General features: G+C 58.4%; 57 protein-coding genes (2 of these 57 cut by a window edge). 11 read left to right on the forward strand and 46 right to left on the reverse strand.

The window, feature by feature from the left end:
- The 4 genes from aceF to KW849_RS20390 all read left to right on the forward strand — a co-directional run.
- Nucleotides 1–1,863, forward strand: the 3' portion of a protein-coding gene (gene aceF / locus KW849_RS20375) for a dihydrolipoyllysine-residue acetyltransferase (RefSeq protein ID WP_218431026.1). The gene continues 81 nt to the left of window position 1, outside the view; only the last 1,863 of its 1,944 coding nucleotides appear in the window; its start codon lies beyond the left edge, outside the window; it ends in the stop codon at nt 1,861–1,863.
- Between the two features lie 273 nt (nt 1,864–2,136).
- Nucleotides 2,137–3,531 carry an alkaline phosphatase D family protein gene (locus KW849_RS20380; RefSeq protein WP_218431027.1) on the forward strand — a complete coding sequence of 465 codons (1,395 nt, stop codon included), beginning with the start codon at nt 2,137–2,139 and terminating at the stop codon, nt 3,529–3,531.
- Between the two features lie 234 nt (nt 3,532–3,765).
- Complete coding sequence (locus KW849_RS20385; protein ID WP_218431028.1) at nt 3,766–6,459, forward strand: bifunctional diguanylate cyclase/phosphodiesterase; 2,694 nt, start codon at nt 3,766–3,768, stop codon at nt 6,457–6,459.
- A gap of 154 nt (nt 6,460–6,613) precedes the next feature.
- A complete protein-coding gene (locus KW849_RS20390; protein WP_218431029.1) occupies nt 6,614–7,312 on the forward strand; it encodes an OmpW family protein in 699 nt (232 codons plus the stop codon).
- 212 nt (nt 7,313–7,524) lie between these two features.
- Here the strand turns inward: KW849_RS20390 and KW849_RS20395 are convergent, their stop codons facing one another.
- The gene (locus tag KW849_RS20395; RefSeq protein ID WP_218431030.1) at nt 7,525–8,454 is read right to left on the reverse strand and encodes an NAD-dependent epimerase/dehydratase family protein; all 930 of its coding nucleotides are present in this window, start codon (nt 8,452–8,454) and stop codon (nt 7,525–7,527) included.
- Nucleotides 8,447–9,331: a sugar nucleotide-binding protein gene (locus KW849_RS20400; protein WP_218431031.1), complete on the reverse strand. Its 885-nt coding sequence runs from the start codon at nt 9,329–9,331 to the stop codon at nt 8,447–8,449. The genes KW849_RS20395 and KW849_RS20400 overlap by 8 nt, the downstream gene beginning before the upstream one ends.
- Nucleotides 9,332–9,650: 319 nt before the next feature.
- Here KW849_RS20400 and KW849_RS20405 point away from each other — a divergent pair, with 319 nt between their 5' ends.
- The gene (locus tag KW849_RS20405) at nt 9,651–13,976 is read left to right on the forward strand and encodes a DEAD/DEAH box helicase (RefSeq protein WP_218431032.1); all 4,326 of its coding nucleotides are present in this window, start codon (nt 9,651–9,653) and stop codon (nt 13,974–13,976) included.
- 94 nt (nt 13,977–14,070) lie between these two features.
- Here KW849_RS20405 and KW849_RS20410 read toward each other — a convergent pair whose 3' ends face one another.
- Nucleotides 14,071–16,194, reverse strand: coding sequence for a mechanosensitive ion channel family protein (locus tag KW849_RS20410; RefSeq protein WP_218431033.1), 2,124 nt, complete (start codon nt 16,192–16,194; stop codon nt 14,071–14,073).
- A 599-nt stretch (nt 16,195–16,793) separates the two neighbouring features.
- On the opposite strand from KW849_RS20410, the gene KW849_RS20415 reads away from it, so the two are divergent.
- Genes KW849_RS20415 through KW849_RS20425 form a run of 3 tightly spaced genes read left to right on the forward strand, consistent with a single transcriptional unit; the run spans nt 16,794 to nt 19,818 of the window.
- Nucleotides 16,794–17,558 carry an endonuclease/exonuclease/phosphatase family protein gene (locus tag KW849_RS20415; protein WP_256357310.1) on the forward strand — a complete coding sequence of 255 codons (765 nt, stop codon included), beginning with the start codon at nt 16,794–16,796 and terminating at the stop codon, nt 17,556–17,558.
- Nucleotides 17,555–18,829 carry a cardiolipin synthase ClsB gene (gene clsB / locus KW849_RS20420; RefSeq protein WP_218431035.1) on the forward strand — a complete coding sequence of 425 codons (1,275 nt, stop codon included), beginning with the start codon at nt 17,555–17,557 and terminating at the stop codon, nt 18,827–18,829. Before KW849_RS20415 ends, clsB begins: the two co-directional genes overlap by 4 nt.
- A gap of 2 nt (nt 18,830–18,831) precedes the next feature.
- Nucleotides 18,832–19,818 (forward strand): lysylphosphatidylglycerol synthase domain-containing protein, encoded by a 987-nt coding sequence (locus tag KW849_RS20425; protein WP_218431036.1) that lies wholly within the window; start codon nt 18,832–18,834, stop codon nt 19,816–19,818.
- 150 nt (nt 19,819–19,968) lie between these two features.
- Here the strand turns inward: KW849_RS20425 and KW849_RS20430 are convergent, their stop codons facing one another.
- Genes KW849_RS20430 through KW849_RS20445 form a run of 4 tightly spaced genes read right to left on the reverse strand, consistent with a single transcriptional unit; the run spans nt 19,969 to nt 23,118 of the window.
- Nucleotides 19,969–20,727, reverse strand: coding sequence for a S9 family peptidase (locus KW849_RS20430; RefSeq protein ID WP_218431037.1), 759 nt, complete (start codon nt 20,725–20,727; stop codon nt 19,969–19,971).
- Nucleotides 20,717–21,826, reverse strand: a complete 1,110-nt coding sequence (locus KW849_RS20435) for a DUF3182 family protein (RefSeq protein ID WP_218431038.1) — start codon at nt 21,824–21,826, stop codon at nt 20,717–20,719. Before KW849_RS20435 ends, KW849_RS20430 begins: the two co-directional genes overlap by 11 nt.
- Before the next feature lie 51 nt (nt 21,827–21,877).
- On the reverse strand, nt 21,878–22,075 hold the full coding sequence (locus KW849_RS20440; RefSeq protein ID WP_218431039.1) for a hypothetical protein: 198 nt from the start codon (nt 22,073–22,075) through the stop codon (nt 21,878–21,880).
- Nucleotides 22,076–22,125: 50 nt separating this feature from the next.
- Nucleotides 22,126–23,118: a GlxA family transcriptional regulator gene (locus KW849_RS20445; protein WP_218431040.1), complete on the reverse strand. Its 993-nt coding sequence runs from the start codon at nt 23,116–23,118 to the stop codon at nt 22,126–22,128.
- 101 nt (nt 23,119–23,219) lie between these two features.
- Here KW849_RS20445 and KW849_RS20450 point away from each other — a divergent pair, with 101 nt between their 5' ends.
- Both KW849_RS20450 and KW849_RS20455 read left to right on the forward strand, forming a co-directional pair.
- Nucleotides 23,220–23,780 (forward strand): cysteine hydrolase family protein, encoded by a 561-nt coding sequence (locus KW849_RS20450; protein WP_218431041.1) that lies wholly within the window; start codon nt 23,220–23,222, stop codon nt 23,778–23,780.
- A gap of 222 nt (nt 23,781–24,002) precedes the next feature.
- Complete coding sequence (locus KW849_RS20455; RefSeq protein WP_218431042.1) at nt 24,003–24,503, forward strand: YkgB family protein; 501 nt, start codon at nt 24,003–24,005, stop codon at nt 24,501–24,503.
- Nucleotides 24,504–24,533: 30 nt separating this feature from the next.
- Here KW849_RS20455 and KW849_RS20460 read toward each other — a convergent pair whose 3' ends face one another.
- From KW849_RS20460 to KW849_RS20470, 3 genes are all read right to left on the reverse strand, one after another.
- Entirely contained in the window at nt 24,534–25,406 is an 873-nt protein-coding gene (locus KW849_RS20460) for an AraC family transcriptional regulator (RefSeq protein ID WP_218431043.1), read from the reverse strand.
- A gap of 163 nt (nt 25,407–25,569) precedes the next feature.
- The gene (locus KW849_RS20465; RefSeq protein ID WP_007984430.1) at nt 25,570–26,088 is read right to left on the reverse strand and encodes a single-stranded DNA-binding protein; all 519 of its coding nucleotides are present in this window, start codon (nt 26,086–26,088) and stop codon (nt 25,570–25,572) included.
- A 9-nt stretch (nt 26,089–26,097) separates the two neighbouring features.
- Nucleotides 26,098–27,495, reverse strand: a complete 1,398-nt coding sequence (locus KW849_RS20470; protein WP_218431044.1) for an MFS transporter — start codon at nt 27,493–27,495, stop codon at nt 26,098–26,100.
- Nucleotides 27,496–27,686: 191 nt separating this feature from the next.
- Here KW849_RS20470 and uvrA point away from each other — a divergent pair, with 191 nt between their 5' ends.
- A complete protein-coding gene (uvrA, locus tag KW849_RS20475; RefSeq protein WP_218431045.1) occupies nt 27,687–30,521 on the forward strand; it encodes an excinuclease ABC subunit UvrA in 2,835 nt (944 codons plus the stop codon).
- Nucleotides 30,522–30,700: 179 nt separating this feature from the next.
- Here the strand turns inward: uvrA and bfr are convergent, their stop codons facing one another.
- From bfr to rpoB, 36 genes are all read right to left on the reverse strand, one after another.
- Nucleotides 30,701–31,165, reverse strand: a complete 465-nt coding sequence (gene bfr, locus KW849_RS20480; protein WP_218431046.1) for a bacterioferritin — start codon at nt 31,163–31,165, stop codon at nt 30,701–30,703.
- 149 nt (nt 31,166–31,314) lie between these two features.
- Nucleotides 31,315–32,769, reverse strand: a complete 1,455-nt coding sequence (locus KW849_RS20485) for a catalase (protein WP_218431047.1) — start codon at nt 32,767–32,769, stop codon at nt 31,315–31,317.
- A 237-nt stretch (nt 32,770–33,006) separates the two neighbouring features.
- Nucleotides 33,007–33,393 carry a 50S ribosomal protein L17 gene (rplQ, locus tag KW849_RS20490; protein ID WP_007970429.1) on the reverse strand — a complete coding sequence of 129 codons (387 nt, stop codon included), beginning with the start codon at nt 33,391–33,393 and terminating at the stop codon, nt 33,007–33,009.
- Between the two features lie 42 nt (nt 33,394–33,435).
- Nucleotides 33,436–34,437: a DNA-directed RNA polymerase subunit alpha gene (gene rpoA, locus KW849_RS20495; RefSeq protein ID WP_007970428.1), complete on the reverse strand. Its 1,002-nt coding sequence runs from the start codon at nt 34,435–34,437 to the stop codon at nt 33,436–33,438.
- Nucleotides 34,438–34,459: 22 nt separating this feature from the next.
- On the reverse strand, nt 34,460–35,080 hold the full coding sequence (gene rpsD, locus KW849_RS20500) for a 30S ribosomal protein S4 (protein WP_003176404.1): 621 nt from the start codon (nt 35,078–35,080) through the stop codon (nt 34,460–34,462).
- A gap of 18 nt (nt 35,081–35,098) precedes the next feature.
- Nucleotides 35,099–35,488: a 30S ribosomal protein S11 gene (gene rpsK / locus KW849_RS20505; protein ID WP_002555466.1), complete on the reverse strand. Its 390-nt coding sequence runs from the start codon at nt 35,486–35,488 to the stop codon at nt 35,099–35,101.
- Between the two features lie 30 nt (nt 35,489–35,518).
- Nucleotides 35,519–35,875 (reverse strand): 30S ribosomal protein S13, encoded by a 357-nt coding sequence (gene rpsM / locus KW849_RS20510; RefSeq protein WP_009045849.1) that lies wholly within the window; start codon nt 35,873–35,875, stop codon nt 35,519–35,521.
- A gap of 130 nt (nt 35,876–36,005) precedes the next feature.
- Complete coding sequence (gene rpmJ, locus KW849_RS20515; protein WP_002555468.1) at nt 36,006–36,122, reverse strand: 50S ribosomal protein L36; 117 nt, start codon at nt 36,120–36,122, stop codon at nt 36,006–36,008.
- Nucleotides 36,123–36,146: 24 nt separating this feature from the next.
- Nucleotides 36,147–37,475 carry a preprotein translocase subunit SecY gene (gene secY / locus KW849_RS20520; RefSeq protein ID WP_003228718.1) on the reverse strand — a complete coding sequence of 443 codons (1,329 nt, stop codon included), beginning with the start codon at nt 37,473–37,475 and terminating at the stop codon, nt 36,147–36,149.
- Complete coding sequence (rplO, locus tag KW849_RS20525; protein ID WP_003228720.1) at nt 37,476–37,913, reverse strand: 50S ribosomal protein L15; 438 nt, start codon at nt 37,911–37,913, stop codon at nt 37,476–37,478. It lies immediately after the preceding gene.
- A gap of 3 nt (nt 37,914–37,916) precedes the next feature.
- Nucleotides 37,917–38,093 (reverse strand): 50S ribosomal protein L30, encoded by a 177-nt coding sequence (rpmD, locus tag KW849_RS20530; protein WP_003186033.1) that lies wholly within the window; start codon nt 38,091–38,093, stop codon nt 37,917–37,919.
- Between the two features lie 2 nt (nt 38,094–38,095).
- Complete coding sequence (rpsE, locus tag KW849_RS20535; RefSeq protein ID WP_003186035.1) at nt 38,096–38,596, reverse strand: 30S ribosomal protein S5; 501 nt, start codon at nt 38,594–38,596, stop codon at nt 38,096–38,098.
- A gap of 3 nt (nt 38,597–38,599) precedes the next feature.
- The gene (gene rplR, locus KW849_RS20540; protein ID WP_003186037.1) at nt 38,600–38,950 is read right to left on the reverse strand and encodes a 50S ribosomal protein L18; all 351 of its coding nucleotides are present in this window, start codon (nt 38,948–38,950) and stop codon (nt 38,600–38,602) included.
- A gap of 10 nt (nt 38,951–38,960) precedes the next feature.
- A complete protein-coding gene (gene rplF / locus KW849_RS20545) occupies nt 38,961–39,494 on the reverse strand; it encodes a 50S ribosomal protein L6 (RefSeq protein ID WP_003176412.1) in 534 nt (177 codons plus the stop codon).
- A 12-nt stretch (nt 39,495–39,506) separates the two neighbouring features.
- The gene (gene rpsH / locus KW849_RS20550) at nt 39,507–39,899 is read right to left on the reverse strand and encodes a 30S ribosomal protein S8 (RefSeq protein WP_003186040.1); all 393 of its coding nucleotides are present in this window, start codon (nt 39,897–39,899) and stop codon (nt 39,507–39,509) included.
- Between the two features lie 209 nt (nt 39,900–40,108).
- Nucleotides 40,109–40,414 carry a 30S ribosomal protein S14 gene (gene rpsN, locus KW849_RS20555; protein WP_003176414.1) on the reverse strand — a complete coding sequence of 102 codons (306 nt, stop codon included), beginning with the start codon at nt 40,412–40,414 and terminating at the stop codon, nt 40,109–40,111.
- A gap of 13 nt (nt 40,415–40,427) precedes the next feature.
- The gene (gene rplE, locus KW849_RS20560; RefSeq protein ID WP_003210069.1) at nt 40,428–40,967 is read right to left on the reverse strand and encodes a 50S ribosomal protein L5; all 540 of its coding nucleotides are present in this window, start codon (nt 40,965–40,967) and stop codon (nt 40,428–40,430) included.
- A gap of 22 nt (nt 40,968–40,989) precedes the next feature.
- A complete protein-coding gene (gene rplX / locus KW849_RS20565; RefSeq protein ID WP_003176416.1) occupies nt 40,990–41,304 on the reverse strand; it encodes a 50S ribosomal protein L24 in 315 nt (104 codons plus the stop codon).
- Between the two features lie 11 nt (nt 41,305–41,315).
- Nucleotides 41,316–41,684 (reverse strand): 50S ribosomal protein L14, encoded by a 369-nt coding sequence (gene rplN / locus KW849_RS20570; RefSeq protein ID WP_002555479.1) that lies wholly within the window; start codon nt 41,682–41,684, stop codon nt 41,316–41,318.
- A gap of 23 nt (nt 41,685–41,707) precedes the next feature.
- Entirely contained in the window at nt 41,708–41,974 is a 267-nt protein-coding gene (gene rpsQ, locus KW849_RS20575) for a 30S ribosomal protein S17 (RefSeq protein WP_003176419.1), read from the reverse strand.
- 2 nt (nt 41,975–41,976) lie between these two features.
- Nucleotides 41,977–42,168 carry a 50S ribosomal protein L29 gene (gene rpmC, locus KW849_RS20580; RefSeq protein WP_002555481.1) on the reverse strand — a complete coding sequence of 64 codons (192 nt, stop codon included), beginning with the start codon at nt 42,166–42,168 and terminating at the stop codon, nt 41,977–41,979.
- The gene (gene rplP, locus KW849_RS20585) at nt 42,168–42,581 is read right to left on the reverse strand and encodes a 50S ribosomal protein L16 (protein WP_003232424.1); all 414 of its coding nucleotides are present in this window, start codon (nt 42,579–42,581) and stop codon (nt 42,168–42,170) included. The genes rpmC and rplP overlap by 1 nt, the downstream gene beginning before the upstream one ends.
- Nucleotides 42,582–42,593: 12 nt before the next feature.
- Entirely contained in the window at nt 42,594–43,280 is a 687-nt protein-coding gene (rpsC, locus tag KW849_RS20590) for a 30S ribosomal protein S3 (RefSeq protein WP_008065719.1), read from the reverse strand.
- Nucleotides 43,281–43,293: 13 nt separating this feature from the next.
- The gene (rplV, locus tag KW849_RS20595) at nt 43,294–43,626 is read right to left on the reverse strand and encodes a 50S ribosomal protein L22 (RefSeq protein WP_003103908.1); all 333 of its coding nucleotides are present in this window, start codon (nt 43,624–43,626) and stop codon (nt 43,294–43,296) included.
- 11 nt (nt 43,627–43,637) lie between these two features.
- Nucleotides 43,638–43,913, reverse strand: coding sequence for a 30S ribosomal protein S19 (gene rpsS, locus KW849_RS20600; protein WP_002555486.1), 276 nt, complete (start codon nt 43,911–43,913; stop codon nt 43,638–43,640).
- A gap of 16 nt (nt 43,914–43,929) precedes the next feature.
- Nucleotides 43,930–44,754, reverse strand: coding sequence for a 50S ribosomal protein L2 (gene rplB / locus KW849_RS20605; RefSeq protein ID WP_218431048.1), 825 nt, complete (start codon nt 44,752–44,754; stop codon nt 43,930–43,932).
- A 14-nt stretch (nt 44,755–44,768) separates the two neighbouring features.
- Nucleotides 44,769–45,068 carry a 50S ribosomal protein L23 gene (gene rplW, locus KW849_RS20610; protein WP_002555488.1) on the reverse strand — a complete coding sequence of 100 codons (300 nt, stop codon included), beginning with the start codon at nt 45,066–45,068 and terminating at the stop codon, nt 44,769–44,771.
- Nucleotides 45,065–45,667, reverse strand: a complete 603-nt coding sequence (gene rplD, locus KW849_RS20615; RefSeq protein WP_003228735.1) for a 50S ribosomal protein L4 — start codon at nt 45,665–45,667, stop codon at nt 45,065–45,067. Before rplD ends, rplW begins: the two co-directional genes overlap by 4 nt.
- A gap of 12 nt (nt 45,668–45,679) precedes the next feature.
- Nucleotides 45,680–46,315 (reverse strand): 50S ribosomal protein L3, encoded by a 636-nt coding sequence (gene rplC / locus KW849_RS20620; protein ID WP_003186059.1) that lies wholly within the window; start codon nt 46,313–46,315, stop codon nt 45,680–45,682.
- Between the two features lie 80 nt (nt 46,316–46,395).
- Nucleotides 46,396–46,707: a 30S ribosomal protein S10 gene (gene rpsJ, locus KW849_RS20625; RefSeq protein ID WP_003186070.1), complete on the reverse strand. Its 312-nt coding sequence runs from the start codon at nt 46,705–46,707 to the stop codon at nt 46,396–46,398.
- A gap of 157 nt (nt 46,708–46,864) precedes the next feature.
- Entirely contained in the window at nt 46,865–48,058 is a 1,194-nt protein-coding gene (tuf, locus tag KW849_RS20630; protein WP_008053875.1) for an elongation factor Tu, read from the reverse strand.
- Between the two features lie 30 nt (nt 48,059–48,088).
- A complete protein-coding gene (gene fusA, locus KW849_RS20635) occupies nt 48,089–50,194 on the reverse strand; it encodes an elongation factor G (protein ID WP_007994652.1) in 2,106 nt (701 codons plus the stop codon).
- A 30-nt stretch (nt 50,195–50,224) separates the two neighbouring features.
- Nucleotides 50,225–50,698: a 30S ribosomal protein S7 gene (gene rpsG / locus KW849_RS20640; protein ID WP_007994653.1), complete on the reverse strand. Its 474-nt coding sequence runs from the start codon at nt 50,696–50,698 to the stop codon at nt 50,225–50,227.
- 108 nt (nt 50,699–50,806) lie between these two features.
- Nucleotides 50,807–51,178, reverse strand: coding sequence for a 30S ribosomal protein S12 (gene rpsL, locus KW849_RS20645; protein ID WP_003186084.1), 372 nt, complete (start codon nt 51,176–51,178; stop codon nt 50,807–50,809).
- Between the two features lie 216 nt (nt 51,179–51,394).
- Nucleotides 51,395–55,594: a DNA-directed RNA polymerase subunit beta' gene (gene rpoC, locus KW849_RS20650; protein ID WP_108218342.1), complete on the reverse strand. Its 4,200-nt coding sequence runs from the start codon at nt 55,592–55,594 to the stop codon at nt 51,395–51,397.
- A gap of 64 nt (nt 55,595–55,658) precedes the next feature.
- Nucleotides 55,659–57,671 carry the final stretch of a DNA-directed RNA polymerase subunit beta gene (gene rpoB / locus KW849_RS20655; protein WP_108218341.1) on the reverse strand. It continues 2,061 nt past the right edge of the window, so 2,013 of the gene's 4,074 nt are visible here — the last part of the coding sequence; its start codon lies off the right edge, out of view; it ends in the stop codon at nt 55,659–55,661.

A 57,671-nucleotide genomic window follows, 5' to 3' on the forward strand; every position in this document is an offset into this window, starting at 1 on the left:
ATCGAAGCCGACCAGAGCATCCTGACGCTGGAATCGGACAAGGCGAGCATGGAAGTGCCCGCGCCGAAGGCCGGTATCATCAAGAGCCTGAAAGTGAAGCTGGGCGATCGCCTGAAAGAAGGCGACGAACTGCTGGAGCTGGAAGTCGAAGGTGCCGCTGCTGCGACCCCTGCGGCTGCGCCGGCGGCCAAGGCTGAAGCCAAACCGGCTGCTGCACCTGCCGCCGCCCCTGCTCCTGCTGCGCCGGCTGCTGCCAGCGTTCAGCAAGTGCACGTGCCGGACATCGGTTCGTCGGGCAAGGCCCAGATCATCGAGATCCAGGTCAAGGTCGGCGACACCGTCGCGGCTGATCAATCGCTGATCACCCTGGAATCCGACAAGGCGAGCATGGAAATCCCGTCGCCTGCCGCTGGCGTGGTCAAGGCCATCAGCGTCAAGCTCAACGACGAAGTCGGCACCGGCGACCTGATCCTGGATCTGGAAGTGGCGGGTGCTGCGGCACCAGCTGCTGCTCCGGCCCAGGCTGCCGCTCCAACTGCTGCCGCTGCGCCTGCTCCTGCAGCAGCTCCGGCTGCTCCAGTGGCCGACAGCGTTCAGGACATCCACGTTCCGGACATCGGTTCGGCGGGCAAGGCCAAGATCATCGAAGTCCTGGTCAAGGCCGGCGACACCGTTGCCGCCGACCAGTCGCTGATCACTCTGGAATCCGACAAGGCGAGCATGGAAATCCCGTCGCCAGCCGCTGGCGTGGTGGAAAGCGTTTCCATCAAGCTCGATGACGAAGTCGGTACTGGCGACCTGATCCTGAAACTGAAAGTCAAAGGCGCCGCTGCGGCCGCTGCTCCGGCACCTGCCGCTGCTGCTCCGAGCGCACCTGCTCCATCTGCTCCTGCCGCCGCTGCACCTGCTGCTGCGCCGGCCGCTGCTCCAGCCAAGCCTGGTGCAAAAGTTCACGCCGGCCCTGCCGTGCGTCAACTGGCCCGCGAATTCGGCGTCGAACTGAACGCCGTTGGCGCCAGCGGTCCGCACGGTCGCATCCTGAAAGAAGACGTGCAGGTTTACGTCAAGGCCATGATGCAGAAGGCCAAGGAAGCACCAGCCGCTGCTGCTGGCGCAACCGGTGGCGCGGGCATCCCGCCGATTCCGGTCGTGGACTTCAGCCGCTTCGGTGAAATCGAAGAAGTGCCGATGACCCGCCTGATGCAGGTCGGCGCCGCCAACCTGCACCGCAGCTGGCTGAACGTGCCGCACGTGACACAATTCGACTCGGCGGATATCACCGAACTCGAAGCGTTCCGTGTTGCCCAGAAAGCCGTTGCAGAGAAGGCTGGCGTCAAGCTGACCATCCTGCCGTTGCTGCTCAAGACCTGTGCGCACCTGCTCAAGGAGCTGCCGGACTTCAACAGCTCGCTGGCGCCAAGCGGCAAGGCGATCATCCGCAAGAAATACGTGAACATCGGCTTCGCCGTCGATACCCCGGATGGCCTGCTGGTACCGGTCATCAAGAACGTCGACCAGAAGAGCCTGCTGCAACTGGCGGCCGAAGCGGCTTCCCTGGCTGAAAAAGCCCGGACCAAGAAGCTTTCGTCGGACGAGATGCAAGGCGCCTGCTTCACCATTTCCAGCCTCGGCCACATTGGCGGCACCGGCTTCACGCCGATCGTCAACGCGCCGGAAGTGGCGATCCTCGGTGTTTCCAAGGCAACCATCCAGCCAGTCTGGGACGGCAAAGCCTTCCAGCCGAAACTGATGCTGCCACTGTCGTTGTCCTACGATCACCGCGTGATCAACGGCGCCGCTGCTGCACGCTTCACCAAGCGTCTGAGCGACCTGCTGGGCGACATCCGCACCATGCTCCTGTAACACCGACCGGCCCTCCTTCACCGGAGGGTCGATCGCGTTCCACGTTTCCGAGCGCCACGCTCGTACCTCAACCCCGCCAATTTGGCGGGGCTTTTTTTGCCTGAATTTCTTGCTTAAAACGTCTTCCTACATTTGTGGCTGATATCGCCCACAACTCGAGTCCATTTCTGCCAGATATTTTTTCGGGCCAAATAACTAGCCTTGACTGAAAGACTACTTATTACATCCGAAAAACCATCTAACCAATTCGTAAGCAGCCGAATGGACTCAAACATGCTTAAACCAACTGTCGGCCCGATTATTGGCCACACCACAACTAATCACGCCCGTATTTTTTTGCGCGGAGAACACAATAAAAACACCTTGGCATTTGCTGGCATTCGTTATAGACGACTAGGCGAAAATCACTGGTCAAAAGGCAACTTTGCAAAACTCGAACCCGAACACGACATGTGCGAAGTCTTTGCACTGAACAACCTGTCCGCCGACTCCGACTATGAGTACCAGGCCGGATGGTTCAGCCCGATGAACCCGGCGCACACCGTCGACACGGTGAAGGAACTGCCGCGGCAATGGCCACGAGAGGTTTATCACTTGCGTACCCGTTCCAGCCAGGCCGGCCTGCCAAGGGCGTACATTGTCGGCTCCTGCCGATACCTGCGCATGACCGCCGGCATTGCATGGGCCCCTCAATTGGGCGACAGAATCTTCGCTTCAATTTCACGCCTGGTGGAGCACGCCAATCCTCCCGTCAGTGCGCTGGTGATGACAGGGGACCAAATCTATGTCGATGATTTGAACATCGTTGCTCCCGATCGGGAACTCAAGGAAATCCTGCAAAAATATCGCGTGGCATTTTCGCAGGTTAATATCGCCAGATTAATGTCCAACCTGCCAACTTACATGATACTTGACGACCATGAAATAGAGGACAACTGGCCCGCCAACGAGAGCAAGTCCGATGACTACTTATATGCAAACGCAATCAGGGCCTATGAGTTGTATCAGGCCAGCCATAGTCCAGCTCACGCACTCACCAATGATGGACTTATAAATAAACGACTGGACAAATACTGGTATCAATTTACTGAAGGTGATATCGAATGGTTTGTTACCGACAGTCGAACCCGACGTAATCTGTCGGCCACTGACCGACGCATTCTCGACGCAGACCAGGAGCAGGCCTTATGCGACTGGCTGATCCACACCCCGGCGCGGGTCAAATTCGTGGTCACCAGCGTCATGTTCTACCCTGACCAAAAACGCTCGGATGATGACGCCTGGCAAGCCTTCCCGGAACAACGGCTACGGTTGCTGGAGACCATTCGCACACACCGCATCAAGAACGTCGTGTTCATTTCCGGTGATGTTCACGGCTCGCTGACCAGTCGGCTGAGCCACAGCAAGGACCCGGAATTCGAAGTCCACACCGTCGTCTCGTCACCACTGTGCAACAGCAAAATGCTGCCCTATGCCACGGCCGCCACGTTCACCCTTGATCAACCCCTGGTCTGCACCGCCGCTGGCGACTATCGACATGAACTGACCAGCAGCGTGATCAGCCAGGATAACTTTTCACACATGGTCGTCGAGGCTCGGCAGCTTCAGGTGAATTTCCACGACCGGGAGGGCAAGCTTTTGCAGTCCATTGGCATCCCGATTCGCTGACGCGGAAACAGATCGCAGCCATTGGCAACACGTGCAAAACTGCGACTTTTCGGCGCACAGCATTACTTTTTGCCACCGACTGAAGAAATCCCGTCGCCTGCCGACATATTCTTATAGCACTTGGCCTTCATCTCTCTTGTCAGTCGGTGTCGCAATGATGCAACCTTGCCGCAGGCAACAGTAAAGAGGGCGAGAGCCCAGCGCGTTCAGCATATTCGAAGCGAGTTTCCCTCCATGAAAAGCCAACCCGATGCCGCCAGCCGTATGGTGGCCGAGGTAGTGACGCAGTTGCCTGTGCCTTCGCGGCTCGGCATGCTGCGTTTCGAACGGCTTAATGAACCCAGCTGGGCGCTGCTGTTTCTCGATCCCAATTGCGAACGCCAGTTCGGTCTGCCAGCCGTCGAGTTGTGTGCGCTGGTGGGCTCGCCCTACGCCAGCCTGATGGAACCGCAAGCGCGCTATCAACTGCACGACTCGGTCCAGCAGCAGCTGACTGAAAGCCCGCATTACCTGATCCGCTACACCCTGCACACCGCCTCGGGCTCCCTGAATCTGCTGGAACTGGGCGAAGCCTACAAACAACACAATCGTCACCTGTTGCGCGGTTACCTGTTGGTCATTGACGGCCTGTTCGAGGACGATCCACTGCAACCGGCCCTGGATCTGGAAACCCAGAACTCGCGCCTGCAAATCGCCCTGGAACTCAATCAACGTGCCCAGCAGGAGCAACTGCTGCATCTGGACCGGGCGCGCGCCCAGCAGGACCTGATCCTGCTGCTCACCCGTCAACGCTACAGCAGCAACAATTCCTTGCAGGAAGCCGCCGAGCTGATCACCCGCAGCGCCTGCGATATTTACCAAATCGACTGCGCCAGCCTGTGGCACCTCGAAGGCTCGAGGCTGGTGCCGATCTCGGCCTATCACCGCACGAATCAGGAATACCTGCTGCCGCAGCCGATCGACATCAGCGTTTTCCCCGATTACCTCGACGCCTTGCACACCGGCCGCGCCATCGACGCCCATAACGCCATGCGCGACCCGCGCACCCGGGAGATGGCCGAAAGCCTGCGCCCGCGCGACGTCAACGCAATGCTCGACGCCAGCATCCGCGTCGATGGCCAGGTGGTCGGCGTTTTGTGCCTGGAGCAGACCGGCGCGACTCGCGCCTGGCAGTCGGATGAAATCGCCTTCGCCGGAGAACTGGCGGACCAGTTTGCCCAGGTCATCAGCAACCACAACCGGCGAACCGCCACCAGCGCCCTGCACCTGTTCCAGCGTGCGGTCGAACAAAGTGCCAACGCCTTTCTGCTGGTCAACTGCGACGGCGTGGTGGAATACGTCAACCCGAGCTTCACCGCGATCACCCAATATTCCACCGAAGAAGTGCACGGTCAGCGCCTGTCGGAACTACCAGCCCTGGAGAACCTCAGCGAACTGCTGTTCGACGCGCCTTCGGCGCTGGCCAAGAGCAACAGTTGGCAGGGCGAATTCAAGAGCCGCCGGAAAAACCTCGAACCCTATTGGGGCCAGTTGTCGATCTCCAAGGTATACGGCGACAACCGCGAGCTGACCCACTACATCGGCATCTACGAAGACATCACCCAGAACAAGCTCGCTCAGCAACGTATCGAGCGCCTGGCCTACACCGACAACCTGACCAATCTCGGCAACCGCCCGGCCTTCATTCGTAACCTCGATGAACGCTTCGCCCGGGACAGCGATGCGCCAATCAGCCTGTTGCTGGTGGACATCGATAACTTCAAACGGATCAATGACAGCCTTGGCCACCAGACTGGCGACAAGCTGCTGATCAGCCTCGCCCGGCGCCTGCGCAACAGCCTGGTTCCGAGCGGCAGCCTGGCGCGATTCGCCAGTAACGAATTCGCCGTATTGCTGGACAACAGCGACCTCACGGTAGGCCAGCAAGTGGCCAACCAGTTGCTGGCGACCCTCGACAAACCGATGTTCGTCGACAACCAGTTGATCAGCGTCACCGGCTCCGTGGGTCTGGCCTGCGCGCCGCTGCACGGGCGCGACCCGCAAACCCTGATGCGCAATGCCGGGTTGGCGCTGCACAAGGCCAAGGCCAACGGCAAACACCAGGTGCAAGTGTTCACCGAAGCGCTGAACGCCGAAGCCAGCTACAAGCTGTTCGTCGAGAACAACCTGCGCCGCGCCCTGACCCAGAACGAGCTCGACGTGTTCTATCAGCCCAAGCTGTGCCTGCGCAGCGGTCGCCTGCTGGGCATGGAAGCACTGCTGCGCTGGGACCATCCGGAAAAGGGCATGATCCGTCCGGATCAGTTCATCAGCGTCGCCGAAGAAACCGGGCTGATCATTCCGATCGGCAAATGGATCGCCCGCCAGGCCTGCCGCATGAGCAAAGCGCTGACCGCCGCCGGCCTGGGCAACCTGCAAGTGGCGATCAACCTGTCGCCCAAGCAGTTTTCCGATCCGGACCTGGTGGCCTCCATTGCCAACATCCTCAAGGAAGAAGCCCTTCCCGCTCATTTACTGGAGCTGGAGCTGACCGAAGGCCTGCTGCTGGAAGCCACCGAAGACACCCACTTGCAACTCGACCAACTCAAGCGCCTGGGCCTGACCCTGGCCATGGACGACTTCGGCACCGGTTACTCGTCGCTCAGCTACTTGAAAAAATTCCCCATCGACATCATCAAGATCGACCGAAGCTTCATCCACGAAATCCCGGACAACCAGGACGACATGGAAATCACCTCCGCGGTGATCGCCATGGCGCACAACCTGAAACTCAAGGTCGTGGCTGAAGGCATCGAAACCGCCGAGCAGTTGTCGTTCCTGCGCCGTCACCGCTGCGACGTCGGCCAGGGCTACCTGTTCGATCGTCCGATCCCGGGCACTGAGCTGATCGAAAAGCTCAAGCGCTACCCGCGTGGCCCAATCGCCTGACAGACACAGAACCTGCGAGCCTGCTCGCGAAGGGGCCATCGAAATCGCTACAAAATCCATTCCTTAGCACTTTCCTTGAGTTGCATCAAAAGACCGATTCGTTAGGCACCTTACCATTGGACATCGAACATTTTTAACGTCCTCTGGAGCCCCCATGAACAAGTCCATGCTCAGCGCTTCGCTGGTTGCCCTCGCGCTCGCAGCCCCGCTCGCCCACGCCTTCGAGGCCGGCGATATTCTCATTCGCGCGGGTGCAATCACCGTCAACCCCGAGGCTGACAGCTCCAGCGTCAAGGTTGATCAAGGCCCGCTCGCAGGTGCCGACCTGGGTGGCAAGGCGACCATGAGCAGCGACACGCAACTGGGCTTGAACTTCGCCTACATGCTCACCAACCACCTGGGTATCGAGCTGCTGGCGGCCACTCCGTTCGAGCATGACGTGAAACTCAAGGGCACGGCTCTGAGCGCGGCCAACGGTAAGCTCGGCACGCTGAAGCACCTGCCGCCGACCTTGAGCCTGGTGTACTACCCGCTGGATCCGAAGTCAGCCTTCCAGCCGTACGTCGGCGGCGGCATCAACTACACCTATATCTACGACGAACACGTTGGCAGCCAAGCGCAGTCCGCCGGTTTCAGCAACTTCAAGGCGGAAAACTCCTGGGGCCTGGCGTGGCAGGTCGGTGCTGACTACATGCTGACCGACAACATCATGATCAACGCCCAGGTGCGCTACATCGACATCGATACCCGCGCCACTGTCGAGAACAACTCGATTGCCCCAGGTACCCGGGCACGTGTGGACGTCGATGTAGACCCGTTCATCTACATGGTGGGTCTGGGTTACAAGTTCTAAGCGACATCGCTGACAGAATGTTCACGTGGTGGTGAACCTGGCTTTTGTGGTGAGCAGATTCAAAATCTGACGGCGGCTGTTACGCAGTCGAACGGGAGGGTGCGGATTTCCGACAAACTCCCTCGCTACAGGAATTGCACAGACTTTTAATGCAAATTCCGGCCACAAAAAAGGCGCCCTTCATGGGCGCCTTTTTTGTGGCCGCAAGAACCTCAGCGCCCCAGCAACCGCGCCAACCCCACACGCATCGGTGTCTGCTCTGTGGTACTGAAGCGTTCCAACAGGCGCCGGTTGTTCGCCCGGGAGTGACGAATGTCACCGGAGCGCGCCGGGCCGTAGCTCACCGGTGGCAACTTGCCGACCACGGCTTCGAGCGCTTCGAGCATTTGCTTGAGGGTTGTCGCCTGGTTCCAGCCAACGTTGACCGCTCCGACCTCGACCCGAGGCTTCTCGATGGCCTGCACCAGCAGGTCGACCAGATCTTCGACGTAGACAAAATCCCGGGTCTGCTCACCATCGCCGAACACGGTGATCGGCAAGCCCTTCAGTGCGCGCTCGCTGAATATGCTGATCACCCCGGAGTACGGCGAGGATGGATCCTGGCGCGGGCCGAAGATGTTGAAGAAGCGGAAAATCACCGGTTCCAGCCCATGCTGGCGGCGGTAGAAGTCTAAGTAATGCTCGCTGGCCAGCTTGTCCACCGCGTAAGGCGTCAGGGGCGCCTTGGGCGTGTCTTCGTCGATCGACTCACCTTCGCCATTATTGCCATACACCGCCGCACTGGAGGCAAACAGCACGCGTTTGACCCCGGCCTGACGCATGGCTTCGCAGACGTTCAGCGTGCCGATGAAGTTGCTCTGGTGCGTGCGCACCGGATCGTCCACCGAGGCCTGCACCGAAGCCACGGCGGCCAGGTGCGCCACGGCGCTGCATCGGGCCATCGCCTGGGCAACCAGAGCCGCATCGGCCACGTCGCCGACGATCAGTTCGACCCTGGGATTGTCCAGCGGCAGATTGCTGCGCTTGCCGGTGGACAGGTCATCGAGAATCCGCACCGCATGGCCCTTGGCAAGCAGGGCGTCAGTCAGGTGCGAACCAATGAAACCGGCACCGCCGGTGATCAAAACGGGACCGTCAACCATGGCGATAGAACCTGTCCAGTAGACCGGGAAGCGCCGCACGCCAGGCGCGCGGTTTGATCCCGAAGGTGTGCAGAATTTTTTTGCAGGCCAATACCGCGTGCTGCGGTTCTTCGGCAGCATCCGGACGCGCGGCGTGAGCCTGGGCGGTCGGGGATTCGATGGCCAGCGGATGCAGGCTGCGGGCTTCGGTCAGAATCGCCTGCCCCAGCGCCAGCGGAGTGGTCGCCTCATGCCCGGCGTAGTGGTAGGTGCCCCACAGCGGCGCGGCACAGTCGAGTTGCTTGAGCACTGAAATGATCACGCGGGCGGCATCGTCGACCGGCGTCGGATTGCCGCGCCGGTCGTCGGCCATCAGCAATTCTTCAGGTTGTTCGGCACGGGCGAGGAAGCGGCCAAGGGTGCCATCCGGACTGTCGTCCAGCAGCCAGCCGAAACGCAACAGCACGTGTTGCGGGCAGGTGGCGCGAACGCTTTGTTCGATTCGCCACAACGCCTGACCGCGCAGGCCCAATGGCACCGGTTCGTCTTTTTCGCTGTAGGCCGTGGCACGGGAGCCGTCGAACACTCGATAGCTGGAAGGTTGCAGCAGGACGATATTGTGGTGCTGGCACAGTTCCGCCAGACGCTCGATCGCACGCTCCTGGCTGGCCAGGCGCTGTTCGCTCACCGCCTCTGCCTGAAACCAGTCGAAGTAGTAGGCAAGGTTGATCAATGCATCGGGACGGGTGTCGTCGAGCAGTTGTGTCAGGCTCGCGGCATCCCAGCCGTCTTTGGGCGGGCGGGGTGCGAGGAAACCGATGTCTTCCTCCGCACCGAGGCGAATCAGCGCCTGCCCAAGGGCATTTCCGCCGCCCAGTAACATAAGGCGCATTCGCATAGAGTCAGCAGGCCCAGTCTAATTGAAACAATGGCGTTATCGACACCGCGCCCAGGCGATGTCGTTGGTAATTGCCGGAATCGTTGCATTTTGCGGGTTTAGTGCGCAACCGTCATCCGTAAAGTGTAGATGCCTGAGTTTTGTAGTGCTGCCACTGGCCTCATCGTCGGATCGCCGCCCGGAGCAAGCTCGCTCCTACAGTGGTCGGCGTACACAAACCCATTGTAGGAGCGAGCTTGCCCGCGAAGAGGCCCTGAAGGCCACCAGAGATCCCGAGCGGTACTTGCATCTTGCGCCCCCCACCCGCATAACTTGCTGCATGAACCTGCCCATCCCCGCAGACAGTGCCCTGAGCGGCTTTCACCCTGCCGTCAGTGCCTGGTTCAGCCACACGTTCCCGGCGGTCACCGCCGCCCAGGCCCGGGCGTGGCCGTTGATCCGCCAGCGCCGTTCGACCCTGGTCGCCGCGCCCACCGGCTCCGGCAAAACCCTCACCGCCTTTCTCGCCGTCATCGACGACCTGGTGCACCGCGGTCTGGAAAGCCCCGAAGGCTTGCCCGACGCCACCCTGGTGGTCTACGTCTCGCCGCTCAAGGCGCTGTCCAACGACATCCAGATCAACCTGCAAAACCCGCTGGACGGCATTACCGAGCAATTGCGCGTGATGGGCCTGCCCGAACTGCAGATCACCACGGCCGTGCGCACTGGCGATACACCGCAAAAAGACCGATCGGCAATGCGCAAGACGGCGCCACACATACTGGTGACCACGCCGGAATCCCTGTACGTGCTGCTCGGTTCCGACTCGGGCCGGCAGATGCTCGGCACCGCACAAACTGTAATCGTCGACGAAATCCACGCCATGGCCGCCAGCAAACGCGGCAGTCACCTGGCCCTGAGCCTCGAACGCCTGCAAGCACTCTGCCCTGAGCCGTTGCTGCGCATCGGTCTGTCGGCCACGCAAAAACCCGTCGAAGCCGTCTCGCGCTTCCTGGTGGGTCGCGACCGTCCGTGCGAGATCGTCGACATCGGCCACGCCCGCCCCCGCGACCTGGACATCGAGGTGCCGCCCGTGCCGCTATCGTCGGTGATGGCCAACGATGTCTGGGAACTGGTCTACGACCGCCTCGCCGCCCTCGCCCGGGAACACCGGACCACGCTGATTTTCGTCAACACCCGGCGTCTGGCCGAACGCCTGAGCCGTCATCTGAGCGAACGCCTGGGCAAGGACTCCGTGGCGGCCCACCACGGCAGCCTGGCCAAGGAATTTCGCCTGGATGCCGAGCAGCGGCTCAAGCGCGGCGACCTGCAGGTGCTGATCGCCACGGCGTCGTTGGAACTGGGGATCGACATCGGCGACGTCGACCTGGTGTGCCAGATCGCCTCGCCGCGTTCGATTGCCGGGTTTCTGCAGCGGGTCGGCCGCTCAGGGCACCAGGTCGGCGGCACGCCCAAGGGCCGTTTGTTCGCCACCACCCGCGACGACCTGATCGAATGCGCTGCGCTGCTCGACTGCGTGCGCCGGGGCGAACTCGATACCTTGTTGATCCCGCAAGCGCCGCTGGACGTGCTGGCGCAGCAGATCATCGCCGAGGTCAGTTGCCAGGAGTGGTCGGAGCAGGCGTTGCTGGAGATGCTGCGGCGTGCCTCGCCCTACACCGGGCTCGACGACAAACACTACCAGGCACTGCTGCACATGCTCGCCGAGGGCTACAACGGGCGTCAGGGCATCCGCAGTGCCTACCTGCACCGCGACGCCGTGAGCCGCACCCTGCGCGGTCGCCGTGGTGCAAAGCTGACGGCGGTGACCAGTGGCGGGACCATTCCGGACAACGCCGACTACTGCGTGCTGCTGGAGCCTCAAGGGCTGAACATCGGCAGCGTCAACGAAGACTTCGCGGTGGAAAGCATCGCCGGGGATGTCTTCCAGTTGGGCAATACGTCCTATCGGATCCTGCGGGTGGAAACCGGCAAAGTCCGGGTCGAGGATGCCCAGGGCCAACCGCCGACCATTCCGTTCTGGCTCGGGGAAGCGCCGGGGCGCAGCGCCGAACTGTCCGCTGCGGTGGCGCACTTGCAGGCACAACTCGACGACCTGCTGGGCGTTGCGCCAGGCAACTTGCAGCCAGCGCTCGACTGGCTGACTGACACCTTGGGCCTGAACCTCGCCAGCGCCGGACAACTGGTGGACTACCTGGCCCGCGCGCGACAAACGCTAGGCGCCCTGCCATCACAAGACACGCTGTTGATGGAGCGTTTTTTCGACGAGTCCGGCGGCACCCAACTGGTCATCCACACGCCGTTCGGCAGCCGCATCAACCGCGCCTGGGGTCTGGCCCTGCGCAAGCGTTTCTGTCGCACCTTCAACTTCGAATTGCAGGCCGCCGCCAGCGAAGACGCCATCGTGCTGTCGCTGTCCACCAGCCACAGTTTTGAACTGGACGATGTCTGGCGCTACCTGCACAGCAACAGCGCCGAGCATATCCTGATTCAAGCCGTGCTCGACGCGCCGCTGTTCGGCGTGCGCTGGCGCTGGAATGCCGGGGTGGCCCTGGCGCTGCCGCGCTACAGCGGCGGGCGCAAAGTCCCGCCGCAGATCCAGCGGATGAAAAGCGAAGACCTGATCGCCAGCGTGTTTCCCGACCAGATCGCCTGCGTGGAAAACCTCGCCGGCGAACGGGAGATTCCCGACCATCCGCTGGTGGAGCAAACCCTCGACGATTGCCTGCACGAAGCCATGGACACTGAAAGTTGGCTGGCCCTGTTGCGACGTATGGAACGCGGCGACATTCGCCTGATCAGCCGCGATTTGCCGGCGCCCTCGCCGCTGGCGGCGGAGATTCTCAGCGCCCGGCCTTATACCTTTCTCGACGATGCGCCACTGGAGGAACGTAGAACCCAGGCCGTGCTCAATCGCCGCTGGAGCGATCCGCAATCCACCGACGACCTCGGTGCGCTGGACGCCGAGGCGATTGCCGCCGTGCGCGACGAAGCCTGGCCGGCGCCCTCCGGCGTCGATGAAATGCACGAAGCGTTGATGAGCCTGGCGGGCATCACCGATGCCGAGGCCGGTGCCAATCCGCAGTGGCTCGATTGGCTCACGACCCTGGCCGACAGTGGACGCGCGAGCCGCTTGCAGATCAACGCCGGCCAATCGTTGTGGCTGGCGCTGGAGCGCCTGTCCTGCCTGCGGGCGATTTATCCACAGGCCGAATTGACGCCACCGCTGCAAGCGCTGCCGGACTTCGACGAGGTCTGGGACGCCGACGACGCCACCCTCGAACTGATCCGCGCACGACTCAGTGCCTTCGGGCCGCTGGCGCTCGATCGTATTGCCGAACCACTCGGTTTGCCCGCTGCGCAGGTCAACCAGGCCCTGGCGCAACTGGAACGCGAAGGCTACGTGCTGCGCGGTCGCTTCACCCCGGGCACCGCTGAGGAAGAATGGTGCGAGCGGCATTTGCTGGCGCGGATTCATCGCTACACGGTCAAGCGCCTGCGCCGGGAAATCGAACCAGTGGCGTTGCAGGATTTCATGCGATTCCTGTTCGACTGGCAGCATGTGTCGAGCGCACGCCAGGGCCTGGGCGCGGCAGTTTTGCCGGCCGTTATTGCGCAATTCGAAGGCTACCCCGCCGCCGCTTCCGCCTGGGACAGCGACATCCTGCCGGCGCGGATCAAGGACTACTCGGCGACCTGGCTGGATGAGTTGTGCCGCAGCGGCAGACTGGTGTGGACGCGTCTGACTGCGCACAACAAAAGCGCCAGCAGCGCGCTGCGCAGCACGCCGATTGTGCTGCTGCCGCGCAACCGGGTCGGCCTCTGGAGCGGCTTGACCGAACAGACGCCGGTCAGCGAACTGTCGCCGAAAACGCAAAAGGTCCACGCCGCCCTCAGCCAGCACGGCGCGCTGTTTTTCGACGAGCTGATCCATGAGGCCCATCTGCTGCGCTCGGAGCTGGAAATCGCCCTGCAGGAACTGGTGGGCGCGGGCCTGGTGAACGCCGACAGCTTTGCCGGATTGCGCGCACTGATCACTCCGGTCAGCAAGCGCCAGCCGCGCAACAGTCGGCGCGGGCGCGGGGCATTTATCGGTGGTATGGACGACGCCGGGCGCTGGGCCCTGTTGCGACGCGCACCTGCCGCGTCCGTGGTGGAAAACCGGTGTCCCGCGCCAACGTCGGCCGAAACCCTTGAACACATCGCCATGACCTTGCTACGCCGCTACGGCGTGGTGTTCTGGCGCTTACTGGAACGTGAGGCGGACTGGCTGCCGAGCTGGCGCGAACTGCTGCGCACTTTCCATCGCCTGGAGGCACGGGGCGAGATTCGTGGCGGGCGGTTTGTCAGCGGCCTGGCGGGCGAGCAATTCGCCCTGCCCGAAGCGATTCCATTGCTGCGCGAGGTCCGGCGTCGGCCCCATGACGGCAGCTTGGTCGCGGTGTGCGGGGTCGATCCGTTGAACCTCGCCGGCACGCTGTTGCCCGGCGCGAAAGTCCCGGCGCTGGCGAGCAATCGGCTGGTGTATCGCGATGGTTTGCCGGTGGCTGCCGAGATTGCCGGCAAGCAGCATTTTTGGGGGGAGCTGGATCCGCAGATGGGCGCTGAAATACATAAAAAACTGATTCAACACAGTTATCTGTAGGAGCTGGCATGCCAGCGAAGAAGCCGTCAGGTTCAACATCGATGTTGCCTGACCATGCGCCTTCGCTGGCAAGCCAGCTCCTACAGGGGTGTTGCTATTGGGAGCGAGGCTGATCCGGCATCAACACTGCAGCATGCTCGGGCCCGATCTCCGGTGGTGGTTCGACCGGATGCCTCGGCACCAGCGCCTGCTGTGGATAAGTCTGCGCGAAGTTCACCCACGGACAGTTATCCACAAGCTTTTTCAAACGCTGGTTGAAAGCCCGGCTCACCGCATATTGGCCGCCGGACACCGTGCGGAATTGCGCGGTCAGCACCACTCCGTTGAGGTCCATCTTGTCGACGCCAAATACATCCAGCGGCCCTTGCAGGTTGTAGCGCAGGAACGGGTCGTTGCTGATGGAATGCCCGGCCTCGCGGATCAGTTCGATGGCCTTGTCGACATCGGTGTCGTAGGTCAATTGCACCGAAAAAAACGCATAGGCGAATTGCCGCGACTGGTTGGTCACGGCCTTAATCTGCCCGAACGGCACCGAGTGCACGAAGCCCTTGCCGTCGCGCAGGCGCAAGGTGCGGATGGTCAGGCCTTCGACCGTGCCGGCATGCCCGGAATCGAGCACCACCCAGTCGCCGATGGACAGGGTGTCTTCGATGATGATGAACAGCCCGGTAATCACGTCCTGCACCAGTTGCTGGGAACCGAAACCGATTGCCAGGCCGATCACCCCGGCACCGGCCAGGAAAGGCGCGACGTTGATTCCCAGGTTGGCCATGGTGGTGATCGCGCAAATCACCACCAGGATGATTTTGATCGCGTTGCGCAGCAGCGGCAGGATGGTTTTCACCCGCGTACTCGGCTGGCGCGCCGAGCGCTTGTTGGTCGGTGGTTTCAGGGCCTCCTGAATCGCCGTGTCGAGCACCACCCAGACCATCCAGGTCACCAGCAGGATCAGGCCGATGTGGCTCAGGGAATCACTGATCGCCCGGCCCACGGCATTGCTCACCGCGAATTCGAACAGCGACACACCCCAGATCCGCCCGAGGATATCGATGAACACGATGGCCATGCCAATGCGCAGCAAGGCATGGGACAAATTGAGAAAACGCTCCTTGTAGGCGCCGCTGCGGCGCAGCTCCGCTTCGCTACGCGCCTTGAACAGATGGTGCAGCGTGGTGCTGAGAAACACCGTGGCAATCAGCAACACCGTGGTGAACAAGGCACTGCGCAGCACTCTCTGGTTGTCCGCCCCGGCACCGATCAGGTTGATGATCGAAACCAGTACCATCAACAGAATCGGCCAATACCAGAGCCCGGAAAATATCCGCAAGGTCTCACGCAACGCCGGCTGGCCGAGGCGCTGGGCCAGCGGCAGGATACGGATCACATGGGCTACCGGGCGACGCATGCGGATCACCAGCAAGCCGAAGGATATCGACGCTGCCAAGCCGGTGAACACGGCGATGCTGCTGGTGAGATTGCTGCCCAGTTGATGGGCGATCTGCGGGCTGGTCAGGGCATCGCTCAAGGCCACCAGAAAGCCGATACCGAATAACGGCCGGGGACTTCTCTCGCGAATGATCCGCACCGCCTGGCGCTTGTGGCCGGCATTGAACACCACCACCAGCGACAGCACCAATGACGCAGAAAAAATCCCCGCGCTTGCGGCATAAGCCAGACACAGCGCCAGCACCCGACCGGCCGATACCGGCAAAAACTGGCTGGCATAAATCGTCAGGGGCAGGCTGACCACCGCTGGAAGGGTATAGGGCAATAAGTAACCGAGCAGGGCCTGGCCACGCTCGCGGCTGAGCAGCAGGCGATGCTCGCACAGGCGTTTGGCCAACAATCGCCCGAGTTGCCAAAGACAGACAAACACGGCTGCCCACACGCAGGTCAGTAGCAGGAAATCGCCAGCGACGCTCCAGGGCGAACGGGCCGATGGCTGATTGACCAACTGATCCACTTCATCGACCGCGCGGTCGGCACGCAGGCGCCAGACGTCGACGAGGTTTTGGTCCAGATCAAGCTTGGTCTGGACCTCGTCGATGCTTGAGCTGATGGCCCCCAGTAACCCGCCTTGCACCAGCGGTTCGGGGTGCGCCAGCGGTGTCGCGGTGTTCGCGGTGGCCGGCAGCCCTGGTATCGCGGCGGCTTCCAGTTGTTCGCTGCCCAGCAACAGCAACGCGCCCAGCAGTATCGCGGTCTTGAGCCTGATCAAAGCACCCACTCCTTTGGCTGTGTCTGTAAGGAACTGATCGAGAAATGCCGGGCAAGTTCGGACATTGCCTCTGAATAGCCGGACAGAGACGCCTTATGTGGCGAGGGGGCTTGCCCCCGTTCGGCTGCGAAGCAGTCGTAAACCCATTGCATGCGGTGCATCAGATGAATCCGAGCGGTAGGTTTTGGGGGTGCTTCGCACCCCAACGGGGGCAAGCCCCCTCGCCACAAATATGCATCCGCCCTCGCGATATTTGATCTGCACGCAAATATCAAATGTCCGTACGGGGTGTTTTTCTCGATCGGTTCGACCATCGCCACCAGTCTAGTGCCGAAGGAAAAAGCCGCCAGCGCCACGGTCAGGTCTATGCCGAACCGACTGAGGGTTCTGCCCGCATTATCACGGGCCACTGATAAACCCTGTGGGAGCGAGCCTGCTCCCACAGTTGTTCGGTGGTGTTCAGTAGAAAATCTACCGCCCGTAGCCCCATCGAAACTTTCGTCGCCGCCCCAGAGTCATCCAAGGACAGTAGCCGTCAGGCGGGAGGCGACATGACAGCGAATCACACCGATATTCCCGCACACTCAAACGCAACCGACATGCGGGTACAAGGTTCGTCCGTCATTTGTCGTTTTACGGTACTGACGGTCAATACCCACAAGGGGTTCACTGCGCTCAACCGGCGTTTCATCCTGCCGGAACTGCGTGAAGCGGTGCGCAGTGTGTCTGCCGATGTGGTGTTTTTGCAGGAAGTCCACGGCACCCATGAACAGCACCCCAAGCGTTACACCAATTGGCCGGCGATGCCGCAATACGAATTCCTCGCCGATACCCTGTGGCCGCAGTTCGCCTATGGACGCAATGCGGTGTATCCGACGGGTGATCACGGCAATGCGCTGTTGTCGAAGTTCCAGATCATCCGCCACGACAACCTCGACGTGTCCATCAGCGGCCACGAGAACCGCGGGCTCTTGCACTGTGTGTTGCGCATGCCCGGAGACGGTCAGGAGGTGCATGCGATTTGCGTGCACCTGGGGCTGCGCGAAACCCATCGTACCGCGCAACTGAAGCTGCTCACCCAGCGCCTGGACGCCCTGCCCGGCGACGCCCCGGTGATTGTCGCCGGGGACTTCAACGACTGGCGCCAGCGCGCCGATGCGTTTCTCAAGCCCAGCGGTCTGCATGAAGTCTTCGCCGCGCAGCATGGCAAACCCGCGCGCAGTTTCCCCGCGCGCTTGCCGGCATTGCGCCTGGACCGCATCTACGTGCGCAACCTCAAGGCCAGCCATCCGCAAGTGCTGTCCACTCGGCCCTGGTCGCACCTTTCCGACCACGCCCCGCTGTCGGTGGAGATCGAGCTATGAGCCGGTCGATGGAAAAAACCACGCTGGAACACATCCCCGCTCCGCCCACCCACGAGCTGACAGCGATCGATGTCGAATACGGCTGGCAAGGCAGCAATCGGGTCGAGTTGCTGGAAAATGGCGAGGCATACTTTCCCCGGGTGTTTGCAGCCCTGCGCCGGGCGCAAAGTGAGATCCTGCTGGAAACCTTCATTCTGTTCGAGGACAAGGTCGGCAATGAGCTGCAGCAGATCCTGATCGAAGCCGCTCAACGTGGCGTGCGCACCATCGTCAGCCTCGATGGTTTTGGTTGCGGCGAGCTGAGTACCGGGTTCCTCACCGCGCTGACTGCGGCCGGCGTACACCTGCAAATATTCGACCCGGCACCGAAACGCCTGGGCATCCGCACCAATTGGTTCCGGCGCCTGCACCGCAAGATCGTGGTGGTGGATGGCAGCGTCGCGTTCGTCGGCGGGATCAACTTTTCCGCCGATCATCTGGCCGACTTCGGCCCCGGGGCCAAACAGGATTATTCCGTAGAGGTGCAAGGCCCGGCCGTGGCCGACATCCATCACTTCGCCCTGCTGCAATGCGGTCGCCCGATGCACGCCAAATACTGGTGGCAACGCCGTCGGCAGCGGCGCTCGGAACTGGCCTTCAGCGATCACGATGGCCAGGTACGGCTGGTGTACCGCGACAACGGAGAACACCCGACCGACATCGAAGAGGTTTACCGCCAGGTGTTGCGCCAGGCACAGCGCCGAGCGGTGATCGCCAACGCCTACTTCTTTCCCGGTTTCCGTTTGCTGCGCGAGATCCGCAACGCGGCCCGCCGAGGCGTGGATGTGCGGCTGATCCTGCAGGGCCAGCCAGACATGCGGGTGGCCAGGCTCGCCGCGCGTATGACCTATGACTACCTGCTCAAGTCCGGCGTGAAGATCTACGAATATTGCGACCGCCCGCTGCACGGCAAAGTCGCCCTGGTGGACGAAGACTGGAGCACCGTCGGCTCCAGCAACCTCGACCCATTGAGTCTGTCGTTGAATCTGGAAGCCAACGTGCTGATCCGCGACCAGGCCTTCAATCGTCATCTGTTCGATCGCCTGCAAGACCTCAGCGATAACCATTGCAAAGCCATGCCTCCCGACGTCGCGCCACGAGGGCGTGTCTGGCACATGACCATCGGTTTTCTGGTGTTTCACTTCCTGCGGCATTTTCCGGCGTGGGCCGGTTGGTTGCCGGCGCATAAACCTCGCCTGAAACCCTTCCCCCCCACCAACCGGGAGTGCTGACCATGAACCGCGCTGAGACCCATTCGGCCTCTCCCGGCAAAAGCTCCGGCAAGTTCCATTGGCGTCGCTGGAAACGACCGCTGACGATGCTGTTTTTCTTGATGCTGATCGTGCTGTTCACGACGCTCGCCCAGCGCATCGAGTGGAACGAAGTGTTCGATAACCTGGCCGATTTCAAGGTGCGCACGCTGATCATTGCCTCGGGGCTGACCCTGGTGAGTTTTCTGGTGTACGCCTGCTTCGACCTGATTGGTCGCACCTACATCCGCCAGAACCTGACGTGGAAACAGATCCTGCCCGTGGGAATCATCAGCTACGCCTTCAACCTGAGTCTGAGCGCCTGGGTCGGTGGCATCGCCATGCGTTACCGGTTGTATTCGCGGCTCGGGGTGAGCAAGAGCAACATCGCGAAAATTCTCGGCCTGAGCCTGGCGACCAACTGGTTCGGCTACATGATAATTGCCGGCGCGGTGTTCAGCAGCGGGCTGGTGCACATGCCACCGGGCTGGACACTCAGCAGTAGTGCGCTGCAAGGCGTGGGAGTTTTGTTGTTGCTGCTGAGCACCGGGTACCTGGCGGCGTGTCGGTTTGCCAAACGTCGGGAGTGGGCGACTCGTGGCGTGGAAATTGATCTGCCGTCGCTGCGCATGGCGGTGCTGCAACTGGTCCTGGGGGCATTGAACTGGTCGCTGATGGCGGCGGTGATTTTCACCTTGCTGCCGAGCAAACTGGACTATTCACTGGTATTGGGCGTGCTGTTGATCAGCGCCATCGCCGGAGTCATCACCCACATCCCGGCCGGGCTCGGCGTACTCGAGGCGGTGTTCGTGGCACTGCTGCAACATGAGGTTTCGCGGGGCAGTCTGGTAGCGGGACTGCTGGCCTATCGGGCGATTTATTTCATTTTGCCGCTGTTGATTAGCGTGGTGATGTATTTGCTGGTGGAGGCGAAGGCCAAGTCGCTGCGGATCGAAAAAAAAACCAAATAATTTGTGGTGCTTCCAAGACCGCCATCGCGAACAAGCTCGCTCCCACAGGTTTAGCGGTATACATATATTTTGTGTACGACTCGGACACTGTGGGAGCGGCGGTGCGGCGATCCGACTTGCCAGCGAAGGCGTCCGCAAGCACACCGAAAATCACTGGGATTGAATAATGCTCAACCGCTCCCCCACCACCATCTCGGTAATCCAGTCCACCAGGATCGAGGTATAGGCCTGCTGGGAAATCGGGTCATTCAAGGCATGGTCGGCTCCATCGATGATGCGGTGAGTCAGTGAGTGCGTCTGCTGGCAGGCTGCCCGATAGCTCATGATCGTCGCGTGGGGCACGTACTCGTCGGTCTCGGACTGCACCAGCAGGACATCCCCGGTGAATTGCGAACAGGCATGCAAGGCGCGGTTACTGTCGGCACGTACCAGGGTAGCTCGGTAATCACGTAGATCCAGTTTGTCCAGATCGCGTTTCGGCGTGTGCCATTGCTCGTCGCGATACAACGCCGGTACCCGTAGCGCCAGCCAGCGAACCGGCCTGAGCGAGGTCAGAATCGAAGCCAGATACCCCCCGTAACTGGTGCCGACCACGGCAATCGCCGACGTATCGAGAGCCGGGTGCGCGAGCAATCGGTCATAGGCTGCCAGCAGGTCGCGCAGGTTGTCTTCGCGGGTCACCTGGGACAATGGAATGCCGGTGCCGCCGGTGTGTCCGCGCAGGTCGAACGTCAGGCAGACACAACCCAACGCGGCGATGCCCTTGGCGCGTTCCAGATCCCGCTCCTGACTGCCGCCCCAACCGTGCACGAAGAGCACGCCGGGGACTTTCGATTTTGGGCTCAGAAAAGTCCCGCTCATCTGTTCGTTGTCGATGTCGATCTGAATGGACTCGCTTCTAGCCGTCATAGGATTTAACCGTCACGTACTTGAGGAGAAAGTCACTGGTCTGCGCCGGCCCGCGGTACACCTCGATAGCGTCTGCCGGCAACGGCTGATCGCTGTAGGTTTCCACCGAAGACACACGAATGGCGCACATCCCCGGATCGCTGACGAAACTCTGCAAGGCCGCTACCTCGGCGCTGCTGGCACCGCCCATGCGCCAGGACTGTTCAAGCACGCCACTGCGCTGTTTGCCGTCGCTATCGATGCCCTGAGCGATGTCGTAGTTGCGCCGTGACGCATAGAAACGCGGATAGGCTTCATCCGCGGCGCTGTCGAACACCTGCGCTTGCTTGATAGCCACCCGCACATCATCGGCCAGGTCCAGATTCAGTAAATCGACGTAGCTGCCCTGCACCACCAACAGGTTCGAGCCGCCATACACCTCTTCGCCCCTTGCGTCCTTGGTCAAGTATTGTTCACCGCAGTAACTCAGCACCTTGTCGCCGATGAAACTCTGACCGACGCTGTGGGTGATCACTTGATCCAGGTCCTGCTCCAACACCACGCCTTGCGTGAACAGCGTCTTGGCTTCGGGCCGGGCAAGGACTTCGTCGAACCGGTCGAGGCTGTCGATCACTTCCTGACCCCGCCCGGCGCAGGCGTGAATCGGCTTGAGGCGGATCGGGCCGGTATAGAGCAGATACTTCGCCGCTGGCCGTGCATCCTCCAGCGAGAACACGCTGAGACCGTCGAGCACGACACTGCGCACCCGCTCGGAAAACAACGGCGCCCAGCCTGGCGGTGCATGGGCATGGTGGTTGAGCAATCCATGACTGATGGCTTTGGTGCAGATGAAGTCGTGGTCGACATAACCGCCCCACAAGTCCTCCGGCCCCTTGACCCCCAGTTGCCGGGCAGCCGCAGCGCCCACCAGGGTCTGGGTCGGCAACAGGTAGAGGTCCCGCCCGTCGTGTAATTGCGGGTGGTAACTGCCGCCGTACTTGAGCCCCAAAATCTGCGCCAGCCAGCGGGCCAGCGCACGGTTGGTTTCAACTTCATGCGGTGGCGCGTCGGCGAGCACCGAATGGGCGACCACCAGTTTCTTGCGGGTTGTTGGGGTCATGCATCCCCCGTCAATCGACGCTTGATGAATGTAGCTGAAGGGGTGCAGAGATCAGGCCAAGACCCTGTGCAGGAAAAGAGGTTTTAAATCAGCCCGTTGCGCAAAAAGTGATGGCATGAGGCCTGTTTTATTCTGCACGACGCCCTTTGATATTCCGGCATTTTGCACGACTCCCTGCGGGAGCGAGCCTGCTCCGGGCGGCGTTCCGACGATGAGGCCAGCACCATCAACATTGATGTCGCCTGACATACCGCTATCGCGAGCAGGCTCGCTCCTACACTGGATTTTCGGTGTTCCACCTACCGTGCCGCGGCACCCGGTGTCACCCCGAACCGCGTCCGATAATCACTCGGCGCCAGCCCGGTGATTTTCTTGAATGTCGCGCGAAACGCCCCGGGGTCCTGGTAACCCACGGTCCAGGCGATATGGTCGATGGTGCCGTTGGTGAACTCGAGCATTTCCCGGGCCTTGCCGACTCGCAGATGCTGGCAGTATTCGGTGGGTTTGAGCCCGGTAGCCGCGCGGAAGCGTCGCAGGAAGGTGCGCTCCTCCAGGCCTGCCTTTTCGGCCATCGCCGCCAGCGATACATCGGTCGCCCCGGTACTTTGCAGCCAGTGTTGCACCTTGAGGATCGCCGCATCGCCATGGCTGAGAATCGGCGCAAAATGACTGCCGCACTCGCTGGCGCTGTCGCTATGCTCCACCACCAGAAAACGTGCGGTATTGGTGGCAATGCTCGGTCCCAGCAACCGGTTGACCAGGCGCAAACCCAGTTCGGACCAGGCCATCAGCCCGGCAGTGGTAATCAGATCGCCGTCATCGACAATCGGTGTGTCGGCCTTGAGCCTGATCGCCGGGTAACGTTCGGCGAAGGCTTTGGCCGAGGTCCAGTGAGTGGTGGCGCTACGACCGTCGAGCAGACCGCTTTCAGCCAACAGGATAGAGCCCACGCAAACCCCGCCCAGTGTCGCGCCGCAGGCATGTTGCTCGCGCAACCAGCGGATCACCCCCTGTGGCGCCTGGCCTTCGGAAAAACCGGCGATCGATGGCGGAATCAACACGGCCACCAGGGTACGCTCCGGGCCGGGATGGCTGTCGAAGACCCGAACCAGTGTCTGATCACCCTCGACCTGCCAATGGCTGACCCGCAGCAGTGGCAACTGCGCAGTCTGATACTCGGCGGCGATCCGGTTGGCCACCCCGAACAAGTCCGTCAAGCCATGCACCGCCGCCATCTGCGCGCCTGGATAGATCAGCACACCGAGTTCGGCGATTGCCCTTTCTGCGTCCATTGTCAGTTTTCCCCCTCTTATTGTCGGTGCGGCCAATCCCCGGACCGCCTGCCAGCGCCAATACTTCATTCCACACCAACACACACCTCGAGGAATCAGTCATGGCCAAGCAAGCGCTCATCGTAGTCGATATCCAGAACGACTACTTCCCCCAAGGCAAGTGGCCACTGGTCGGTGCCGACGCCGCCGCAGACAACGCCGCACGCTTGATCAAGGCCTTCCGCGACGCCGGTGATTCGGTGGTGCACATCCGCCACGAATTCACCTCCGAAGAGGCACCTTTTTTCGCCCCGAACTCCGAAGGCGCCAAGCTGCACCCCAAAGTGCTCAACCGTGCCGACGAACCGGTGGTGCTCAAGCACTTCGTCAATTCATTCCGCGAAACCGAGCTGAAATCGATCCTCGACGAGCAAGGCATCAAGGAACTGGTGGTCGTGGGCAGCATGAGCCACATGTGCGTCGACGGCATCACCCGTGCGGCGGCGGACTTTGGCTACACGGTGACCGTGATCCACGACGCCTGCGCCACCCGTGACCTGGAGTTCAATGGCATGACGGTTCCGGCGGCGCAGGTTCATGCGGCGTTCATGGCAGCCCTGGCGTTTGCGTATGCCAGCGTGGTGTCGACCAACGATTTCCTGATAGGAAACCAGAAGGTGTAAACCTTATTCAGGACGAGACAGCAAAAATGAAAGAAGCCCATGGCCTCACATGCCATGGGCTTTTTATTGCCAGTGAGTCTGGACGATCTGCATCGAACGCAATACCGCCAGAACCCTGGAAAGGCACGCCAAAGCCAACAATGACCCTACTCCCAACGCATACGCGGGGGATGTTGCTTTCACCCATGCCACTTTCTGGATAACTCACTGGAAGCCTGAACAATGAACAGCATGAATATCAGCACTGACAGCCTGTCGAAAAAAACGTCCCTCGGACTCACCACCATGGCGATCGGGACCTACGGCATTTACTTCGCCCTCGCCGTTATCTACTTCTGGTTCGGCGGAATGAAATTTACCCACTATGAAGCAGAGGGGCTGGTGCCACTGGTGAGCAATAGCCCCTTCCTGGGATGGGTCTATGACCTTTTCAGTGTCGATCTGTTTTCCAGTTTGCTCGGTGTCCTGGAGATTTCCATCGGCGTTCTGATTGCGGGCCGCCTGCTGTCTCCAAAGCTTTCATTGATCGGAGGCGCCTTGTCTGCCGGGCTGTTTTTCACCACCTTGAGCTTTATGTTCTCGACACCCGGCGTGATTGAGCCCGGCCTTGGTTTCCCGGCCATTACGGTCGCGCCTGGCCAGTTCCTGCTCAAGGACATCGGCTTGCTTGCCGCCTCCCTGTTCGTGGCGGGCCATTCGCTGACCAGACTGGAAACCCCTTGAGCTGACAACTTCATCCGCCGATGGCCTGAATCAGCTCGATGCATTCAGGTCATCGTCATCATCAGCAAGTACGCGGCCCTCAACGGCCAGGGATTTCATCCAGCCACGTGGACTGCAGCCGGTCTTGCGGCGAAACGCACGGGCAAGCGCCGACGGACTTTCATAACCCACCTCATCGGCGATCAGCGTAATCGGCCGCCCTTCCCGCAGGCGCTTCTGCGCCAGACTGATGCGCCAGCTCAAAAGATAATCCAACGGTGTTTGCCCCAGGACCGCGCGAAAATGCACCGCATAAGCGGCGCGGGACATGTTCGACTCATTCGCCAACTCGGCCACTGACCAGGCCCGCTGAGGTTGGTTTTGCATCTGTATCAGTGAGCGCGACAGCCGCACATCGGCCAACCCGGCCATCATGCCGGTGCTCAACTGTTGGTGGTCGAGCAAATGCCGGAACAGCAGAATGATCAACAGCTCAAACAAACGATCAAGCACCGCCTCCCTGCCACAATGCCCGGAGCCAGCTTCATCAAACATCCATCTCAGGGTGTCGGCCAGCAACGGCAGCTCATCCAGAGGCAATACCAGAAGATCGGGGAGCGAAGCAGATATCGGATTACTGGCGCCACCATCGAACAGCATCGACGCACATAACAGATGAGCACCTTCAGTGTCACTGGCGATGAGCTGATGTCGGCTGGGACGCGGCAGGAAAATCAGGCTGGGGCGAGTGAGCAACAACTCACTCCTCCCTGGGCCTTTCAAAGTGACAGAGCCGACCTGCAACAGGTGAATATGACCGCGCTGGTCGGCGCCATCGTAGGACGCCACGCCGCAAAGCATGCCGCTGTAAAACAGGTTCGCGCGCACGCCGAACTGTGACAACAACGTAGACAGACGATCCATAGGGCAACTCTGCACAAGGTCTGGACCAGTCGCAGAGTATCACCGCGCGCTGGCGGCTGGACGGTCCTCGATCCCAGCGAGGAATGCCCTGGTAAAAATGCAAAAAGCCCGGCATCCATAAGGAGGCCGGGCTTTTTTCAGGTTCTATTCTTTGATGAAAGAATCAGAACGGAATATCGTCATCAAAGCTGTCGAAATCCGGAGCCGGCTGAGGAGCAGCCTGCTGCGGAGCTGGGCGCGACTGCTGCGGCGCCGACTGCTGTGGACGCGGTGCCTGCTGGCGCGGAGCGGATTGCTGGTAGTTGTTACCGCCGCCCTGACCCTGCTGATCGCCCTGTGGACGGCCGCCCAGCAGTTGCATGGTGCCTTGCATGTCGACCACGATTTCGGTGGTGTAACGCTTGATACCGTCTTTTTCCCACTCGCGGGTCTGCAGCTTGCCTTCGATGTACACCTGCGAACCTTTACGCAGGTATTCGCCAGCGATTTCCGCAACTTTGCCGAACATCGACACACGGTGCCACTCGGTTTTTTCGACTTTCTGACCGGTTTGCTTGTCGGTCCACTGTTCGCTGGTCGCCAGACTCAAGTTGGTCACGGCATTACCATTCGGCAGGTAACGAACTTCAGGATCCTGGCCGCAAGTGCCGACCAATATGACTTTGTTAACCCCACGGGCCATTACGTTCTCCTAGGCTACGCACGCTGCCCCGTCCGGGTTGTTCACCAGGCTTTCAAGGGTGGTGCGATCCAATAGTTCGGTGTCCAATTTGATGTAAATGGCCGCTTCATCAGCGACTATCACTGCATCTGTTACCCCTACGACCGCCTTCAGGCGCTCGACCAGACCCGCTTCGCGGATCGCCTCGGCCGACAACGGCAAGCGCAGGCTTGTCACGTAGGGAGGTTCTCGCATGGTAACAGCAAAGGCCAGCCAGAGGGCAGCCAGACCGGCGCATCCGAGGAACACAACCGACAGACCGCCATGCTGGAACAGCCAGCCGCCAAGAATGCCACCCAATGCCGACCCGAGGAACTGGCTGGTGGAATAAACCCCCATCGCCGTGCCCTTGCCGCCCGCCGGTGAAACCTTGCTGATCAGCGATGGCAACGAAGCTTCCAGCAGATTGAACGCGGTGAAGAACACCACCGTACCGATCACCAGAGCCCGCAAGCTGTCGCCGAACTGCCAGAAGAATAGCTCAGTGAGCATCAGCGTCACGACGGCGCCGAGTAAAACTCGTTTCATTTTGCGTTTCTTCTCGCCGTAGATAATGAACGGGATCATGGCGAAGAAAGAAATCAGCAGCGCGGTCAGGTACACCCACCAGTGCTGCTCTTTGGGCAGCCCGGCTTTCTCGACCAGCGCCAGTGGCAAGGCGACGAAGCTGGACATCAACATCGCGTGCAACACAAAAATGCCCAGGTCCAGGCGCAGCAGGTCCGGATGCTTGAGGGTCGGGATCAGCGCCTGGCGCGCGACACCGGACTCGCGATGCTGCAACGGGCCGGTGGTGCGCGGCACCATGAACATCACGATCACGATGCCGAACAACGCCATGCCGCCCGTGGCAAGGAACAGCCCGGACAACCCGAAGGCGCGGGTCAGCAGCGGGCCGACCACCATGGCCACCGCAAACGACAGGCCGATGGTCATGCCGATCATGGCCATGGCCTTCGTCCGGTGTTGCTCGCGGGTCAGGTCCGACAGCAAGGCCATGACCGCCGCGGAAATCGCCCCGGCGCCCTGCAGGATCCGCCCGGCAATCACACCCCAGATCGAATCGGCATTGGCTGCCAGCAGACTGCCGAGGGCAAAGACGATCAAGCCCAGGTAAATCACCGGGCGGCGACCGATGCGGTCGGAAATGAACCCGAACGGAATCTGGAAAATCGCCTGGGTCAGGCCATAAGCGCCGATCGCCAGGCCGATCAGGGCCGGCGTGGCTCCGGCCAGATCCATCCCATAGGTCGCCAGTACCGGCAACACCATGAACATGCCAAGCATACGGAAGGCGAACACCAGGGCCAGACCGCTTGCTGCGCGGGTCTCGCTGCCACTCATGCGCTCGCTGTGGGGATCGTGCATGGAAAAACCTCATGTGAACCGGCGGCGATTCTACCAGTCCCATCGATTGGCCGGGTATATCGCGACGCTTTGACGCGCATTGCTGACACACTCTTCATGTAAGACAGTAGCCCACTCGTTTGATAGTGTGCATCCATCCAGTATTTGGCCGTATACTCCTACGTTTTCGACGCCCGCCGAGCGAGGCCACCTTGGACAAGATCCTGATTCGTGGGGCTCGAACCCACAACCTGAAGAACATCGACCTGACCCTGCCACGGGACAAACTGATCGTCATCACCGGCCTGTCCGGCTCCGGCAAGTCGTCCCTGGCTTTCGACACCCTGTACGCCGAAGGTCAGCGCCGCTACGTCGAATCGCTGTCGGCCTACGCCCGGCAGTTCCTGTCGATGATGGAAAAGCCCGACGTCGACACCATCGAAGGCCTGTCGCCGGCGATCTCCATCGAGCAGAAGTCCACCTCGCACAACCCTCGCTCGACGGTCGGCACCATTACCGAAATCTACGACTACCTGCGCCTGCTTTATGCTCGCGTGGGTATTCCGCGTTGCCCGGATCACGACATCCCGCTGGAAGCGCAGACCGTCAGCCAGATGGTCGACCTGGTCCTCGCCGAACCGGAAGGCAGCAAGCTGATGCTGTTGGCTCCAGTCATCCGCGAGCGCAAAGGCGAGCACCTGTCGGTTTTCGAAGAGTTGCGCGCCCAAGGCTTCGTCCGCGCCCGGATCAACGGCAAGCTCTATGAGCTGGACGAAGCACCCAAGCTCGACAAGCAGAAAAAACATACGATCGATGTCGTGGTCGATCGCTTCAAGGTCCGCGCCGACCTGCAACAGCGCCTGGCGGAATCCTTCGAGACCGCGCTGAAATTGGCAGATGGCATCGCCCTGGTGGCGCCGATGGACGACGAGCCCGGTGAAGAGATGATCTTCTCCGCACGCTTCGCCTGCCCGATTTGTGGCCACGCCATCAGCGAGCTTGAGCCAAAACTGTTCTCCTTCAACAACCCGGCCGGCGCATGTCCGACCTGCGATGGCTTGGGGGTGAAGCAGTTCTTCGACATCAAGCGCCTGGTCAACGGCGAACTGACCCTGGCCGAAGGGGCGATTCGTGGCTGGGACCGGCGCAACGTCTATTACTTCCAGATGCTCGGCTCGCTGGCCTCGCACTACAAGTTCAGCCTGGAAGTACCGTTCAACGAACTGCCGGCCGATCAGCAGAAATTCATCCTGCACGGCAGCGGTTCGCAAAACGTCGACTTCAAATACCTGAACGACCGTGGCGACATCGTCAAACGCTCGCATCCGTTCGAAGGCATCGTGCCGAACCTGGAGCGACGCTACCGCGAGACTGAATCGGCATCGGTGCGCGAAGAACTGGCCAAGTTCCTCAGCACCCAGTCATGCCCGGATTGCCGCGGCACCCGTCTGCGGCGTGAGGCGCGTCATGTGTGGGTTGGCGAGAAAACCCTGCCGGCGGTGACCAACCTGCCGATCGGCGATGCGTCCGATTATTTTGGCGGGCTCAAGCTCACCGGCCGGCGTGGCGAAATTGCCGACAAGATCCTCAAGGAAATCCGTGAGCGTTTGCAGTTCCTGGTCAACGTCGGTCTCGACTATCTGTCGCTGGATCGCAGTGCGGACACCCTGTCCGGTGGCGAGGCCCAGCGTATTCGTCTGGCCAGCCAGATTGGCGCCGGCCTGGTGGGCGTCCTGTATATCCTTGATGAACCCTCCATCGGCCTGCATCAGCGCGATAACGACCGGCTGCTGGGCACCCTCAAGCACCTGCGTGATATCGGTAACACAGTGATCGTAGTCGAGCACGACGAAGACGCCATTCGTCTGGCCGACTACGTGGTAGACATCGGCCCGGGCGCTGGCGTGCACGGCGGGCACATCGTCGCTGAAGGCACACCGGCCGAAGTCATGGCGCATCCGGACTCGCTGACGGGCAAATACCTGTCGGGCCGGGTGAAGATCGAAGTCCCGGCCAAACGCACACCGCGCAACAAGAAGCTGACGCTGGCGCTCAAGGGCGCGCGCGGCAACAACCTGCGCAATGTCGACCTGGAGATTCCGATCGGCCTGCTGACTTGCGTGACCGGCGTGTCCGGCTCCGGTAAGTCGACGCTGATCAACAACACCCTGTTCCCGCTGAGCGCCACGGCGCTGAACGGCGCGACCACGCTTGAGGCGGCCGTTCACGACAGCATCAAGGGCCTGGAGCACTTGGACAAAGTCGTCGACATCGACCAGAGCCCGATCGGCCGTACACCGCGTTCCAACCCGGCGACCTACACCGGATTGTTCACCCCGATCCGCGAGTTGTTCGCCGGCGTACCGGAGTCCCGCTCCCGGGGCTACGGGCCGGGGCGCTTCTCCTTCAACGTCAAGGGCGGGCGTTGCGAAGCCTGTCAGGGCGACGGCCTGATCAAGGTCGAGATGCACTTCCTGCCGGACATCTACGTGCCCTGCGACGTGTGCAAGAGCAAGCGTTACAACCGCGAGACCCTGGAGATCAAGTACAAGGGCAAGAGCATCCACGAAACCCTCGAAATGACCATCGAGGAAGCGCGGGTGTTCTTCGATGCCGTACCGGCTCTGGCGCGCAAACTGCAAACGTTGATGGACGTCGGCCTGTCGTACATCAAGCTGGGGCAATCGGCGACCACGCTCTCCGGCGGTGAAGCCCAGCGGGTGAAACTGTCCCGCGAGCTGTCCAAGCGTGATACCGGCAAGACCCTGTACATCCTCGATGAACCCACTACCGGGCTGCACTTCGCGGATATCCAGCAACTGCTGGACGTGTTGCATCGCCTGCGCGACCACGGCAACACGGTGGTAGTGATCGAACACAACCTGGACGTGATCAAGACCGCTGACTGGCTGGTGGACCTGGGTCCGGAGGGTGGTTCCAAGGGCGGGCAGATCATTGCCGTCGGCACGCCGGAGGAAGTGTCAGAGATGAAGCAATCTCATACCGGTTACTACCTCAAGCCGCTGCTGGAACGCGATCGGGCTTAACCGCGCCCCATGAAAAAGCCCCTGTCACTTCATCAGTGACAGGGGCTTTTTTGTATCTGTAGGAGCGAGCTTGCTCCGGGCGGCGTTCCGACGAAGGTCGTAAACGATAACGCAGCGCCTTCAGATTTTTCGCGAGCAAGCTCGCTCCTACAAAAGACGTTGGGGCTTCCCCTATGCAATCAGGTGTGGGATTGCAGGTAGTTCTCAAGCCCGATCAACTTGATCAGACCCAACTGCTTCTCGAGCCAGTAGGTGTGATCTTCTTCGGTGTCATGCAATTGAACCCGCAGCATTTCGCGGCTGACATAGTCCTTGTGCTGCTCGCAGAGCGAGATGCCCTTGCACAGCGCAGCACGGACCTTGTATTCCAAGCGCAAATCCGCTTCGAGCATCTCGGTCACCGTGGTGCCGACATCGAGATCGTCCGGACGCATGCGCGGCGTGCCTTCGAGCATCAGAATCCGGCGCATCAGGGCATCAGCGTGCCCTGCTTCCTCTTCCATCTCGTGATTGATTCGTTCGTAGAGCTTGGTGAAACCCCAGTCCTCATACATCCGCGAGTGGACGAAATATTGATCACGCGCGGCCAGTTCGCCGGTCAGCAACGTGTTGAGGTAATCGATCACATCCGGGTGGCCTTGCATCGCCCTACATCTCCCTGCTTGAAAGTTGTAGTTTGAACCAACATGCCCTTATCGTCACTCGAAAGACGCAATAAAAGCGAAGACATTCTGAGAAAACCAGCCTAAATAACGCAAAAAACCGCCCTAACGAGGGCGGTTCTGCTTCTCATTTAGACTTCGTTAAGCTGTACGTTGAGCAGTTTTGCGATTGCTTCTCCATACGCAGGGTCAGCCTTGTAGAAATGTTGCAGCTGGCGATCGACCACATCGCTCGACACACCCGCCATCGCACCGGCGATGTTGCTGACCAGCAATGATTTCTGCTCTTCAGACATCAAGCGGAACAACGCGCCAGCGTGACTGTAGTAATCAGTATCTTCACGATGATCGTAACGATCGGCTGCACCACTGAGGGCCAACGCGGGCTCTGCATAACGAGGCGCCTGCTTCGGCGACTCGACGTAGCTGTTCGGCTCATAGTTCGGCGTCGCACCGCCATTGCTGCCAAAAGCCATCGAACCATCGCGCTGGTAAGTGTTGACCGGACTCCGTGGAGCGTTGACGGGCAACTGCTGGTGATTGGTGCCGACACGGTAGCGATGAGCGTCCGCGTAGGCGAAGACCCGACCTTGCAGCATACGATCCGGCGACAGACCAACGCCTGGAACCATATTGCTGGGACCAAACGCCGCTTGCTCGACTTCCGCGAAGTAGTTCTGCGGATTGCGATTGAGCTCCAGCTCTCCGACTTCAATCAGTGGAAACTCTTTCTGCGACCAGGTTTTGGTGACATCAAACGGGTTCTCGTAGTGCGCTGCCGCCTGGGCCTCGCTCATGATCTGAATGCATACGCGCCATTTCGGGAAATCACCCTGCTCGATGGCATTGAACAGGTCGCGCTGAGCGTAATCCGGATCAGTACCCGCCAGGCGCGCAGCTTCAGCAGGAGCAAGGTTCTTGATCCCCTGCTTGGTCTTGTAGTGCCACTTCACCCAGTGGCGCTCACCTTGAGCGTTGATGAGGCTGTAGGTGTGGCTGCCAAAGCCGTGCATGTGGCGGTATCCATCCGGGATACCCCGGTCGGAGAACAGGATGGTGACCTGGTGCAGCGCCTCGGGCGAATGCGACCAGAAGTCCCACATCATCTGGGCACTTTTCAGGTTGCTTTGCGGCAAACGCTTCTGGGTGTGGATAAAGTCCGGAAACTTCAGTGGATCGCGAATGAAGAACACGGGGGTGTTATTGCCAACGATGTCCCAGTTGCCTTCCTCGGTGTAAAACTTCAAGGCAAAACCGCGCGGATCACGCTCGGTATCGGCCGAACCACGCTCACCACCCACGGTGGAAAACCGGAGGAAAGTCGGGGTTTGCTTGCCGACTGCCTCAAACAGCTTCGCGCTGGTGTATTGAGTGATATCGCGCGTCACGGTAAACGTACCGTAGGCACCCGAGCCTTTGGCGTGTACACGGCGCTCAGGGATGTTTTCACGGTTGAAGTGGGCAAGCTTCTCGATCAGATGAAAATCGTCGAGCAGCAGCGGGCCACGAGGGCCGGCGGAACGGGAATTCTGGTTATCGGCAACAGGAGCGCCACTGGCGGTGGTAAGCGTTTTGTTTTGGCTCATGCGATCTTCCTTCCTCTGTCGGTCTTGAACTGCCGGCTATCGGCTGAGAGGGAGTATTGATCATCAATATGACAGCTACAAATTCATTAACTTGCAGACATCGATAGAAAAAAACTAATGATCATCCCCATCACATAATGACAATGTGGACGAAGGAGACGCTTGTACAAACGGCGCGTTTCTTACAGGCACAAAAAACCGGGCACTAGGCCCGGTTCTTTGTTTCAGACTGACGTCTTACTCGGCAGATACAGCTTCGCCAGCAGTAGCACGATCAACCAACTCGACGTACGCCATAGGCGCGTTGTCGCCAGCGCGGAAACCGCACTTGAGGATGCGCAGGTAGCCACCCTCACGGGTAGCGTAACGCTTGCCCAGGTCGTTGAAGAGCTTACCAACGATAGCTTTCGAACGAGTACGGTCGAAAGCCAGACGGCGGTTAGCAACGCTATCTGTCTTGGCCAAAGTGATCAGCGGCTCGGCAACGCGGCGCAGTTCTTTAGCTTTTGGCAGAGTAGTTTTGATCAGCTCGTGCTCGAACAGCGACACCGCCATGTTTTGGAACATGGCCTTGCGGTGCGAGCTGGTGCGGCTCAGGTGACGACCACTTTTACGATGACGCATGGTTCATTCCTTACCAAACACTACGTTCGGTGATTACGACGATCAGGCAGTCGCCTTGTCGTCCTTCTTAAGACTTGCAGGCGGCCAGTTGTCGAGGCGCATGCCGAGGGACAGACCGCGGGAGGCCAGAACGTCCTTGATTTCAGTCAAGGATTTCTTGCCCAGGTTCGGAGTCTTCAACAGCTCTACTTCGGTACGCTGAATCAGGTCGCCGATGTAGTAGATGTTTTCCGCCTTAAGGCAGTTAGCCGAACGTACAGTCAGTTCCAGATCGTCAACCGGGCGAAGCAGGATCGGATCGATCTCGTCTTCCTGCTCGACAACCACTGGCTCACTGTCACCCTTGAGGTCGACGAACGCAGCCAACTGCTGTTGCAGGATGGTTGCAGCGCGGCGAATTGCCTCTTCAGGATCCAGAGTACCGTTGGTTTCCAGATCAATAACCAGCTTGTCCAGGTTAGTACGCTGCTCGACACGGGCGTTTTCCACCACGTAAGCGATACGGCGAACCGGGCTGAACGAAGAGTCAAGCTGCAAGCGACCGATGCTGCGGCTTTCGTCTTCATCGCTCTGACGCGAGTCTGCCGGTTCATAACCACGACCACGAGCTACTACGAGCTTCATGTTCAGGGCGCCGTTAGACGCCAGGTTAGCGATTACGTGATCGGGATTAACGATCTCGACATCATGATCCAGCTGAATATCGGCAGCGGTAACCACCCCCGAACCCTTCTTCGACAAGGTCAGCGTAACTTCGTCACGACCGTGCAGCTTGATAGCCAGACCTTTAAGGTTCAACAGGATTTCAATGACGTCTTCCTGTACACCTTCGATGGCGCTGTACTCGTGGAGCACACCGTCAATCTCGGCCTCGACTACTGCACAGCCGGGCATTGAGGACAACAGGATGCGGCGCAGCGCGTTGCCCAGGGTATGGCCAAAACCACGCTCGAGAGGCTCGAGAGTGATCTTGGCGCGGGTTGGACTGACAACCTGCACATCAATGTGGCGGGGTGTCAGGAACTCATTTACCGAAATCTGCATGGATGCACCTATTTTCTAGCCCTTACTTGGAGTAGAGCTCGACAATCAGGCTTTCGTTGATGTCGGCGGACAGATCACTGCGAGCTGGAACGTTCTTGAAAACGCCCGACTTCTTCTCAGTGTCTACTTCTACCCATTCTACGCGGCCACGTTGGGCACACAGATCGAGAGCTTGGACAATGCGAAGTTGATTTTTTGCTTTCTCGCGAACAGCGACCACGTCACCAGCACGAACCTGGTAGGACGGAACGTTAACGGTCTGACCGTTTACGCTGATCGACTTGTGCGATACCAGCTGACGGGATTCGGCACGAGTCGAACCAAAGCCCATACGGTATACAACGTTGTCCAGACGGCATTCGAGCAGCTGCAGCAGGTTTTCACCGGTTGCACCTTTCTTGCCAGCAGCTTCTTTGTAGTAGCCGCTGAATTGACGCTCGAGAACGCCGTAGATACGACGGACCTTCTGCTTTTCACGCAGTTGGGTGCCGTAGTCGGACTGGCGACCGCGGCGTTGGCCGTGGATACCAGGTGCTGCTTCAATATTGCACTTCGATTCGATCGCGCGCACGCCGCTCTTCAGGAAGAGATCGGTGCCTTCGCGACGAGCGAGTTTGCATTTTGGACCAATGTAACGAGCCATTCTTTACAATCTCCTGGATTACACGCGGCGCTTCTTCGGCGGACGGCACCCGTTGTGCGGGATTGGCGTCACGTCGGTGATGCTGGCGATCTTATAGCCACAGCCGTTCAAAGCACGGACAGCAGACTCACGACCTGGACCTGGACCTTTGACGTTAACGTCGAGGTTTTTCAGGCCGTATTCCAGCGCAGCTTGACCAGCACGTTCAGCAGCTACTTGAGCAGCAAACGGGGTGGACTTGCGGGAACCGCGGAAACCCGAACCACCGGAGGTAGCCCAAGAAAGCGCGTTACCTTGACGGTCGGTGATGGTCACGATGGTGTTGTTAAAAGATGCATGGATGTGGGCGATGCCATCAACCACTGTCTTTTTAACTTTTTTACGAGGACGAGCAGCAGGTTTTGCCATGATAATTTTCCTGTCGATTCGCTGGGGCGATTACTTGCGGATCGGCTTACGCGGACCTTTACGGGTACGCGCGTTGGTCTTGGTACGCTGACCGCGTACTGGAAGACCGCGACGATGACGCAGACCGCGATAGCAACCGAGGTCCATCAAGCGCTTGATTTTCATGTTGATTTCGCGACGCAGGTCACCTTCAGTGGTGAACTTCGCCACTTCGCCACGCAGCTGTTCAATTTGCTCGTCGCTCAGATCTTTGATCTTTGCTGCTGGGTTTACCCCAGTCTCTGCACAAATTTTCTGTGCAGTAGTGCGACCAACACCATAGATGTAGGTCAGCGAGATAACAGTATGCTTGTTATCTGGAATGTTAACGCCTGCAATACGGGCCATTCAGTGGGACTCCAATTGACAGCTACCTACGCCCCGGAAGCCAAGAAATAGGGCGCGAGATAATATCGCTGTAATAACAAATAATCAACCCGGCAGCGCACTAGCTGCCGGGCTTGAAGCACAATCACACTCAGCCTTGGCGCTGTTTGTGACGCGGTTCCGCGCTGCAAATTACTCGAACAACACCTTCGCGGCGAATAATCTTGCAGTTACGGCACAGCTTTTTCACCGATGCACGAACTTTCATCACCAACTCCTCGAACCTTATGGGTCAGCGCAGCATGCCGCTGCCGTAACCCTTCAGGTTGGCTTTCTTCATCAGGGATTCGTACTGGTGCGAAACGAGGTGCGATTGTACTTGGGACATGAAGTCCATCACAACCACGACGACGATCAGCAACGAGGTCCCGCCAAGGTAGAACGGTACGTTGGCTGCAACCACCAGGAACTGGGGCAACAGGCAGACGGCCGTCATGTAAAGAGCACCGAACATGGTCAAGCGAGTCAGAACGCCATCAATGTAGCGCGCAGACTGCTCACCTGGACGGATGCCCGGAATAAAGGCACCGGACTTCTTCAGGTTTTCCGCTACGTCTTTCGGATTGAACATCAACGCCGTATAGAAGAAGCAGAAGAAAATAATCCCTGCACTAAACAGCAGAATATTCAACGGCTGACCAGGAGCGATCGACTGCGAGATGTCCTGCAACCAGCCCATACCTTCAGACTGACCGAACCAGGCACCCAACGAAGCCGGGAACAGCAAAATGCTGCTCGCGAAAATAGCCGGAATAACACCGGCCATGTTCACCTTCAGCGGCAAGTGGCTGGTCTGCGCAGCGAAGACCTTGCGGCCCTGCTGACGCTTGGCGTAATGAACAGCGATACGACGCTGACCACGCTCAATGAACACCACGAAACCGATAATCGCTACTGCCAGCAAACCGATGGCAACCAGGGCGAAGATGTTGATATCACCCTGACGTGCAGACTCGAAAGACTGCCCGATCGCTCTCGGAAGACCGGCGACGATACCCGAAAAAATCAACATCGAGATACCGTTGCCAACACCACGCTCAGTAATCTGCTCACCCAGCCACATCATGAACATCGCACCAGCCACAAACGTGGATACCGCGACGAAATGGAAGCCAAAGTCACCAGTGAACGCAACGCCCTGCCCCGCCAGGCCAATGGACATGCCAATGGCCTGGACGAGAGCGAGGACGACAGTGCCGTAGCGGGTGTACTGGCTGATCTTGCGACGGCCAGCTTCACCTTCCTTCTTCAACTGCTCCAGCTGCGGGCTGACGGCGGTCATCAGCTGCATGATGATCGATGCCGAGATGTACGGCATGATCCCCAGTGCAAAAATGCTCATCCGTTCCAGCGCGCCGCCGGAAAACATGTTGAACAAGCTAAGAATGGTCCCCTCATTCTGTCGAAACAGGTCCGCGAGTCGGTCCGGGTTGATACCTGGAACCGGGATGTGTGCGCCTATTCGGTAGACGATAATCGCCAGGAACAGAAAACGCAGACGAGCCCAGAGTTCAGACATACCGCCTTTGCCGAGCGCAGAGAGAGCACCTTGCTTAGCCATTTATTCCTCGAACTTGCCGCCAGCTGCTTCGATAGCCGCACGCGCACCTTTGGTGGCGCCGATTCCCTTGCCGATAGTGACAGCGCGAGTCACTTCACCGGACAGCATGATTTTCACACGCTGTACGTTGACGTTGATCACGTTGGCATCTTTCAGGGACTGCACGGTGACGATGTCGCCTTCCACTTTAGCCAGCTCGGACAGACGCACTTCTGCGCGGTCCATGGCTTTCAGGGAAACGAAACCGAACTTCGGCAGGCGACGATGCAGCGGCTGTTGACCGCCTTCAAAGCCTGGAGCAATGGTGCCACCGGAGCGGGAGGTCTGACCTTTGTGACCACGGCCACCAGTCTTACCCAAACCGCTACCGATACCACGGCCCGGACGATGCTTTTCGCGACGGGAACCCGGCGCTGGACTCAGATCATTGAGTTTCATCGATTAACCCTCGACACGCAGCATGTAGTAAGCCTTGTTGATCATCCCGCGATTCTCGGGAGTATCCAGGACTTCTACAGTGTGACCGATGCGACGCAGACCCAGACCCTTAACGCACAGTTTGTGGTTAGGGATGCGGCCGGTCATGCTTTTGATCAGCGTTACTTTTACGGTAGCCATGATCAGAAGATCTCCTTGACGCTTTTGCCACGCTTGGCGGCAATGGATTCAGGAGACTGCATTGCTTTCAAACCCTTGAAAGTGGCGTGAACCACGTTTACCGGGTTAGTCGAGCCGTAGCACTTGGCCAGAACGTTCTGAACGCCAGCAACTTCGAGGACAGCACGCATAGCGCCGCCAGCGATGATACCGGTACCTTCAGAAGCAGGCTGCATGTACACCTTCGAAGCGCCGTGAGCGGACTTCATTGCGTACTGCAGAGTGGTGCCGTTCAGATCAACCTGGATCATGTTGCGGCGAGCAGCTTCCATTGCCTTCTGGATCGCAGCAGGCACTTCACGCGACTTGCCACGGCCGAAGCCAACACGGCCCTTACCATCACCAACCACGGTCAACGCGGTGAAAGTGAAGATACGGCCGCCTTTAACGGTTTTGGCTACGCGGTTAACTTGAACCAGCTTCTCGATGTAGCCTTCGTCGCGCTTTTGGTCGTTATTTGACATAACTTAGAACTCCAGCCCAGCTTCACGAGCAGCATCAGCCAGCGCTTTAACGCGGCCGTGGTACTTGAAGCCAGAGCGGTCGAAAGCCACTTGCGAGACGCCAGCGGCCTTAGCACGCGTAGCGACCAGCTGGCCAACCTTAGTGGCCGCGTCGATGTTGCCGGTGGCACCATCACGCAGTTCTTTATCCAAAGTCGAGGCGCTTGCCAGGACTTTGTTGCCGTCGGCCGAAATGACCTGGGCGTAGATGTGCTGCGAAGAGCGGAACACGCAGAGACGCACGACTTCGAGTTCGTGCATTTTCAGGCGTGCTTTGCGAGCGCGACGCAGTCGAGTAACTTTTTTGTCGGTCATTTGCTATGCCCTACTTCTTCTTGGCTTCTTTACGACGGACGACTTCGTCCGCGTAGCGCACACCTTTGCCTTTGTACGGCTCTGGTGGACGGAAGTCGCGGATCTCGGCGGCCACTTGACCTACCAGCTGCTTGTCGATGCCCTTGATCAGGATATCGGTCTGGCTAGGAGTCTCAGCGGTGATGCCTTCCGGCAGTTCGTAATCCACTGGGTGCGAGAAGCCAAGAGCCAGGTTCAGCACTGTGCCTTTTGCTTGCGCTTTGTAACCAACACCGACCAGCTGGAGCTTGCGCTCGAAGCCTTGGCTTACGCCTTGGACCATGTTGTTTACCAACGCACGAGTGGTACCAGCCATTGCGCGAGTCTGTTGATCGCCATTGCGAGCAGCGAAACGCAGCTCACCGGCTTCTTCAACGATCTCAACGGACGAATGGATGTTCAGTTCAAGAGTACCCTTGGCACCCTTCACCGAAAGCTGTTGGCCTGCGAATTTTACTTCGACGCCGGCTGGCAGCTTAACGGGGTTCTTAGCGACGCGTGACATGCTTATCCCCCCTTAGAACACAGTGCAAAGAACTTCGCCGCCGACACCGGCAGCGCGCGCAGCACGATCAGTCATCACACCCTTGTTGGTGGAGACGATAGACACACCGAGACCGCCACGAACTTTTGGCAGATCATCGACGGACTTGTACTGACGCAGGCCTGGACGGCTAACGCGCTTCACTTCTTCGATAACCGGACGGCCTTCGAAGTACTTCAGCTCGATGGACAGCAGTGGTTTGATTTCGCTGCTGATCTGATAACCCGCAATGTAACCTTCGTCCTTCAGGACTTTGGCAACAGCTACCTTCAACGTGGAAGATGGCATGCTTACGACGGACTTTTCAGCCATCTGGGCATTACGGATACGAGTTAGCATGTCCGCTAACGGGTCCTGCATACTCATGGGCTAGACGCTCCTAATACAAAAAAATTAGCCTTGCGGCTATTACGTGTCGCCGAGAATCTCCGAGCATGAAAAACACGGGCTCAGGCGAGCCGGGTATTCTAGACACACCCCGGAAATGAATCAAGCCCCAAAAGGGGCTTGATCCAGATTCAAGGCCACCGATGGTCAGGATCTTGCGATCCTGGACACCGAGACTTTGACAGTACTTACCAGCTGGCTTTAACCAGACCCGGTACGTCACCACGCATGGCAGCTTCACGCAGCTTGTTACGGCCGAGGCCGAACTTGCGGTAAACGCCGTGTGGACGACCGGTCAGGCGGCAGCGGTTACGCATGCGCGAAGCGCTTGCGTCACGTGGCTGCTTCTGCAGGGCTACTGTAGCTTCCCAACGCGCTTCTGGACTTGCGTTCAGATCAACGATGATAGCTTTCAGTGCTGCACGCTTCTTGGCGTACTTGGCAACCGTGAGCTGACGCTTCAGCTCGCGGTTTTTCATGCTCATCTTGGCCATGGTCCTACTCCAATCAGTTGCGGAACGGGAATTTGAACGCACGCAGCAGAGCGCGGCCTTCATCATCGTTCTTGGCAGTGGTGGTCAGGGTGATGTCCAGACCGCGGAGAGCATCGATCTTGTCGTAGTCGATTTCCGGGAAGATGATCTGCTCTTTCACGCCCATGCTGTAGTTGCCACGACCATCGAAGGACTTGGCATTCAGGCCGCGGAAGTCGCGAACCCGAGGCAGGGAGATCGACAGCAGACGATCCAGGAACTCGTACATACGCTCACGGCGCAGGGTCACTTTGACGCCGATCGGCCAACCTTCACGGACTTTAAAGCCAGCGATGGATTTGCGAGCGTAGGTCACAACGACTTTCTGGCCGGTGATCTTTTCCAGGTCGGCAACAGCGTGCTCGATGACTTTTTTGTCGCCGATCGCTTCGCCCAGACCCATGTTCAGGGTGATTTTGGTAACGCGCGGAACTTCCATCACGTTCGAAAGCTTAAGTTCTTCCTTAAGTTTCGGAGCGATTTCCTTCCGGTAAATCTCTTTTAGTCGTGCCATGGTCTCATCTACCTAGCAGTGTTCAAGCATCAACCGCTTTTTGGGTCGACTTGAAGACACGAATTTTCTTGCCGTCTTCTACTTTGAAACCAACGCGGTCAGCCTTGTTGGTTTCGCCGTTGAAAATGGCGACGTTAGAAGCATCCAGCGGAGCTTCTTTTTCGACGATACCGCCCTGTACGCCCGACATCGGGTTAGGCTTGGTATGACGCTTGACCAGGTTCAGACCGCCAATAACCAAACGGTTGTTAGCGAGAACCTTAAGCACCTTACCGCGCTTACCTTTGTCTTTGCCGGCGATCACGATGATCTCGTCGTCACGACGAATCTTTTGCATGTCGGATCTCCTTACAGCACTTCTGGGGCGAGCGAGACGATCTTCATGAACTTCTCAGTACGAAGTTCACGGGTCACTGGCCCAAAGATACGGGTGCCGATCGGCTCTTGCTTGTTGTTCAGAAGAACAGCAGCGTTGCCATCAAAGCGGATAATGGAGCCATCAGCACGACGTACGCCGTGACGAGTGCGGACTACAACAGCAGTCATCACTTGGCCTTTTTTCACTTTACCGCGAGGAATTGCTTCCTTCACGGTAACCTTGATGATGTCACCGATACCAGCGTAACGACGATGGGAGCCACCCAGCACCTTGATGCACATAACACGGCGAGCGCCGCTGTTATCGGCCACATCGAGCATGGATTGAGTCTGAATCATATAATTTCTCCGACCCCTAGTCCTTAGACTTCCACAGCGCGTTCGAGAACATCAACCAACGCCCAAGACTTGGTCTTGGCCAAAGGACGAGTTTCACGAATAGTGACTTTGTCGCCGATGTGGCACTGATTGGTTTCGTCGTGCGCGTGCAGCTTAGTCGAACGCTTAACGTATTTACCGTAGATCGGGTGCTTAACGCGACGCTCGATCAGAACGGTGATGGTTTTGTCCATCTTGTCGCTGACAACACGGCCAGTCAGCGTACGGACAGTTTTTTCGGCTTCAGCCATGATTACTTACCTGCCTGCTGGTTGAGCACAGTCTTCACGCGAGCGATGTCACGCTTAACTTGCGAGAGCAGATGAGACTGCCCCAACTGGCCAGTTGCTTTCTGCATACGCAGATTGAACTGGTCGCGCAGCAAGCCGAGCAGTTGCTCGTTCAGCTGCTGTGCGGATTTTTCACGAAGTTCATTCGCTTTCATCACATCACCGTCCGTTTAACAAAGGCGGTGGCGAGCGGCAGCTTTGCAGCAGCCAGGGCAAAAGCCTCACGCGCCAGCTCTTCAGTTACACCCTCGATTTCATACAGGACTTTGCCTGGCTGAATCTGGGCTACCCAGTATTCCACGTTACCCTTACCTTTACCCATCCGAACCTCGAGAGGTTTTTTGGAGATCGGCTTGTCCGGGAATACACGGATCCAGATCTTGCCGCCACGTTTAACGTGACGGGTCAGTGCACGACGCGCTGACTCGATCTGACGAGCGGTGAGACGACCACGAGCTACAGACTTCAGCGCGAACTCGCCGAAGCTGACTTTGCTACCGCGCTGAGCCAGACCACGGTTGTGGCCTGTCATCTGCTTGCGGAACTTCGTACGCTTTGGTTGCAACATTTGGCGTACCCCTTACTTAGCAGCTTTTTTACGAGGCGCTGGTGCTTGTGGTTTCAGTTCTTCTTGGCGACCACCAATTACTTCGCCTTTGAAGATCCAAACCTTTACACCGATCACACCGTAAGTGGTGTGAGCTTCGTAGTTGGCATAGTCGATGTCGGCACGCAGGGTGTGCAATGGCACACGACCTTCGCGATACCATTCAGTACGTGCGATTTCAGCACCGCCGAGACGACCGCTCACTTGGATTTTGATGCCTTTGGCACCAATGCGCATGGCGTTCTGTACAGCGCGCTTCATAGCGCGACGGAACATTACACGACGCTCCAGCTGCTGAGCTACGCTCTGCGCAACCAGCATACCGTCGAGCTCCGGCTTGCGGATCTCTTCGATATTGATGTGCACAGGCACACCCATTTGCTTGGTCAGGTCCTGACGCAGTTTCTCAACATCTTCACCTTTCTTCCCGATAACGATACCTGGACGAGCGGTGTGGATGGTGATACGTGCAGTTTGGGCCGGACGATGGATATCGATACGGCTTACGGACGCGCTTTTTAGTTTGTCTTGGAGATACTCACGCACCTTCAGATCTGCGAGCAAATAGTCCGCATAAGTCCGACCGTCTGCGTACCAGACGGAGGTGTGCTCCTTGACGATTCCCAGGCGAATGCCAATGGGATGTACTTTCTGACCCATCTCTTCGACTCCGTTACTTGTCAGCAACCTTGACAGTGATATGGCAAGACCGCTTGACGATGCGATCAGCACGGCCTTTGGCACGTGGCATGATGCGCTTCAGCGAACGCCCTTCGTTGACGAAAACGGTGCTGACCTTCAGGTCATCAACGTCTGCGCCTTCGTTATGCTCGGCGTTGGCTACGGCCGACTCCAGCACTTTCTTCATGATCTCGGCGGCTTTCTTACTGCTGAAAGCCAACAGGTTGAGCGCTTCGCCCACCTTCTTCCCGCGGATCTGGTCGGCGACCAAGCGGGCTTTCTGGGCGGAGATTCGAGCGCCCGACAACTTAGCGGCTACTTCCATTTCCTAACCCCTTAACGCTTGGCTTTCTTGTCTGCCACGTGCCCGCGATAAGTGCGGGTACCGGCGAACTCGCCCAGTTTGTGGCCGACCATGTCTTCGTTCACGAGAACTGGGACGTGCTGACGACCGTTGTGTACTGCGATGGTCAGACCGACCATTTGTGGCAGGATCATCGAACGACGCGACCAGGTTTTCACCGGTTTGCGATCGTTCTTTTCCGCCGCCACTTCGATCTTCTTCAGTAGGTGAAGATCGATAAAAGGACCTTTTTTCAGAGAACGTGGCACTGTCGTATCCCTCTATTTACTTGCGACGACGGACGATCATTTTGTCGGTACGCTTATTACCACGAGTCTTCGCGCCCTTAGTCGGGAAGCCCCATGGCGATACCGGATGACGACCACCAGAGGTACGACCTTCACCACCACCATGTGGGTGGTCAACCGGGTTCATGGCAACACCACGAACGGTTGGGCGAACGCCACGCCAGCGTTTGGCACCAGCTTTACCCAGCGAACGCAAGCTGTGCTCGGAGTTCGAGACTTCGCCCAGGGTCGCACGGCATTCAGCCAGGACTTTACGCATTTCACCGGAACGCAGACGCAGGGTCACGTAAACGCCTTCACGAGCGATCAGCTGAGCCGAAGCACCAGCGGAACGAGCGATCTGTGCGCCTTTACCCGGCTTCAGTTCGATGCCGTGTACGGTGGAACCGACTGGAATGTTGCGCAGTTGCAGAGCGTTGCCTGGCTTGATTGGAGCCAGTGCGCCTGCGATCAGCTGGTCGCCAGCACTCACGCCTTTAGGGGCGATGATGTAGCGGCGCTCGCCGTCTGCGTAGCACAGCAGTGCGATGTGAGCAGTACGGTTTGGATCGTATTCGATACGCTCGACAGTGGCGACGATGCCATCTTTGTCGTTGCGACGGAAATCGACCATACGATAATGCTGCTTATGACCACCACCGATATGACGGGTAGTAATACGGCCATTGTTGTTACGACCACCAGTCTTCGATTTTTTCTCGAGCAGCGGTGCGTGAGGAGTGCCTTTATGCAGCTCCTGGTTGACCACCTTGACCACAAAACGGCGGCCAGGGGAAGTCGGTTTGCATTTAACGATTGCCATGATGCACCCCTTCCTTACTCAGCACTGCTGCTGAAATCGAGATCTTGGCCTGGCTGAAGGGAGATAACTGCCTTCTTCCAGTCATTACGCTTGCCCAGACCGCGAGCAGTGCGCTTGCTCTTACCCAGAACATTCAGGGTAGTAACACGCTCTACTTTCACGCTGAACAGGCTTTCGACGGCCTTCTTGATTTCCAGCTTGGTTGCATCAGTAGCAACCTTGAAAACGAACTGGCCTTTCTTGTCTGCCAGAACCGTAGCCTTCTCGGAAACGTGCGGGCCAAGCAGAACTTTAAATACGCGTTCCTGGTTCATCCCAGCAGCTCCTCGAATTTCTTCACGGCCGACACGGTGATCAACACCTTGTCGTATGCGATCAGACTAACTGGATCGGAACCTTGCACGTCACGCACATCAACGTGTGGCAGGTTACGAGCAGCCAGGTACAGGTTCTGATCAACAGCGTCCGACACGATCAGAACGTCGGTCAGGCTCATGTTGTTCAGCTTGCCCAGCAGGTCTTTGGTTTTCGGCGTTTCAACGGCGAAATCCTGAACCACGACCAGACGATCAGTACGCACCAGCTCAGCAAGGATGGAACGCATTGCTGCGCGATACATCTTCTTGTTCAGCTTCTGGGAGTGATCCTGAGGACGAGCTGCGAAAGTGGTACCGCCGCCACGCCAGATTGGGCTACGGATAGTACCGGCACGAGCACGGCCAGTACCTTTCTGACGCCATGGGCGCTTACCGCCACCACGAACGTCGGAACGGGTCTTTTGCTGCTTGCTACCTTGACGGCCGCCGGCCATGTAGGCCACGACTGCTTGGTGAACCAGCGTCTCGTTGAACTCGCCGCCAAATGTCAGTTCGGAAACTTCGATCGCTTGAGCGTCATTTACATTTAATTGCATGTCAGCTTCCCCTTAACCGCGAGCCTTGGCTGCTGGACGTACAACCAAGTTGCCGCCAGTAGCGCCAGGAACAGCGCCCTTGACCAACAACAGATTGCGTTCAGCGTCCACGCGCACTACTTCGAGGGACTGCACGGTCACGCGCTCAGCGCCCATATGACCGGACATTTTTTTGCCCTTGAATACACGACCAGGAGTCTGGCACTGGCCGATAGAGCCTGGAACGCGGTGGGATACGGAGTTACCGTGGGTGTTATCTTGCCCGCGGAAATTCCAACGCTTGATCGTACCCTGGAAGCCTTTACCCTTGGACTGACCGGTTACATCAACCAGTTGACCAGCGGCGAAGATTTCAGCGTTGATCAGATCGCCGGCCTGGTACTCGCCTTCTTCAAGGCGGAATTCCATTACGGTACGACCAGCGGCAACGTTCGCTTTAGCGAAGTGGCCAGCCTGAGCTGCTGTTACACGCGAAGCACGACGCTCGCCGACAGTGACTTGCACTGCACGATAGCCATCGGTCTCTTCAGTTTTGAACTGGGTGACGCGATTCGGCTCGATCTCAATGACCGTGACCGGAATGGAGACACCTTCTTCGGTGAAAATACGGGTCATACCGCATTTACGACCGACTACACCAATAGTCATGTTGTAAACCTCATGAGTGTACGGGGCTTTCACCCGCTATGGCCGCCCATTTCAGAGCGTTACACGACTAAGACCGAGTCTTAGCCGAGGCTGATCTGTACTTCCACACCGGCCGCCAGATCAAGCTTCATAAGTGCATCAACGGTTTTATCCGTTGGCTGGACGATGTCCAGTACGCGCTTATGAGTACGGATCTCGTACTGGTCACGCGCGTCTTTGTTGACGTGCGGGGAGACCAGAACGGTGAACCGTTCTTTACGGGTAGGCAGTGGAATTGGACCACGCACTTGTGCACCAGTACGTTTCGCGGTTTCCACGATTTCCTGGGTGGATTGGTCGATCAGGCGATGGTCAAAAGCCTTCAACCTGATACGGATTTGCTGATTTTGCATTGGATTTCAGACTCCGGCTGCTATTCCCAGCGAGCGCAATACGCCCGTTAAAAGGAGGCGCAATTCTATAGACGCCCCAGATAGGTGTCAACCCAATAAAAAAGCCCCCGCTGAGCGGGGGCTTTTCAAAGCATCGAAGCTATCTCAAAAGAGATGCTTACTCGATGATTTTGGCTACGACGCCAGCGCCGACGGTACGACCGCCTTCACGGATAGCGAAACGCAGGCCGTCTTCCATTGCGATGGTCTTGATCAGGGTAACTTCCATCTGGATGTTATCACCTGGCATTACCATTTCAACGCCTTCTGGCAGCTGGCAGTTACCAGTCACGTCAGTAGTACGGAAGTAGAACTGTGGACGGTAGCCTTTGAAGAACGGAGTGTGACGACCGCCTTCTTCCTTGCTCAGAACGTAAACTTCTGCGGTGAACTTGGTGTGCGGCTTAACCGAACCCGGCTTAACCAGAACCTGGCCACGCTCAACGTCGTCACGCTTGGTACCACGCAGCAGAACGCCGCAGTTCTCGCCAGCACGACCTTCGTCGAGCAGCTTGCGGAACATTTCAACACCGGTGCAGGTGGTGGTGGTGGTGTCACGCAGACCAACGATTTCCAGTGCATCCTGAACGCGAACGATACCGCGCTCGATACGACCGGTCACAACAGTACCACGACCCGAGATCGAGAATACGTCTTCGATTGGCATCAGGAATGGCTTGTCGATAGCACGCTCTGGTTCTGGGATGTAGCTGTCCAGAGTCTCAACCAGTTTACGAACGGCAGTGGTGCCCATTTCGTTGTCGTCTTTGCCTTCCAGCGCCATACGAGCCGAACCGATGATGATTGGAGTGTCATCGCCCGGGAAGTCGTAGGTGGACAGCAGGTCGCGAACTTCCATCTCGACCAGTTCCAGCAGCTCAGCGTCGTCTACCAGGTCAGCCTTGTTCAGGAAAACCACGATGTACGGAACGCCTACCTGACGGGACAGCAGGATGTGCTCACGGGTTTGTGGCATCGGACCATCAGCGGCCGAGCAAACCAGGATCGCACCGTCCATCTGGGCAGCACCGGTGATCATGTTCTTCACATAGTCAGCGTGACCTGGGCAGTCAACGTGAGCGTAGTGACGGATCTTCGAGTTGTACTCGACGTGCGCGGTGTTGATGGTGATACCACGAGCTTTTTCTTCTGGAGCGCTGTCGATTTTATCGAAATCAACGATTGCAGAACCGAAAACTTCGGAGCAAACGCGAGTCAGAGCTGCGGTCAGAGTGGTTTTACCGTGGTCAACGTGACCGATGGTGCCAACGTTGACGTGCGGTAGGGAACGATCAAATTTTTCTTTAGCCACGACAATTAACTCCTTGCCTAAAGGACTGAATCAGCCTTGTTTTTTGGTTACAGTTTCGACGATGTGCGACGGAGCTGTATTGTATTTTTTGAATTCCATAGAGTAGCTTGCGCGACCCTGGGACATCGAACGAACGTCGGTCGCATAACCGAACATCTCGCCCAACGGAACTTCAGCACGGATCACCTTGCCGGAGACCGTGTCTTCCATACCCAGAATCATGCCGCGACGACGGTTAAGGTCGCCCATCACGTCACCCATATAGTCTTCAGGCGTAACAACCTCTACCGCCATGATCGGCTCGAGCAACTCACCACCGCCCTTCTGGGCCAGTTGCTTGGTCGCCATGGAAGCAGCCACCTTAAACGCCATCTCGTTCGAGTCGACGTCGTGGTAAGAACCATCAAACACGGTAGCCTTCAGGCCGATCAGCGGATAGCCGGCAACAACGCCGTTCTTCATCTGCTCTTCGATACCCTTCTGGATAGCCGGGATGTATTCCTTAGGAACCACACCACCCACTACTTCGTTCACGAATTGCAGACCTTCCTGACCTTCGTCAGCAGGAGCAAAACGGATCCAGCAATGGCCGAACTGGCCACGACCACCGGACTGACGAACGAACTTGCCTTCGATTTCGCAGTTCTTCGTGATGCGCTCACGATACGAAACCTGAGGCTTGCCGATGTTGGCTTCGACGTTGAACTCACGGCGCATCCGGTCAACCAGGATGTCCAGGTGCAACTCGCCCATGCCAGAGATGATCGTTTGACCAGTCTCTTCATCAGTCTTGACGCGGAAAGACGGGTCTTCCTGAGCAAGCTTGCCCAGAGCGATACCCATTTTTTCCTGGTCATCCTTGGTCTTAGGCTCAACGGCAACCGAAATAACCGGCTCCGGGAAGTCCATGCGAACCAGGATGATTGGCTTGTCAGCGTTGCACAAGGTTTCACCAGTGGTGACGTCCTTCATGCCGATCAAGGCCGCGATGTCACCAGCGCGCACTTCCTTGATCTCTTCACGGGCGTTTGCGTGCATCTGCACCATACGGCCCACGCGCTCTTTCTTGCCTTTGACCGAGTTGATCACGCCGTCGCCGGAGGCCAACACGCCCGAGTAAACACGGACGAAAGTCAAAGTACCCACGAATGGGTCGGTAGCGATCTTGAACGCCAGAGCCGAGAACGGCTCGTTGTCGTCTGCATGACGCTCCATTTGCTTTTCCTCGTCATCCGGGTCGGTACCCTTGATGGCAGGAATGTCGGTTGGAGCCGGCAGGTAGTCGATAACGGCGTCGAGAACCAGGGGAACACCCTTGTTCTTGAAGGAAGAACCGCAAACAGCCAGAACGATCTCACCAGCGATAGTACGCTGACGCAGAGCACCCTTGATTTCCTCGATGGTGAGTTCTTCACCTTCAAGGTACTTGTTCATCAGCTCTTCGCTGGCTTCGGCCGCAGCCTCAACCATGTTGTTGCGCCACTCTTCAGCCAGCTCCTGCAGTTCAGCAGGGATGGCTTCACGACGAGGGGTCATGCCCTTGTCGGCATCGTTCCAGTAAACCGCTTCCATGGTCATCAGATCGATCTGACCCTGGAAGTTGTCTTCGGAACCGATAGCCAACTGGATAGGTACCGGAGTGTGACCCAGACGCTGCTTGATCTGAGCGATCACACGCAGGAAGTTCGCACCGGCACGGTCCATCTTGTTCACGTAAACGATACGTGGAACACCGTACTTGTTGGCTTGACGCCATACGGTTTCGGACTGAGGCTCAACGCCGGAAGTACCACAGAACACAACGACCGCGCCGTCGAGTACGCGCAGGGAACGCTCAACTTCAATAGTGAAGTCTACGTGGCCCGGGGTATCGATGACGTTGAAACGGTACTGGTCCTTGTGCTGCTTCGCAGAACCCTGCCAGAAGGCGGTAATGGCAGCAGAAGTAATGGTAATACCACGCTCCTGCTCCTGCACCATCCAGTCTGTGGTCGCGGCGCCGTCATGCACCTCGCCCATCTTGTGACTTTTGCCAGTGTAAAAAAGGACGCGCTCAGTGGTGGTGGTTTTACCAGCATCCACGTGTGCAACGATACCAATGTTACGGTAGCGATTAATCGGTGTTGTACGAGCCATAAAGCCCTCGCAAAATGAGTGACGCTAAAATTAGAAGCGGTAGTGCGAGAAAGCCTTGTTGGCTTCAGCCATACGGTGAACGTCTTCACGCTTCTTAACTGCAGCACCTTTACCTTCGGCAGCGTCCAACAGTTCGCCAGCCAAACGCAGAGCCATAGACTTCTCGCCGCGCTTGCGGGCGTAGTCTACCAACCAGCGCATTGCCAGAGCGTTACGACGGGAAGGACGAACCTCGACCGGAACCTGGTAAGTAGCACCACCAACGCGGCGCGACTTCACTTCGACCAGCGGAGCGATGGCGTCGAGTGCTTTTTCGAAGAGTTCCAGGGGATCGGTGCCGGCCTTACGAGCCTTCACGGTATCCAGGGCACCATAAACGATACGCTCGGCAACGGCTTTCTTGCCGCTTTCCATTACGTGGTTCATGAATTTGGCGAGGATTTGGCTTCCGTATTTCGGATCGTCCAGAATCTCACGCTTGGCTGCTACGCGACGTCTTGGCATTGATAAGCCCTCAAACGGTCTTCAGGTTAGCCCGGGACAGCTCCTATGGATGCGTGCCCGACCTTACTCTTATCGACTCAATAAAATGAAAAACTGCAAAACGGCCGATTACTTCGGACGCTTGGTACCGTACTTCGAACGACCCTGGTTACGACCTTTAACACCGGAAGTATCCAACGAACCGCGAACGGTGTGGTAACGAACACCTGGCAAGTCTTTTACACGACCGCCGCGGATCAGTACCACGCTGTGTTCTTGCAGGTTGTGGCCTTCACCGCCGATGTACGAGGAAACCTCGAAACCGTTGGTCAGACGCACACGGCATACTTTACGCAGTGCCGAGTTAGGTTTTTTCGGCGTGGTGGTGTACACACGGGTGCACACGCCACGGCGTTGCGGGCAGTTCTGCAGCGCAGGCACGTCGGATTTCTCGACGATACGCTTACGCGGCTGACGTACCAGCTGGTTGATAGTTGCCATCTACTAGCTCCACTGTTGTCTTGCGACGCTATTGTCTTGCAAGAAAAGCAAAATGGCAGGAACGAGTTCCCGCCAAATTTAGGGGTACAAGAGTCTAAAGAGGATCTTGCCCCCAGTCAAGGCAAGGCCCCGCCCTCCCCGCTCATCCAATCTCGACAAATTGTCTCGATTCGATGAACGGAGCGACCAGGGCCTCACACTCATTTACCGCAGAACTCAGTTACCGCTCGAGTTCAGCGCTTCGGTCAGTGCAGCTTCCACTTCACTGGCGCTTACGCGCAACGGCTTGTCTGCATCACGGCGGCGCTTACGCTCGCTGTGATAAGCCAGACCGGTACCGGCCGGGATCAGACGACCCACGACCACGTTTTCTTTCAGGCCGCGCAGGTAATCGCGCTTGCCGGTTACCGCCGCTTCGGTCAGTACGCGAGTGGTTTCCTGGAAGGAAGCCGCCGAGATGAACGATTCGGTGGACAACGACGCCTTGGTGATACCCAGCAGAACGCGAGTGAACTTGGAGACAAACTTGTCTTCGCCGCTCAGACGCTCGTTCTCTACCAGAACGTGAGTCAATTCCATCTGGTCGCCCTTGATGAAACTGGAATCGCCGGATTCAGCGATCTCAACTTTACGCAGCATCTGACGCAGGATGGTCTCGATGTGCTTGTCGTTGATCTTCACGCCTTGCAGACGGTAAACGTCCTGGATCTCGTTGACGATGTACTTTGCCAGCGCACTCACACCCAGCAGACGCAGGATGTCGTGTGGATCGCTCGGACCGTCGGAGATAACTTCGCCGCGGTTTACCTGTTCGCCTTCGAACACGTTCAGGTGACGCCACTTCGGAATCAGCTCTTCATACGGATCGGTACCGTCGTTCGGTGTGATAACCAGACGGCGCTTGCCTTTGGTTTCTTTACCGAACGCGATGGTGCCGCTGACTTCAGCCAGAATCGACGCTTCTTTCGGACGACGGGCTTCGAACAAGTCGGCAACACGCGGCAGACCACCGGTGATGTCGCGAGTTTTCGAAGTCTCTTGCGGGATACGAGCGATAACATCACCGATCGCGATCTTCGCACCATCCGCTACACCGACCAGGGCGTTGGCTGGCAGGAAGTACTGAGCGATAACGTCAGTGCCTGGCAGCAACAGATCCTTGCCGTTGTCATCAACCATCTTCACGGCAGGACGGATGTCCTTACCGGCAGCTGGACGATCTTTGGCGTCGAGTACTTCAATGTTGGTCATACCGGTCAATTCGTCAGTCTGACGCTTGATCGTGATGCCTTCTTCCATGCCCACGTAGGTCACGGTACCTTTCATTTCGGTAACGATTGGGTGAGTGTGCGGATCCCACTTGGCCACGATGGCGCCAGCTTCGACCTTGTCACCTTCTTTAACCGAAATCACGGCACCGTACGGCAGCTTGTAACGCTCGCGCTCACGACCGAAGTCGTCAGCGATGGCCAGCTCACCGGAACGGGACACAGCAACCAGGCAACCATCCACTCGCTCAACGTGCTTCAGGTTATGCAGACGGACGGTACCGCCATTCTTCACCTGAACGCTGTCGGCTGCGGAGGTCCGGCTTGCCGCACCACCGATGTGGAACGTACGCATTGTCAGCTGGGTACCCGGCTCACCGATGGACTGGGCAGCGATAACGCCGACCGCTTCACCGATGTTCACCTGGTGACCACGAGCCAAGTCACGGCCGTAGCACTTGGCGCAAATACCGAAGCGGGTTTCGCAGCTGATCGGCGAACGCACGATCACTTCGTCGATGCTGTTGAGCTCGATGAACTCGACCCACTTCTCGTCTACCAGGGTGCCGGCAGGAACGATGACGTCCTCGGTACCCGGCTTGAATACGTCACGGGCGATAACACGACCCAATACGCGCTCACCCAACGGCTCTACAACGTCACCGCCTTCGATGTGCGGAGTCATCAGCAGACCGTGTTCGGTCCCGCAGTCAACTTCGGTCACAACCAGATCCTGCGCAACGTCTACCAGACGACGCGTCAAGTAACCGGAGTTAGCGGTTTTCAACGCAGTATCCGCAAGACCCTTACGAGCACCGTGAGTGGAGATGAAGTACTGAAGTACGCTCAAACCTTCACGGAAGTTCGCAGTAATCGGCGTTTCGATGATGGAGCCGTCCGGCTTGGCCATCAGACCACGCATACCGGCCAGCTGACGGATCTGTGCTGCGGAACCCCGCGCACCCGAGTCAGCCATCATGTACATCGAGTTGAAAGACTCTTGGTCGACTTCGTTGCCGTGACGGTCGATAACCTTCTCTTTCGAGAGGTTCGACATCATTGCCTTGGAGACTTCGTCGTTCGCTTTCGACCAAAGGTCGATTACTTTGTTGTACTTCTCGCCCTGAGTTACCAGGCCCGAGGCGTACTGACTTTCGATCTCTTTCACTTCATCGGTTGCAGCCGCGATGATGCGGGCTTTCTCATCCGGGATAACGAAGTCGTTAACACCGATGGAAACGCCGGAAATGGTCGAGTAAGCAAAACCGGTGTACATCAACTGGTCAGCGAAAATAACGGTCTCTTTCAAACCAACCACGCGGTAGCACTGGTTGATCAGCTTGGAGATCGCCTTTTTCTTCATCGGCAGGTTGACGACGTCGTACGACAGGCCTTTTGGCACAACCTGGAACAACAGAGCACGGCCGACAGTGGTGTCGACGATACGGGTGTTGCTCACGCTGCCGCCATCACGGTCATTGACGGTTTCGTTGATCCGCACCTTGACCTTGGCGTGCAGTGCGGCTTCGCCGGCACGGAACACACGGTCAACTTCCTGCAGATCCGCGAACACACGACCTTCGCCCTTGGCGTTGATCGCTTCACGAGTCATGTAGTACAGACCCAATACAACGTCCTGCGACGGAACGATGATTGGCTCACCGTTGGCTGGCGACAGAATGTTGTTGGTCGACATCATCAACGCACGCGCTTCGAGCTGGGCTTCCAGCGTCAGCGGTACGTGCACGGCCATTTGGTCGCCGTCGAAGTCGGCGTTGTACGCAGCACAGACCAGAGGGTGCAGCTGGATAGCCTTACCTTCGATCAGTACCGGTTCAAATGCCTGGATACCCAGACGGTGAAGGGTCGGTGCACGGTTGAGAAGAACCGGGTGTTCGCGAATCACTTCAGCGAGAACGTCCCAAACTTCCGGCAGCTCGCGCTCGACCATCTTCTTGGCAGCCTTGATGGTGGTAGCGAGACCACGCATTTCAAGCTTGCCGAAAATGAACGGCTTGAACAGCTCGAGAGCCATTTTTTTCGGCAGACCGCACTGATGCAGACGCAGGGTCGGACCTACGGTAATTACCGAACGGCCGGAGTAGTCAACACGCTTACCGAGCAAGTTCTGACGGAAACGACCCTGCTTACCCTTGATCATGTCAGCCAGGGATTTCAGAGGACGCTTGTTGGAACCGGTGATAGCGCGGCCACGACGACCGTTGTCGAGCAGTGCGTCGACAGCTTCCTGCAACATACGCTTTTCGTTGCGCACGATGATGTCCGGAGCGGACAGATCGAGCAGGCGCTTCAAGCGGTTGTTACGGTTGATCACTCGACGATACAGATCGTTGAGGTCGGAAGTCGCGAAGCGACCGCCATCCAGCGGGACCAGTGGACGCAGATCTGGCGGCAGAACCGGCAGAACGGTCAGCACCATCCACTCTGGCAGGTTGCCGGAACCCTGGAAGGCTTCCATCAACTTCAGACGCTTGGACAGCTTCTTGATCTTGGTTTCGGAGTTGGTTTGCGGAATCTCTTCGCGCAGACGACCAATCTCGTGCTCCAGGTCGATAGCGTGCAGCAGTTCGCGGACAGCTTCGGCACCCATGCGGGCATCGAAATCGTCGCCGAACTCTTCCAGCGCTTCGAAGTACTGCTCATCGTTGAGCAGCTGACCTTTTTCAAGGGTGGTCATGCCTGGATCGATAACGACGTAGCTCTCGAAGTAGAGAACGCGTTCGATATCACGCAGGGTCATGTCCATCAGCAAGCCGATACGGGACGGCAGCGATTTCAGGAACCAGATGTGGGCAACTGGCGAGGCCAGTTCGATGTGCGCCATGCGCTCACGACGAACTTTTGCCAGCGCGACTTCAACGCCGCACTTCTCGCAGATCACACCACGGTGCTTCAAGCGCTTGTACTTACCGCACAGGCACTCGTAATCCTTTACCGGGCCAAAGATCTTGGCGCAGAACAGGCCGTCACGCTCAGGTTTGAACGTACGGTAGTTGATGGTTTCCGGCTTTTTAACTTCACCGAACGACCACGAACGGATCATCTCAGGCGATGCCAATCCGATACGGATGGCGTCGAACTCTTCGACTTGACCCTGGTTTTTCAGCAAATTCAGTAGGTCTTTCAAGGCCTTTCCTCCTGGCGGAGCAGAGAGCGGGCAAAACAGCCCCGCTCTCGATTCGCGTCACGTGTTATTCGGTTTCCAGATCGATATCGATGCCGAGGGAACGAATTTCCTTGATCAACACGTTGAAGGACTCGGGCATGCCCGGCTCCATACGGTGATCGCCATCCACGATGTTTTTGTACATCTTGGTACGGCCGTTCACATCGTCCGACTTCACTGTGAGCATTTCTTGCAGAGTGTAAGCGGCACCGTATGCTTCCAGTGCCCAGACCTCCATCTCCCCGAAACGCTGACCACCGAACTGCGCCTTACCACCCAGCGGCTGCTGGGTAACCAGGCTGTACGAACCGGTAGAACGAGCGTGCATCTTGTCGTCTACCAAGTGGTTCAGCTTCAGCATGTACATGTAGCCAACGGTAACCGGGCGCTCGAACTTGTTGCCGGTACGGCCGTCGGTCAGCTGCATCTGGCCGCTTTCTGGCAGGTCTGCCAGTTTCAGCATGGCCTTGATTTCGCTTTCCTTGGCGCCGTCGAACACTGGAGTGGCCATTGGAACGCCGCCACGCAGGTTTTGAGCCAGATCCAGGATTTCCTGGTCCGAGAAGTCATCGAGGCTTTCCTGACGACCGCCGATCTCGTTATAGATCTCGTGCAGGAACTTGCGCAGCTCGGCGACTTTACGTTGCTCTTCAATCATGCGGTTGATCTTCTCGCCCAGACCTTTGGCCGCGAGGCCCAGGTGGGTTTCAAGGATCTGACCAACGTTCATACGCGAAGGTACGCCCAACGGGTTGAGGACGACGTCTACCGGGGTGCCATTGGCATCGTGCGGCATGTCTTCAACCGGCATGATCACGGAGACCACACCCTTGTTACCGTGACGACCGGCCATCTTGTCGCCCGGCTGGATGCGACGACGGATTGCCAGGTAGACCTTGACGATTTTCAGCACGCCTGGAGCCAGGTCATCGCCCTGCTGCAGCTTGCGCTTCTTGTCTTCGAACTTGTCGTCCAGCAGACGGCGACGATCAACGATGTAGGCCTGGGCCTTCTCGAGCTGCTCGTTCAGAGCATCTTCAGCCATGCGCAGTTTGAACCACTGGCCATGCTCAAGACCGTCGAGGACTTCGTCGGTGATGTCCTGGCCCTTCTTCAGACCGGCGCCGCCTTCGGCTTTGTGGCCGACCAGAGCGGAACGCAGACGTTCGAAAGTAGCACCTTCAACGATACGGAACTCTTCGTTCAGGTCCTTGCGGATCTCGTCCAGCTGGGACTTCTCGATCGACAGTGCACGAGCGTCACGCTCAACGCCGTCGCGGGTGAAGACCTGTACGTCGATGACAGTACCCTTGGTACCGGTAGGTACACGCAGGGAGGTGTCTTTAACGTCGCTGGCTTTTTCACCGAAGATCGCACGCAGCAGTTTTTCTTCCGGAGTCAGCTGGGTCTCGCCTTTCGGAGTGACCTTACCAACCAGGATGTCGCCTGCGCCAACTTCAGCACCTACGTAAACGATACCGGCTTCGTCCAGTTTGTTCAGAGCCGCTTCACCCACGTTCGGGATGTCGGCAGTGATTTCCTCTGGCCCAAGCTTGGTGTCACGGGCCACACAAGTCAGTTCCTGAATGTGGATCGTGGTGAAGCGGTCTTCCTGAACAACACGCTCGGACAGGCAGATGGAGTCTTCGAAGTTGAAGCCGTTCCATGCCATGAACGCGATGCGCATGTTCTGACCCAGTGCCAGTTCACCCATGTCGGTGGACGGGCCGTCGGCCATGATGTCGCTACGCTGAACCCGATCACCCTTACGCACCAGCGGACGCTGGTTGATGCAGGTGTTCTGGTTGGAGCGGGTGTACTTGGTCAGGTTGTAGATGTCGACACCGGCTTCACCGGTTTCAACTTCGTCATCGGCAACACGAACCACGATACGGCTGGCGTCGACGGAGTCGATCACGCCGCCACGACGAGCCACGACGCAAACGCCGGAGTCACGGGCTACGTTACGCTCCATGCCGGTACCTACCAGCGGCTTGTCAGCACGCAGGGTTGGTACAGCTTGACGCTGCATGTTCGA

It is taken from the genome of Pseudomonas sp. PDM26 (assembly GCF_019219185.1).
GTDB lineage: Bacteria > Pseudomonadota > Gammaproteobacteria > Pseudomonadales > Pseudomonadaceae > Aquipseudomonas.

Coding starts and splice junctions, on each gene's coding strand:
- KW849_RS20385 (WP_218431028.1), top strand. CDS start 3,766: ATGAAAAGCCAACCCGATGCCGCCAGCCGTATGGTGGCCGAGGTAGTG.
- KW849_RS20470 (WP_218431044.1), bottom strand. CDS start 27,495: ATGCACGATCCCCACAGCGAGCGCATGAGTGGCAGCGAGACCCGCGCA.
- rpsJ (WP_003186070.1), bottom strand. CDS start 46,707: ATGCAAAATCAGCAAATCCGTATCAGGTTGAAGGCTTTTGACCATCGC.
- KW849_RS20390 (WP_218431029.1), top strand. CDS start 6,614: ATGAACAAGTCCATGCTCAGCGCTTCGCTGGTTGCCCTCGCGCTCGCA.
- KW849_RS20395 (WP_218431030.1), bottom strand. CDS start 8,454: ATGGTTGACGGTCCCGTTTTGATCACCGGCGGTGCCGGTTTCATTGGT.
- rpsG (WP_007994653.1), bottom strand. CDS start 50,698: ATGCCAAGACGTCGCGTAGCAGCCAAGCGTGAGATTCTGGACGATCCG.
- rpsC (WP_008065719.1), bottom strand. CDS start 43,280: ATGGGTCAGAAAGTACATCCCATTGGCATTCGCCTGGGAATCGTCAAG.
- rpsN (WP_003176414.1), bottom strand. CDS start 40,414: ATGGCCAAGATGAGCATGAAAAACCGCGAGCTGAAGCGTCAGCTCACG.
- rpmJ (WP_002555468.1), bottom strand. CDS start 36,122: ATGAAAGTTCGTGCATCGGTGAAAAAGCTGTGCCGTAACTGCAAGATT.
- rpsM (WP_009045849.1), bottom strand. CDS start 35,875: ATGGCCCGTATTGCAGGCGTTAACATTCCAGATAACAAGCATACTGTT.
- secY (WP_003228718.1), bottom strand. CDS start 37,475: ATGGCTAAGCAAGGTGCTCTCTCTGCGCTCGGCAAAGGCGGTATGTCT.
- rplR (WP_003186037.1), bottom strand. CDS start 38,950: ATGACCGACAAAAAAGTTACTCGACTGCGTCGCGCTCGCAAAGCACGC.
- rplQ (WP_007970429.1), bottom strand. CDS start 33,393: ATGCGTCATCGTAAAAGTGGTCGTCACCTGAGCCGCACCAGCTCGCAC.
- rpmC (WP_002555481.1), bottom strand. CDS start 42,168: ATGAAAGCGAATGAACTTCGTGAAAAATCCGCACAGCAGCTGAACGAG.
- bfr (WP_218431046.1), bottom strand. CDS start 31,165: ATGCAAGGCCACCCGGATGTGATCGATTACCTCAACACGTTGCTGACC.
- rpoA (WP_007970428.1), bottom strand. CDS start 34,437: ATGCAGATTTCGGTAAATGAGTTCCTGACACCCCGCCACATTGATGTG.
- rplB (WP_218431048.1), bottom strand. CDS start 44,754: ATGGCAATCGTTAAATGCAAACCGACTTCCCCTGGCCGCCGTTTTGTG.
- rplP (WP_003232424.1), bottom strand. CDS start 42,581: ATGTTGCAACCAAAGCGTACGAAGTTCCGCAAGCAGATGACAGGCCAC.
- KW849_RS20430 (WP_218431037.1), bottom strand. CDS start 20,727: ATGACGGCTAGAAGCGAGTCCATTCAGATCGACATCGACAACGAACAG.
- rpsD (WP_003176404.1), bottom strand. CDS start 35,080: ATGGCTCGTTACATTGGTCCAAAATGCAAACTCGCTCGTCGCGAAGGC.
- rplD (WP_003228735.1), bottom strand. CDS start 45,667: ATGCAATTAAATGTAAATGACGCTCAAGCGATCGAAGTTTCCGAACTG.
- KW849_RS20465 (WP_007984430.1), bottom strand. CDS start 26,088: ATGGCCCGTGGGGTTAACAAAGTCATATTGGTCGGCACTTGCGGCCAG.
- KW849_RS20485 (WP_218431047.1), bottom strand. CDS start 32,769: ATGAGCCAAAACAAAACGCTTACCACCGCCAGTGGCGCTCCTGTTGCC.
- KW849_RS20440 (WP_218431039.1), bottom strand. CDS start 22,075: ATGTCAGGCGACATCAATGTTGATGGTGCTGGCCTCATCGTCGGAACG.
- rpsE (WP_003186035.1), bottom strand. CDS start 38,596: ATGTCAAATAACGACCAAAAGCGCGACGAAGGCTACATCGAGAAGCTG.
- KW849_RS20460 (WP_218431043.1), bottom strand. CDS start 25,406: ATGGATCGTCTGTCTACGTTGTTGTCACAGTTCGGCGTGCGCGCGAAC.
- KW849_RS20455 (WP_218431042.1), top strand. CDS start 24,003: ATGAACAGCATGAATATCAGCACTGACAGCCTGTCGAAAAAAACGTCC.
- KW849_RS20400 (WP_218431031.1), bottom strand. CDS start 9,331: ATGCGAATGCGCCTTATGTTACTGGGCGGCGGAAATGCCCTTGGGCAG.
- KW849_RS20415 (WP_256357310.1), top strand. CDS start 16,794: ATGCGGGTACAAGGTTCGTCCGTCATTTGTCGTTTTACGGTACTGACG.
- rplO (WP_003228720.1), bottom strand. CDS start 37,913: ATGAAACTCAATGATCTGAGTCCAGCGCCGGGTTCCCGTCGCGAAAAG.
- clsB (WP_218431035.1), top strand. CDS start 17,555: ATGAGCCGGTCGATGGAAAAAACCACGCTGGAACACATCCCCGCTCCG.
- rplW (WP_002555488.1), bottom strand. CDS start 45,068: ATGAACCAGGAACGCGTATTTAAAGTTCTGCTTGGCCCGCACGTTTCC.
- KW849_RS20425 (WP_218431036.1), top strand. CDS start 18,832: ATGAACCGCGCTGAGACCCATTCGGCCTCTCCCGGCAAAAGCTCCGGC.
- KW849_RS20435 (WP_218431038.1), bottom strand. CDS start 21,826: ATGACCCCAACAACCCGCAAGAAACTGGTGGTCGCCCATTCGGTGCTC.
- KW849_RS20450 (WP_218431041.1), top strand. CDS start 23,220: ATGGCCAAGCAAGCGCTCATCGTAGTCGATATCCAGAACGACTACTTC.
- rplV (WP_003103908.1), bottom strand. CDS start 43,626: ATGGAAGTAGCCGCTAAGTTGTCGGGCGCTCGAATCTCCGCCCAGAAA.
- rpsH (WP_003186040.1), bottom strand. CDS start 39,899: ATGAGTATGCAGGACCCGTTAGCGGACATGCTAACTCGTATCCGTAAT.
- rpmD (WP_003186033.1), bottom strand. CDS start 38,093: ATGGCTACCGTAAAAGTAACGCTGATCAAAAGCATGACCGGCCGCATC.
- fusA (WP_007994652.1), bottom strand. CDS start 50,194: ATGGCTCGTACAACACCGATTAATCGCTACCGTAACATTGGTATCGTT.
- rpsL (WP_003186084.1), bottom strand. CDS start 51,178: ATGGCAACTATCAACCAGCTGGTACGTCAGCCGCGTAAGCGTATCGTC.
- KW849_RS20405 (WP_218431032.1), top strand. CDS start 9,651: ATGAACCTGCCCATCCCCGCAGACAGTGCCCTGAGCGGCTTTCACCCT.
- rplC (WP_003186059.1), bottom strand. CDS start 46,315: ATGACTATTGGTGTAGTCGGTCGTAAATGCGGTATGACCCGTATTTTC.
- rplN (WP_002555479.1), bottom strand. CDS start 41,684: ATGATTCAGACTCAATCCATGCTCGATGTGGCCGATAACAGCGGCGCT.
- rplX (WP_003176416.1), bottom strand. CDS start 41,304: ATGCAAAAGATTCGTCGTGACGACGAGATCATCGTGATCGCCGGCAAA.
- KW849_RS20380 (WP_218431027.1), top strand. CDS start 2,137: ATGCTTAAACCAACTGTCGGCCCGATTATTGGCCACACCACAACTAAT.
- rpsK (WP_002555466.1), bottom strand. CDS start 35,488: ATGGCAAAACCTGCTGCTCGTCCTCGTAAAAAAGTTAAAAAGACAGTG.
- KW849_RS20445 (WP_218431040.1), bottom strand. CDS start 23,118: ATGGACGCAGAAAGGGCAATCGCCGAACTCGGTGTGCTGATCTATCCA.
- rpsQ (WP_003176419.1), bottom strand. CDS start 41,974: ATGGCTGAAGCCGAAAAAACTGTCCGTACGCTGACTGGCCGTGTTGTC.
- rplE (WP_003210069.1), bottom strand. CDS start 40,967: ATGGCACGACTAAAAGAGATTTACCGGAAGGAAATCGCTCCGAAACTT.
- rplF (WP_003176412.1), bottom strand. CDS start 39,494: ATGTCACGCGTCGCTAAGAACCCCGTTAAGCTGCCAGCCGGCGTCGAA.